The 55,698-nt window shown below is 62.9% G+C and carries 56 protein-coding genes and 3 pseudogenes (1 of these 59 only partly in view); 17 read left to right on the plus strand and 42 right to left on the minus strand.

Translation table 11 applies throughout. The features are described 5' to 3' along the window. Both A3A9_RS39290 and A3A9_RS0124095 read left to right on the plus strand, forming a co-directional pair. A pseudogene (locus A3A9_RS39290) lies at positions 1-562 on the plus strand (DNA ligase D); the annotation flags it as partial. Then, positions 559-1,578 carry an ATP-dependent DNA ligase gene (locus A3A9_RS0124095; protein WP_027061073.1) on the plus strand — a complete coding sequence of 340 codons (1,020 nt, stop codon included), beginning with the start codon at positions 559-561 and terminating at the stop codon, positions 1,576-1,578. The pseudogene A3A9_RS39290 and the gene A3A9_RS0124095, both read left to right, overlap by 4 nt. A gap of 474 nt (positions 1,579-2,052) precedes the next feature. On the opposite strand, the gene A3A9_RS0124105 is transcribed toward A3A9_RS0124095, so the two are convergent. The 3 genes and pseudogenes from A3A9_RS0124105 to A3A9_RS42865 form a co-directional block, all read right to left on the minus strand. Beyond that, entirely contained in the window at positions 2,053-2,616 is a 564-nt protein-coding gene (locus tag A3A9_RS0124105; RefSeq protein WP_027061075.1) for a hypothetical protein, read from the minus strand. A 258-nt stretch (positions 2,617-2,874) separates the two neighbouring features. Continuing rightward, positions 2,875-3,251, minus strand: a pseudogene (locus A3A9_RS41270) (GFA family protein); the annotation flags it as partial. Positions 3,252-3,428: 177 nt separating this feature from the next. Next, positions 3,429-3,668, minus strand: coding sequence for a hypothetical protein (locus A3A9_RS42865; protein WP_082222211.1), 240 nt, complete (start codon positions 3,666-3,668; stop codon positions 3,429-3,431). A 108-nt stretch (positions 3,669-3,776) separates the two neighbouring features. Here A3A9_RS42865 and A3A9_RS44205 point away from each other — a divergent pair, with 108 nt between their 5' ends. Both A3A9_RS44205 and A3A9_RS0124120 read left to right on the plus strand, forming a co-directional pair. After that, positions 3,777-3,992 carry a hypothetical protein gene (locus A3A9_RS44205; RefSeq protein WP_152536163.1) on the plus strand — a complete coding sequence of 72 codons (216 nt, stop codon included), beginning with the start codon at positions 3,777-3,779 and terminating at the stop codon, positions 3,990-3,992. Next, a complete protein-coding gene (locus A3A9_RS0124120; RefSeq protein WP_027061076.1) occupies positions 3,989-4,297 on the plus strand; it encodes a hypothetical protein in 309 nt (102 codons plus the stop codon). Before A3A9_RS44205 ends, A3A9_RS0124120 begins: the two co-directional genes overlap by 4 nt. Positions 4,298-4,321: 24 nt before the next feature. Here the strand turns inward: A3A9_RS0124120 and A3A9_RS39300 are convergent, their stop codons facing one another. Continuing rightward, positions 4,322-4,627, minus strand: coding sequence for a helix-turn-helix domain-containing protein (locus A3A9_RS39300; protein WP_343286140.1), 306 nt, complete (start codon positions 4,625-4,627; stop codon positions 4,322-4,324). A gap of 34 nt (positions 4,628-4,661) precedes the next feature. Further along, the gene (locus A3A9_RS41275; protein WP_245279113.1) at positions 4,662-5,453 is read right to left on the minus strand and encodes a Ku protein; all 792 of its coding nucleotides are present in this window, start codon (positions 5,451-5,453) and stop codon (positions 4,662-4,664) included. 490 nt (positions 5,454-5,943) lie between these two features. On the opposite strand from A3A9_RS41275, the gene A3A9_RS0124135 reads away from it, so the two are divergent. From A3A9_RS0124135 to A3A9_RS39325, 10 genes are all read left to right on the plus strand, one after another. After that, positions 5,944-6,819, plus strand: a complete 876-nt coding sequence (locus A3A9_RS0124135; RefSeq protein WP_027061078.1) for a LysR substrate-binding domain-containing protein — start codon at positions 5,944-5,946, stop codon at positions 6,817-6,819. Positions 6,820-7,055: 236 nt separating this feature from the next. Then, the gene (locus A3A9_RS0124140; protein WP_027061079.1) at positions 7,056-7,958 is read left to right on the plus strand and encodes an ABC transporter substrate-binding protein; all 903 of its coding nucleotides are present in this window, start codon (positions 7,056-7,058) and stop codon (positions 7,956-7,958) included. Beyond that, entirely contained in the window at positions 7,955-8,905 is a 951-nt protein-coding gene (locus A3A9_RS39310) for an amino acid ABC transporter permease (RefSeq protein ID WP_082222201.1), read from the plus strand. Before A3A9_RS0124140 ends, A3A9_RS39310 begins: the two co-directional genes overlap by 4 nt. Positions 8,906-8,910: 5 nt before the next feature. Continuing rightward, on the plus strand, positions 8,911-9,702 hold the full coding sequence (locus tag A3A9_RS0124150; RefSeq protein ID WP_051371120.1) for an amino acid ABC transporter ATP-binding protein: 792 nt from the start codon (positions 8,911-8,913) through the stop codon (positions 9,700-9,702). Positions 9,703-9,761: 59 nt separating this feature from the next. Then, positions 9,762-11,099 (plus strand): M20/M25/M40 family metallo-hydrolase, encoded by a 1,338-nt coding sequence (locus tag A3A9_RS0124155; RefSeq protein ID WP_027061081.1) that lies wholly within the window; start codon positions 9,762-9,764, stop codon positions 11,097-11,099. Between the two features lie 6 nt (positions 11,100-11,105). Further along, on the plus strand, positions 11,106-12,329 hold the full coding sequence (locus tag A3A9_RS39315) for an MFS transporter (protein WP_051371102.1): 1,224 nt from the start codon (positions 11,106-11,108) through the stop codon (positions 12,327-12,329). A gap of 78 nt (positions 12,330-12,407) precedes the next feature. Next, complete coding sequence (gene metC / locus A3A9_RS39320) at positions 12,408-13,601, plus strand: cystathionine beta-lyase (RefSeq protein WP_051371104.1); 1,194 nt, start codon at positions 12,408-12,410, stop codon at positions 13,599-13,601. Positions 13,602-13,946: 345 nt separating this feature from the next. Beyond that, the gene (locus A3A9_RS0124170) at positions 13,947-14,666 is read left to right on the plus strand and encodes a helix-turn-helix transcriptional regulator (protein WP_027061082.1); all 720 of its coding nucleotides are present in this window, start codon (positions 13,947-13,949) and stop codon (positions 14,664-14,666) included. 203 nt (positions 14,667-14,869) lie between these two features. Beyond that, positions 14,870-15,508 carry an acyl-homoserine-lactone synthase gene (locus A3A9_RS0124175; RefSeq protein ID WP_027061083.1) on the plus strand — a complete coding sequence of 213 codons (639 nt, stop codon included), beginning with the start codon at positions 14,870-14,872 and terminating at the stop codon, positions 15,506-15,508. A gap of 19 nt (positions 15,509-15,527) precedes the next feature. Next, positions 15,528-16,484 carry a LysR family transcriptional regulator gene (locus A3A9_RS39325; RefSeq protein WP_033838767.1) on the plus strand — a complete coding sequence of 319 codons (957 nt, stop codon included), beginning with the start codon at positions 15,528-15,530 and terminating at the stop codon, positions 16,482-16,484. Here A3A9_RS39325 and A3A9_RS0124185 read toward each other — a convergent pair. The 31 genes from A3A9_RS0124185 to A3A9_RS45305 all read right to left on the minus strand — a co-directional run bounded on the left by A3A9_RS0124185 (position 16,432) and on the right by A3A9_RS45305 (position 40,271). Next, the gene (locus tag A3A9_RS0124185) at positions 16,432-16,656 is read right to left on the minus strand and encodes a DUF2274 domain-containing protein (RefSeq protein ID WP_027061084.1); all 225 of its coding nucleotides are present in this window, start codon (positions 16,654-16,656) and stop codon (positions 16,432-16,434) included. The genes A3A9_RS39325 and A3A9_RS0124185 overlap by 53 nt on opposite strands. Positions 16,657-16,659: 3 nt before the next feature. Continuing rightward, positions 16,660-17,862 carry a TrbI/VirB10 family protein gene (locus tag A3A9_RS0124190; RefSeq protein ID WP_027061085.1) on the minus strand — a complete coding sequence of 401 codons (1,203 nt, stop codon included), beginning with the start codon at positions 17,860-17,862 and terminating at the stop codon, positions 16,660-16,662. Next, positions 17,859-18,905: a P-type conjugative transfer protein TrbG gene (gene trbG, locus A3A9_RS0124195; protein ID WP_027061086.1), complete on the minus strand. Its 1,047-nt coding sequence runs from the start codon at positions 18,903-18,905 to the stop codon at positions 17,859-17,861. The genes A3A9_RS0124190 and trbG overlap by 4 nt, the downstream gene beginning before the upstream one ends. Further along, the gene (gene trbF, locus A3A9_RS0124200; RefSeq protein WP_027061087.1) at positions 18,902-19,585 is read right to left on the minus strand and encodes a conjugal transfer protein TrbF; all 684 of its coding nucleotides are present in this window, start codon (positions 19,583-19,585) and stop codon (positions 18,902-18,904) included. The genes trbG and trbF overlap by 4 nt, the downstream gene beginning before the upstream one ends. Then, the gene (gene trbL, locus A3A9_RS0124205; protein ID WP_027061088.1) at positions 19,585-20,946 is read right to left on the minus strand and encodes a P-type conjugative transfer protein TrbL; all 1,362 of its coding nucleotides are present in this window, start codon (positions 20,944-20,946) and stop codon (positions 19,585-19,587) included. Before trbL ends, trbF begins: the two co-directional genes overlap by 1 nt. Positions 20,947-20,950: 4 nt before the next feature. Beyond that, a complete protein-coding gene (gene trbK-alt, locus A3A9_RS0124210) occupies positions 20,951-21,235 on the minus strand; it encodes a putative entry exclusion protein TrbK-alt (RefSeq protein ID WP_027061089.1) in 285 nt (94 codons plus the stop codon). A 10-nt stretch (positions 21,236-21,245) separates the two neighbouring features. Further along, positions 21,246-22,007 carry a P-type conjugative transfer protein TrbJ gene (gene trbJ / locus A3A9_RS0124215; protein ID WP_027061090.1) on the minus strand — a complete coding sequence of 254 codons (762 nt, stop codon included), beginning with the start codon at positions 22,005-22,007 and terminating at the stop codon, positions 21,246-21,248. Then, positions 22,004-24,460: a conjugal transfer protein TrbE gene (trbE, locus tag A3A9_RS0124220; protein WP_027061091.1), complete on the minus strand. Its 2,457-nt coding sequence runs from the start codon at positions 24,458-24,460 to the stop codon at positions 22,004-22,006. Before trbE ends, trbJ begins: the two co-directional genes overlap by 4 nt. A gap of 22 nt (positions 24,461-24,482) precedes the next feature. Further along, complete coding sequence (locus A3A9_RS0124225; RefSeq protein ID WP_027061092.1) at positions 24,483-24,764, minus strand: VirB3 family type IV secretion system protein; 282 nt, start codon at positions 24,762-24,764, stop codon at positions 24,483-24,485. Further along, positions 24,764-25,096 carry a TrbC/VirB2 family protein gene (locus A3A9_RS0124230; RefSeq protein ID WP_027061093.1) on the minus strand — a complete coding sequence of 111 codons (333 nt, stop codon included), beginning with the start codon at positions 25,094-25,096 and terminating at the stop codon, positions 24,764-24,766. Before A3A9_RS0124230 ends, A3A9_RS0124225 begins: the two co-directional genes overlap by 1 nt. After that, positions 25,093-26,076: a P-type conjugative transfer ATPase TrbB gene (gene trbB / locus A3A9_RS0124235; protein ID WP_027061094.1), complete on the minus strand. Its 984-nt coding sequence runs from the start codon at positions 26,074-26,076 to the stop codon at positions 25,093-25,095. The genes A3A9_RS0124230 and trbB overlap by 4 nt, the downstream gene beginning before the upstream one ends. 171 nt (positions 26,077-26,247) lie before the next feature. After that, positions 26,248-26,694, minus strand: coding sequence for a hypothetical protein (locus A3A9_RS0124240; RefSeq protein ID WP_027061095.1), 447 nt, complete (start codon positions 26,692-26,694; stop codon positions 26,248-26,250). A gap of 9 nt (positions 26,695-26,703) precedes the next feature. Beyond that, on the minus strand, positions 26,704-28,695 hold the full coding sequence (locus tag A3A9_RS0124245; RefSeq protein ID WP_027061096.1) for a conjugal transfer protein TraG: 1,992 nt from the start codon (positions 28,693-28,695) through the stop codon (positions 26,704-26,706). Positions 28,696-29,061: 366 nt separating this feature from the next. Further along, the gene (locus tag A3A9_RS0124250) at positions 29,062-29,835 is read right to left on the minus strand and encodes an HAD-IIA family hydrolase (protein WP_027061097.1); all 774 of its coding nucleotides are present in this window, start codon (positions 29,833-29,835) and stop codon (positions 29,062-29,064) included. Between the two features lie 338 nt (positions 29,836-30,173). Beyond that, positions 30,174-31,946, minus strand: a complete 1,773-nt coding sequence (locus A3A9_RS0124255; protein ID WP_027061098.1) for a relaxase/mobilization nuclease domain-containing protein — start codon at positions 31,944-31,946, stop codon at positions 30,174-30,176. After that, positions 31,943-32,200: a hypothetical protein gene (locus A3A9_RS44210; RefSeq protein WP_152536165.1), complete on the minus strand. Its 258-nt coding sequence runs from the start codon at positions 32,198-32,200 to the stop codon at positions 31,943-31,945. The genes A3A9_RS0124255 and A3A9_RS44210 overlap by 4 nt, the downstream gene beginning before the upstream one ends. Next, complete coding sequence (locus A3A9_RS0124260; protein ID WP_027061099.1) at positions 32,197-32,964, minus strand: lytic transglycosylase domain-containing protein; 768 nt, start codon at positions 32,962-32,964, stop codon at positions 32,197-32,199. The genes A3A9_RS44210 and A3A9_RS0124260 overlap by 4 nt, the downstream gene beginning before the upstream one ends. A 4-nt stretch (positions 32,965-32,968) precedes the next feature. Then, positions 32,969-33,307: a DUF736 domain-containing protein gene (locus A3A9_RS0124265; RefSeq protein ID WP_027061100.1), complete on the minus strand. Its 339-nt coding sequence runs from the start codon at positions 33,305-33,307 to the stop codon at positions 32,969-32,971. A gap of 43 nt (positions 33,308-33,350) precedes the next feature. Further along, positions 33,351-33,896: a S26 family signal peptidase gene (locus tag A3A9_RS0124270; RefSeq protein WP_027061101.1), complete on the minus strand. Its 546-nt coding sequence runs from the start codon at positions 33,894-33,896 to the stop codon at positions 33,351-33,353. Beyond that, positions 33,893-34,411: a DUF2840 domain-containing protein gene (locus A3A9_RS0124275; protein ID WP_082222203.1), complete on the minus strand. Its 519-nt coding sequence runs from the start codon at positions 34,409-34,411 to the stop codon at positions 33,893-33,895. Before A3A9_RS0124275 ends, A3A9_RS0124270 begins: the two co-directional genes overlap by 4 nt. Then, positions 34,408-34,662: a hypothetical protein gene (locus tag A3A9_RS0124280; RefSeq protein ID WP_027061103.1), complete on the minus strand. Its 255-nt coding sequence runs from the start codon at positions 34,660-34,662 to the stop codon at positions 34,408-34,410. The genes A3A9_RS0124275 and A3A9_RS0124280 overlap by 4 nt, the downstream gene beginning before the upstream one ends. Continuing rightward, positions 34,659-35,294 (minus strand): ParA family partition ATPase, encoded by a 636-nt coding sequence (gene parA, locus A3A9_RS0124285; protein WP_027061104.1) that lies wholly within the window; start codon positions 35,292-35,294, stop codon positions 34,659-34,661. Before parA ends, A3A9_RS0124280 begins: the two co-directional genes overlap by 4 nt. After that, positions 35,291-36,433: a replication initiator protein A gene (locus A3A9_RS41280; RefSeq protein ID WP_152536166.1), complete on the minus strand. Its 1,143-nt coding sequence runs from the start codon at positions 36,431-36,433 to the stop codon at positions 35,291-35,293. Before A3A9_RS41280 ends, parA begins: the two co-directional genes overlap by 4 nt. A 20-nt stretch (positions 36,434-36,453) precedes the next feature. Then, the gene (locus tag A3A9_RS0124295) at positions 36,454-36,735 is read right to left on the minus strand and encodes a helix-turn-helix transcriptional regulator (protein WP_027061105.1); all 282 of its coding nucleotides are present in this window, start codon (positions 36,733-36,735) and stop codon (positions 36,454-36,456) included. A gap of 138 nt (positions 36,736-36,873) precedes the next feature. Next, a complete protein-coding gene (locus A3A9_RS0124300) occupies positions 36,874-37,383 on the minus strand; it encodes a DUF2285 domain-containing protein (protein ID WP_063827791.1) in 510 nt (169 codons plus the stop codon). Further along, the gene (locus A3A9_RS44215; protein WP_152536167.1) at positions 37,325-37,651 is read right to left on the minus strand and encodes a transcriptional regulator domain-containing protein; all 327 of its coding nucleotides are present in this window, start codon (positions 37,649-37,651) and stop codon (positions 37,325-37,327) included. The genes A3A9_RS0124300 and A3A9_RS44215 overlap by 59 nt, the downstream gene beginning before the upstream one ends. Positions 37,652-37,771: 120 nt before the next feature. Further along, on the minus strand, positions 37,772-38,035 hold the full coding sequence (locus A3A9_RS0124305; RefSeq protein WP_027061107.1) for a DNA -binding domain-containing protein: 264 nt from the start codon (positions 38,033-38,035) through the stop codon (positions 37,772-37,774). Positions 38,036-38,166: 131 nt separating this feature from the next. Then, a complete protein-coding gene (locus A3A9_RS0124310) occupies positions 38,167-38,421 on the minus strand; it encodes a helix-turn-helix domain-containing protein (protein ID WP_027061108.1) in 255 nt (84 codons plus the stop codon). A 190-nt stretch (positions 38,422-38,611) separates the two neighbouring features. Then, the gene (locus A3A9_RS0124315) at positions 38,612-38,935 is read right to left on the minus strand and encodes a DUF736 domain-containing protein (protein WP_027061109.1); all 324 of its coding nucleotides are present in this window, start codon (positions 38,933-38,935) and stop codon (positions 38,612-38,614) included. A gap of 588 nt (positions 38,936-39,523) precedes the next feature. Further along, positions 39,524-39,964: a hypothetical protein gene (locus tag A3A9_RS0124325; protein WP_027061110.1), complete on the minus strand. Its 441-nt coding sequence runs from the start codon at positions 39,962-39,964 to the stop codon at positions 39,524-39,526. A gap of 139 nt (positions 39,965-40,103) precedes the next feature. After that, entirely contained in the window at positions 40,104-40,271 is a 168-nt protein-coding gene (locus tag A3A9_RS45305; RefSeq protein WP_202596406.1) for a hypothetical protein, read from the minus strand. Positions 40,272-40,567: 296 nt separating this feature from the next. Between A3A9_RS45305 and A3A9_RS0124335 the strand changes: the two genes are divergently transcribed. Further along, the gene (locus tag A3A9_RS0124335) at positions 40,568-40,777 is read left to right on the plus strand and encodes a hypothetical protein (protein WP_027061111.1); all 210 of its coding nucleotides are present in this window, start codon (positions 40,568-40,570) and stop codon (positions 40,775-40,777) included. A 52-nt stretch (positions 40,778-40,829) separates the two neighbouring features. Here A3A9_RS0124335 and A3A9_RS0124340 read toward each other — a convergent pair whose 3' ends face one another. The 4 genes from A3A9_RS0124340 to A3A9_RS0124355 form a co-directional block, all read right to left on the minus strand. Continuing rightward, on the minus strand, positions 40,830-41,762 hold the full coding sequence (locus A3A9_RS0124340; protein ID WP_027061112.1) for a DUF2493 domain-containing protein: 933 nt from the start codon (positions 41,760-41,762) through the stop codon (positions 40,830-40,832). A 343-nt stretch (positions 41,763-42,105) separates the two neighbouring features. Continuing rightward, positions 42,106-43,143 carry a DUF7146 domain-containing protein gene (locus A3A9_RS0124345; RefSeq protein WP_027061113.1) on the minus strand — a complete coding sequence of 346 codons (1,038 nt, stop codon included), beginning with the start codon at positions 43,141-43,143 and terminating at the stop codon, positions 42,106-42,108. Positions 43,144-43,206: 63 nt separating this feature from the next. Next, positions 43,207-45,294: a ParB/RepB/Spo0J family partition protein gene (locus A3A9_RS0124350; RefSeq protein ID WP_027061114.1), complete on the minus strand. Its 2,088-nt coding sequence runs from the start codon at positions 45,292-45,294 to the stop codon at positions 43,207-43,209. A 163-nt stretch (positions 45,295-45,457) separates the two neighbouring features. Beyond that, on the minus strand, positions 45,458-46,654 hold the full coding sequence (locus tag A3A9_RS0124355; protein ID WP_027061115.1) for a hypothetical protein: 1,197 nt from the start codon (positions 46,652-46,654) through the stop codon (positions 45,458-45,460). Positions 46,655-46,912: 258 nt separating this feature from the next. Between A3A9_RS0124355 and A3A9_RS41285 the strand changes: the two are divergent. After that, a pseudogene (locus tag A3A9_RS41285) lies at positions 46,913-47,513 on the plus strand (SOS response-associated peptidase family protein). A 290-nt stretch (positions 47,514-47,803) separates the two neighbouring features. After that, positions 47,804-50,800: a TrlF family AAA-like ATPase gene (locus A3A9_RS45830; RefSeq protein ID WP_027061116.1), complete on the plus strand. Its 2,997-nt coding sequence runs from the start codon at positions 47,804-47,806 to the stop codon at positions 50,798-50,800. A 316-nt stretch (positions 50,801-51,116) separates the two neighbouring features. On the opposite strand, the gene A3A9_RS0124370 is transcribed toward A3A9_RS45830, so the two are convergent. Both A3A9_RS0124370 and A3A9_RS0124375 read right to left on the minus strand, forming a co-directional pair. Continuing rightward, positions 51,117-54,383, minus strand: coding sequence for an error-prone DNA polymerase (locus tag A3A9_RS0124370; RefSeq protein ID WP_027061117.1), 3,267 nt, complete (start codon positions 54,381-54,383; stop codon positions 51,117-51,119). After that, positions 54,380-55,698, minus strand: the 3' portion of a protein-coding gene (locus A3A9_RS0124375) for a Y-family DNA polymerase (RefSeq protein WP_033838768.1). 202 nt of this gene lie beyond the right edge of the window; 1,319 of the gene's 1,521 nt are visible here — the last part of the coding sequence; the start codon falls outside the window, past its right edge — the gene reads right to left on this strand; its stop codon occupies positions 54,380-54,382. The genes A3A9_RS0124370 and A3A9_RS0124375 overlap by 4 nt, the downstream gene beginning before the upstream one ends.

A 55,698-nucleotide genomic window follows, 5' to 3' on the forward strand; every position in this document is an offset into this window, starting at 1 on the left:
CGGTCACCCCGAGGTTCCCGGCAGGTTGGTGTTCGACCTGGATCCTGGTCCGGAAGTCGCCTTTGCCGATGTGGTCGCGGCCGCAAAGGAAATGCGTGATCGTCTTGAAGATTTGGGACTGGTCAGCTTTTGCAAGACCACGGGTGGCAAGGGCCTGCACGTTGTGACACCGCTGGCAGGCCAGCGCAGCAAAACGAACTGGCCCGAGGCCAAGGCCTTCGCGAAGGCGGTGTGCGTGCAAATGGCGGCGGACCGTCCGGATCTCTACCTCGTCAACATGGCCAAGAAGTTGCGGACGTCCCGGATCTTTCTCGACTACCTCCGCAACGATCGCATGGCGACGGCCGTTGCACCCCTGTCACCGCGTGCCAGAGAAGGTGCAACTGTTTCCATGCCACTGACCTGGAGCCAGGTGAAGGCGGATCTCGACCCGAAAAAATACACAGTCCGCACCGTGCCGGGGTTGCTGAAGAAGACGGTTGCCTGGGCCGACTACGACGATGGCGAAAGGTCTATCGCGAGCGCGATCAAACGGCTCGGTTCAGCAAAGCTAGCGGCATGACATCGAAACATGCAAAACCGTCTTTCGCCGTCCCATTGGACACGGAACCGATGGAGGCAAAGGCTGCCGCCACGTTGCCTGACAGCGCTGGCCAATGGCAGTACGAACCCAAATGGGACGGCTTCCGCTGCCTTGCCTTCAAAGCTGGCCATGAGGTCGACCTGAGGGCAAAGTCTGGCAAGCCGCTCGGCAGATACTTTCCGGAAGTCGTCTCGATGCTGCGTGTTCTGAGGGCCACTGATTTCGTGGTCGACGGTGAGATCGTCATCGAGGTGAATGGCGCGCTCTCTTTCGATGCGCTGCAGATGCGATTGCATCCAGCGGAAAGCAGGGTTCGAAAGCTGTCTGTCGAAACCCCCGCCAGATTGATCTTGTTTGATATTCTGGCTAGGGCGAACTTCAACGTGATGGACCAGTCGCTGTCCGAAAGGCGCCAAGCTCTGGAACTGTTCGTAGAATCGGCTGGTCATGCCGATATCGAACTGTCGCCTTCTACTCGGGATTTGGCGACAGCAACGAAGTGGCTTGGCGCATCCGGTCACGGTTCGACGGACGGCGTTGTCGCCAAGCTTGTCGACGACGAATATCGGCCCGGCGGACGCGCCATGGTCAAGGTCAAACGGCTGCGTACAGCCGATTGCGTGGTCGGAGGCTTTCGCTATCTGGCAAACGCGCGTGAGGTCGGTTCCTTACTGCTGGGTCTCTACAATAGCCAGGGCAAGCTCGACCATGTGGGGTTCACGTCGACAATCGCGCGGGAGGATCGACCGCAGCTGACCCGACAACTCGAAGCTTTGCGGTCGCCTCCTGGTTTTACCGGCAAGGCTCCGGGCGGCCCAAGCCGCTGGAGCACCGAGAGGAGTGGGGAGTGGGAACCGGTTCACCCCGAATTGGTGGTCGAAGTTCGCTTCGATCACGTCACGAATGATCGCTTCCGGCACGGTACCAAATTTCTGCGATGGCGCCCCGACAAGAATCCCAAGCAATGCACCTTCGAACAGATGCTGAAAACATGAAATCGGCACGCCGTCTGTAGCGCGCGTTGCGCTTAAACCTTGGCCCTATGCGCTCGACTGCCCAGTGTTCGCTTCTTGGCCCCTTTCGTAGTGAGGCTGGGCCTCTGGCGTGATTCCCGCAACGACCCACTGGCTCCGGCGGCGGCGCTAATCGATCAGCGTGTCAATTCGCCTGGAACTATCCATCCCTGAATCCGCCGAGCCAAATTCCGCTGCAGTGAACCGTTCGGCGTCACCGAAAGTTCTCATACCGCTTGGTGCCTTCGGTGAGTGCTGAGGTTGCACCGCCTGCTGCTGACCGGATTTAGACAGCGGGAGCTCTCCCCCGTTGATGGTCCGAAAAACCTCGCTGGCAGGCTGCTCAACCATTGGGTTAGGTGGCATCGGTGTCGATTGCGTCATTGTGGAGTCCTCCGGTTACTGCGCTGCACGTGCGCCAATGAGCGTTACTGTTTGCGTAATTGCGGGCCTAATCTAAGCAGCATCGACGCGCTGGAGATCAGAGACGCGGACCACGCCGTGCTGGCTGACGAAGGTCAGGGTCGTGTCCGTGCTCTGGCTTTGTGAAACACCAGATATGCGATGATCTCCGGTATCGTAGATTATCGTATTTCCATGATCGTCGATTACCAGGCGACGCTTCTCGCTAAACGCCGCGTAGCGCATATGGTTCTGGGAGCCAGCGGCAGACGGCCTTCCAAACTCGTCGGGCCACCACGAGCCGGCGGTTGCCAAACCAGGCGAGCGATAGCTCACATTCGTATCGTCGTTGCGCCCCTCGGCTGGATGATCGCGGAGGTAGGCGGACAGCTCGCCCGCGATAGCGTTGAGCTTCGCCTTGAGGCTGCCGTTGAACATGTCGCCGACCATCGTCATGCCGGAAGACCATTGCGACATGCCTCCGAAGTCGACATGGCTGAACTGGGCCATGGTCCCGCCGCCACGCCGCAAAGCGTCTAGAACAGCGGTGACAGCGCCTTCGGAGATGCCATGTTCGCGCGCAAGACGGGCGGTCAGTTCGGTGTCGTTCTGGGTCATCATGATGTCCTGAGAAATCGATGGAACAGCGTACGGCCGCGCATGCAAGCTTTGTCGGGCCGTTGGTCTGCGCAGCACGGAAGTAACGAGCGTCGAGAGGCGCGGTTCCCGTACCCCGCAGAACGGCAATACATTCGACAGTCACCCACCCAGAAATCGTGTAATCCGCCGCGAAATATCGCGGAACACCCGTCAATGTCATTGACGGAAACGCTAAGATTGAGAGAGCGGACCGCGAGAGCAGATGTGTCCGGCGGCTCAGACCGAGCCGGGGGTTTCGGTCTCTTGATCATGTTGGAATTGCTCTGCCCATTGCAGATCCATCAGCCAAGGCTCGCGCCGGCCGATCCAGAGTTCATAGCCTGGAATGATGTCGCTCGGGGCGAGGTCCAGAGCGCCCAGCATGATCTCCGCCTCGTCGTCCCGCAACGAGGCGATGCGCGATCCGCAATCGGGGCAAAAGCTTCGGCCATTGAACGCCCGTAGGTCGCCAGTGCCCTGATAATCCGTGCCCAAACACCGAAGAAGTTGAACGCGCTGCCGCTCGAGCGGCGGCAATCCTGACAATGGCAAAGGCCAATACGAAGCGGAGCGCCTTTGACCGAGAAGCGAACCGCACCACAGAGGCACCCACCCTGCGAATATAATCTTCGCTCATGTCAGAGCTCGCTTTGGAGGGCCACGGTTCTCGTCGGGGTTGGGGACGGGCAATTCGTCTGGCAAGAGGTCAGGGTCAGGCTCGCGCACATCTGGGGTCCAGCTTGGTGCATTCACGGGCGGTTCTTCGTTCGGCTCTGGTTTGGGCGGCATGACTATTCTCCCGGTCTGTCAACTGGGCGCGATGTCTTGCCGGCCACCGGATGTGCGTCGCTTCGTCTGGCCGTGAAGGGGTCCGCCAAAGCGCTCGTACGTTTGGGCGGAGCGCCTGCCGTCTTGGGGCTGGCTGGCGCCTGGCCTGAGTCATTGGTGCCAGGGTTTTTACGCTGGATTTCCACACCGGCTGCCTCTGGTTCCTTGGCAATTGCAGCGTTGAGGTTATTGATCTTGGCCATCCAGTCATCTCCTTTGCTGGCCAACGACCGGCCGCCAGGAATGTTCCATGCAGCGCGGAACCCGCAGGGTGCAGGCCTGTTATCGATGATCACACAGGAGCAATGAAAATGTCTGGAAACGAAAACCATCGCGAAACAGGTGCGACGAAGTATCCGGCCAGGACTGGCGCTGACCCTTCCGATGCATTCTCCCAGGATGCGGCGAGCAACAAGAAGCCCAAGGACGGCGTTGGATTGACGCGGCCTGTGGACGAAGTCGATGACAAGACGCATCAGTCGGACGGGCAGAACCCACTAGGCCAGGTAAAGAGCTCTCGGCCATGAACGTCGCCAATCTTCAGCTCGAAGGATTGATGATGGCGGTCGCTTCGATCAACAATTTGCTTGTTCACAAGGGCCTGCTTTCAATCGACGACATCAATATCGCTCTGCGGAAGGTCGAGGCCAGTGTGACGGGCGACGAGCGGACTCATGAAGAAATGTCGCCGGCAAATCGCGACGCCATCTGCTTTCCTATCCGGCTTTTGCAAATCGCGAACAATGCCCAGGGCGAGGCCGACGTTCCACCGTTTTCGGAACTGGCGAAGATGGTTGGACAAACGAAAGAGCCGTACAATGATCAGCGGTAATGACGGGCTCGACTTCGTTGCGGCTTACATTTCGCTGTTCTGAATAATTCCCGCTTCGCCATCGTGGATACGCGTGCGCGAGACCGTTGAGTTTTTGAGTCGCACGCCGGGTCCGCCATGGATCGTCTCGCCATCACTTAGAAAGGCGACCCCCGCCAGTTCGAGCGCCGATCGCATCGCGACAATCATGCCGGCGGCCGGAATGCGCTTCCCTTTCTCGAAGTCCCGAACCGTCCCCTCGCTGACCTGCGCTTTGGCGCTAAGCCTGGCTTGTGACCAATCCAGCAGAGCCCGCGCCGCCCGGCATTGCTCGACGGTCAATTGGGTCACAAACTTCTCCTCCATCGACACGGTGCTCGTTGGCCTACGCGCTCTTGCGCTTCGGCTCGCTCTTTTTGGGTGTCGCTAGCCCCTCCTGCTTGAGGCTCTTCTTAAGCACCTCAGCCAGGTTGATGACGTTCTCTTTCGGCTTGGGAGCCGCCTTTGGTGGCGCCTCGCCCTTGCGCTTCGCGTCAATCATGGCAATCAGCGCATCTTCGTAGGTGTCCTCGAATTTCGAGGGATCGAAAGTGGTCACCTTCTTGTCGATGAGCATGCCGGCGATTTCCAGCAACTCGGGATCGTACTTCGACTTGGTCAAGCCCTCAAAAACACTGTCCTCGGCGACCATCTCGTTGTGGTTTCGCAGCTCGGTCATCACCATGCCCTTGCCATAGGGTTGGATCACAACTTCCCGGCCGCGCTGATAGAGCACGATGCACGACCGTGCTGCGACGCCCTTGTTCTTCATCGCGTCGCGGATCACACCGTAGGCTTCGACGGCCGCGCCGTCGGCGGGAATGAGGTAGTAGGGCTTCTCGAGATAGCGGGTGTCGATCTCGCTGATCGCAACAAACTCGCCTACTTCGAGCGTGTGATCCGAGGTGAGCTTAAGCGCCTTGATATCCGCGGGCTCGATCTGAAGGAATTCATCCTTCTCGACCTCGAACCCCTTGACCTGGTCTTCTGCGTCGACCGTCTTTCCTGTCTTTTCGTCAGCGTAGACGCTTTTGACAGGAAGACCGTCCTTGCGGTTCAAGATTTTGAAGTGGATCTTGGATGCCTCGCTGGTGGCGCCGACAATCTTCACCCCGCAAGTCACCGATCCAACCTTCAAAAAGCCCTTTCAGACAGCACGTGGCGCGACCATGTCGTTTATCCTGTTTCGGGTCAGGGCAAACGAGTTTTCTTTCAAATCGTTCCCTCTGCCGCGGGTTCGGCAGAGTCGACTGAATTCAGCAAGAAGCTTGAAAGCCAAACCAACCGGGAGATGGCGGGATCGACCCTGTCGCGGCGCGCTGTAACCAGTATACCCGGCCTAGATTCAGTGGCGTTAAACGTCTGGCCGGATGCTATGAAAGTGCCTGCCTATCAAATCAACCACTTGAGCTTGTGGCTCAAAACGCTGACCTTCAGATCCAATGAGCGTAATAACGCACGCGGCATCGGGACAGCTACGTGCGTAAATTCCTTCGGAATGTTGTGAGCGCTGCTCAGCTGGCTGAGGTATAGTTGAATTTTATGCTGATGGGAGAGCCTATGGTGTAGTCGTAATCCGTACGCACTTGATGGAAGTGTTCGCTGAAAAAGGAGGCTCGGGAGGAAACTTGAACGTTCGTCAAATTGAAACATTTGCTGCCGTAATGAAGGGAGGATCCGCTTCGCACGCGGCCACCATGCTCGGAATAACGCAGCCTGCCATCAGCAGATCAATCGCCGAATTCGAGAAGTCTGTCGGCTTTTCACTGTTCGCCAGAGTGCGCAATCGCTTGGTTCCGACGCCCGAGGCACGGTTGCTTTATCGGGACGTCGAGATCGTATTCCAAGGCGTCGACACCATCCGGGCCGCCGCCGCGCGCATACGCGACCACGGCTCGGGTGAAATCCGGATAGCCACGTTGTCGGCTATCAGCATGTCCCTGGTTCCTGCGGCTATAGGCGCCTTTCGTCAGAAGCATCCGGCAACACGCATCACGCTTCACGTGCTCCCTTCGCGCGAAGTGCGCGACCTTATCGCGTCGGGAGAATTTGACATCGGGCTTGCAGCCGAGGAAATCGATACTGAAGGTGTATTGCATCAAACCTTCATCTCCAGTACGGCGCTTTGCGCCATTCCTGCCGGCCACGCGCTGTCCGCGCTGGAGATAATCACTCCTGCGGATATCGATGGGTTGCCAATGGTCGGATATGTGCCGGAGGATCGTGGCCGGCAGCGTCTTGATCGCATACTCATTGAGGCTGGGAGTAAGCCGAACGTGGTAGTGGAAACGATCTACTCCGCGACTGTCTGTGCACTCGTCGCGCAAGGGGTTGGTTTTGGATTCGTCAATCCGCACTCCGTAGCGGGATTGGACAAATCGCGGATCGTCTTGCGACCCTTCGAACCTGTGCTTCGAACAAAAACTCTGCTTATTCTGCCCCCGGAACGACCGAAATCCGAGCTGGTGAGGGCCTTCATCGATGCGCTTATGACTGCCCGCTAAGCGGACAGTAGGAACTCCTGTATCTTCCGAAGGCGTAGTCCTGCGCATGATCGGCGCTTGATCACCGCTCCCGCGCGCATCAGGTTTGCTTATGGAGCTATTCGCCCCCGTCAATTGTAGCCGGCGTTGTGCCATGGGACATGAATACGTCCGCCCGACTTGTGCATTGCGCAGCGCGGCACATCAGTCGGTAAGGGCACAATGCATCGATCACATACAACAAGGGGAGCCGTCCGATGCTCGCATTCAATCTTTCCACACGTTGTCTTGCCATCGCCTTTGGCTCCGCAGCTTTGTGTCTGAGCGGAGGTCTTGTGGCCAGCGCTACGGAATTTGATTCCGCAACGATCGCCATTGACAAAACCCTGGCCGCAAAGGTGCCCGCCGCGATTGCCTCGCGAGGTGTTCTAACGGTGGGTTCGGACACGACATACCCGCCAGCTGAATTCCTAGGTGGCGCAGACGGCATGACGCCAATGGGAATCGACGTAGACTTGGCGGAAGCAATCGCGCGTACACTTGGGCTCAGGCTCAGCTTCGTCACCGCGCAGTTCGACAGCATTTTGCCGGCGATTGGTCCCAAATACGACCTCGGAATCTCGGCATTCACGATCACTAAGGCGCGCTACGGTGCGGTGGATTTCGTCAGCTATTTCAATGCTGGCAAACAATGGGCGGTGCAAGCGGGCAATCCTAGCCACTTTGATCCTGCCAATCCCTGCGGCGCCAAGGTCGGCGTTCAAGTCGCCTCGACATCGGAAAAGCTGGTTATCGGATTGAGCGATAAATGCATTGCCGCAGGCAAACCCGCAATCAGTCTCGTTGCGCTGTCCAAGCAAACCGACATCATCACCAGACTGGTCAATGGCGCGGTGGACGCAACGATGAACGGATCGACGAATATCGGCTACGCGGTCAAGCAAACGGAAGGAAAGCTCCAGACGCTCGGCGGTATTTCCGAGCCTTCGCCCAACGGCATCGCTATCGCCAAGGGCAATACGGAATGGGCGACTCTCATCGCCGACACGCTGAACAAGCTGATAGCGGACGGAACCTATGCAAGGGTGCTTTCTGCCTGGGGCAGCGACAGCGCCGCGGTTGCCAAGGCCGAAGTCAATCCAGTGGTTCCCGAAGAATGAGTTTCGCGGGCTCAGACATCACAGGCGCCCGCGGTCAGCCTGTAAAGCAGGGGCGCAGCGCGTTGCAAAAGACTGACCCGAGAGAATTCCCGAACAGGATCATTCTCAACAACCCCACGCCAGTGCCCCATCCGGGGCGCTGGATTGCCGTCGGCTTGCTTTGCATTGCCGCGATGCTGGTACTGTGGAGCCTTGCCACCAACCCCAACTTCCACTGGGACGTCGTGCGCAGCTATCTGTTCGATCAACAAGTCCTGCGCGGCATTCTCTGGACTTTGGTCATAACCGTCATGGCAATGGTGGTGGCCATTGTGGCGGCGGTCAGTCTGACCTTCATGCGCGACTCCGAAAATCCGGTGCTGCGGTTCGTCAGTTGGCTGTGGGTCTGGTTGTTTCGCGGCACTCCCGTCTACACACAGCTCGTCTTCTGGGGCCTGCTCAGCGTGCTGTATCCGCGCATCTCAGTCACAGTCCCTTTTGGCCCGCAACTGTTCAGTCTGGAGACGATTGACGTTTTTACACCCGGCGTATCGGCTGTTCTGGGCCTTGGCTTCAACGAGGCCGCCTATCTCGCCGAGATTTTCCGCGCGGGGTTTCGATCTGTCGACAGCGGCCAGAAAGAAGCCGCGAAATCGATCGGCATGGGCAAGACCATGACGATGTTTCGCATCATCCTTCCGCAAGCCATGCGCATGATCATTCCTCCTACCGGGAACGAGACCATTGGCATGCTGAAGACGACGTCCCTAGTGCTCGCCGTGCCATTCGCATTCGATCTGACATTCGCGACGAACACGATCGCCAACCGGCTTTACCTGCCCATTCCTCTGCTGATTGTTTCAGGCCTTTGGTATCTTGCGATCACCAGCATCCTGATGGTTGGCCAACACTTCCTCGAGCAACATTTCGGCAAAGGCGTCGATGTTGCCGCGATCCATCAGGAGTGACCGGCATGGATGCAATCTTCAATCCAGCAGACGATGCGCCAGAGTGCGTGCGGATCAAGGGTGTCCACAAGTTCTTCGGTGCTGTGCACGTGCTGCGCGGCATCGATCTTTCGATCCGCCGCGGCGAAGTCTGCGTCGTCATCGGCCCGTCCGGCTCGGGCAAATCAACGCTGCTCAGGTGCATCAACCAGCTTGAGGGCATAAGTGCCGGGCGCATTTATCTCAACGGCGAACTGATAGGCTACCGGGAGGCCAACGGCCGCCTCAACAGTCTGCCCGAGGCCAAGATAGCGGTGCAAAGGCGAAGCACCGGAATGGTGTTTCAGCGGTTCAATTTGTTTCCGCACAAGACGGCGGTGGAAAACGTTATGGAGGGCCCGCTCAAGGTCAAGAAAACCCCGCGGGCCGAAGCTATCAGAAGAGCATCAGAGCTGCTGGAAAGGGTCGGTCTGGCTGACCGAGCCAACTACTATCCCACCCAGTTGTCTGGCGGACAGCAACAACGGGTCGCCATCGCACGCGCGATGGCGATGGAACCCAATATCCTGCTGTTCGACGAACCGACGTCGGCTCTCGATCCCGAGTTGGTTGGCGAAGTTCTGGACGTCATTCGCGGGCTCGCCAAGACAGGAATAACGATGATGGTTGTGACCCATGAGATCGGTTTCGCCCGAGAGGTCGGCAATCATTTGGTTTTTATGGATGGCGGCATGATCCTCGAAGAAGGTCCTCCGGCAGAGGTGATCGCGGCGCCAAAGAACGCAAGGACGCAATCCTTTCTGGCCAAGGTCCTCTGACGCATCACGCGTACCAGTGCGCCCGCTCGACGGGCCTTCATTCTACAACGGAGATCGTAATGGCGCATGAGATTTTCTCCGGCGAGAGCATCGCTTTGGAAGACGAGAACGAAGTGGCCGGGCTTGTCGCTGACCTTATCCGCATCCCGTCTGTGAACACCGGCAATCCGGAGACCATCGGCGACGGTGAAGCGCGGGCTGCGCGTTATGTCTGCGAAAGGCTGGCCGAAGTTGGTCTCGAGGCCACTTACCTGGAATCAGCACCTGGTCGCGCGAATGTTGTTTGCCGTCTGAAGGGAAGCGAGTCGGCACTCGAAGCCTTGTTGCTGCACGCCCATCTGGATGTCGTACCGGCCAAGGAGGACGAGTGGTCCGTCCCTCCTTTCGCGGGCGAGATTCACGACGGCATGCTCTACGGCCGAGGCGCCGTCGACATGAAGAACATGGCCGGAATGATGTTGGCTATCGCGCGGGGCATGGCGCGCGATCACTTCCAACCGAAGCGCGACATTGTCTTCGCGTGGTTCGCCGATGAAGAGAACGGCTCCGTGTATGGCTCTGAATGGATGACAAAAAATCATCGGGATATGTTTGCCGGTGTCACCAATGCGCTCAGCGAGGTCGGCGGCTTCTCCATCACCTTGCCGAACGGCAAGCGGGCCTACCTGCTGGCAACGGCTGAAAAAGGGGGCGTCCGAGCCAAGCTCACCGCTCGCGGCACCGGCGGCCATGGCGCACTGATCAACGACGACAATCCGGTGACCCGCCTTGCGGGCGCTGTTTACAGGCTCGGCCAGCATCGCTTCGCCCTGCAAAAGACCCCGCATCTCCAGGCGTTGCTCGATGGGCTTTCGGAACTGCTGGGCGTCACCTTCCACGACGACACACTGGACGCGCAGCTCGACGAACTCGGCTTTATCTCCAAAACAATCCGAGCCTCTTTGCGCAACACGGCCAATCCGACGATGCTGACGGCGGGCGTCAAGCGCAATGTCATTCCTTCGACCGCCGAGGCCCAGATCGACTGCCGCATCCTGCCTGGCACCCAGAATGCCTTCGTCGAAGAGGTGCTTGCCATCCTCGGACCGGGGATCGACGTCGATTGGACGTTTGGATGGACTATCGAATCGCCAGTGAAGTCCCCCTTGGTTGACGAGATGGTAGCCGCCATCCTGGCGGAAGACCCGGAAGCGGGCATTCTTCCGTATCTTCTCCCCGGCGGTACCGACAACAAGCTCCTGGCAAAGATCGGCATCAAGGGCTACGGATTCGTGCCCCTGAAAGTACCGGACGGTTTCGACGTCTGGGGCCTCTTCCATGCACCAGACGAGCGAATTCCGGTGGACGCGCTGAAGTTCGGCGTGAGGGTATTTCGAAGATTGCTGCGCCGGTGCTGACTGAACATGCTTGAGTTGTTGCGCAACCGCACGTTTGCAGCGGTGTGGTTCTGCTACACCACTTCGGTCATCGCTTCTGCCGCAATTCCCACTGCCATTACGCTACAAATCGTCGATCATGGCGGTGTCGCGCAACTGGGGATCGTACTGGCCGCACGCACCGCCGGTTTCCTTGTTGGAGCCGTCTTTGGCGGAATGGCGACGGACCGCTTCCCACGGTGGGTGGTACTAGCGGCATCGTGCGGCGTTCGGGGCGTTGCCGCACTGGCAGCGGCTTCCGCAATCGCTGGGCCTTTCGAACTGGTTGCTATTTGCTTGGCCCTGATCGGGGCTGGGGAGGGAACCTTCCGCAGTGCTTATCAGGCCCTGATCGTGGAAATCGTCGGTCCAGGTGACAGACAGAGGGCGAATGCCGTCAATACGCTCAGTATGCGGCTTGCCCTGACCGCCGGACCGGTCGCGGTGGTCTGGGTCTATTCACAGTGCGGCAGCGTGGCGACGCTTACAGCGTCAGGATTGTTGTGGCTTCTGTCCGCCGGCCTTGTGCTCGCCTTATGGTTGCGCGACCGCGATTTCGGAAAGGGGCGGGCGAATGGTGCAAGCCGGAACGTAGTCACAGAGTATGCCGAGGGCTTGAAGGAAGCGCTGCGACATCGCTGGTTCGTCGGCGGCCTGATGGCATTGACGGTCTGGCTGGGCTTCGGCTTCTCGATACAGCAACTGGCGCTGCCGTTCGTCAGCCGCAACGTCTTCGGCTCCGACGTTTTTATCGGTCTATCTCTCGGCGCTTATTCGGCCGGCGCCATATGCGGTGCCTTCCTGTTGACGAGGTGGACGCCGCGCAGGCCCGGATCGCTGGGATTTGTAGGGCTCGCTGCGTTCTCCCTTGTGCCTTTTTCGCTTGTTGGCAGCTCGCCGATGCTCATCGTCGCCGCATACTTCATAGGCGGCGTCGGAATAGAGCTGTTCAACGTTCCATGGTCCACAGCGATCCAGAACGAGGTGCCCAAAGAGCTGATCGGCAGGGTGTCGTCACTGGATTTCCTGGTCTCTTACGGGGTGGCGCCTTTGACGCTCGCGTTCCTTCCCGCCGCCATCGCGCTCTGCGGACGTGACATCGTGACGGTCGGCTGCGGGCTGCTGGTCCTCTGTTCCTCTCTTGGCGCCCTTGCTGTCCCGGGCGCCGACATCCTGCGCGATGACAGAGGCCGCCGCGCCCTATCAGGCTGATGCATGAAGCCATGCCTGCCGGTCAGTGTCGGGCGAGATTTCCATGTTCTATGAACCCACCAGATTCAGGAGACAGACATGCACGATTTGACCAAATGCGTTCATCACCCACGTGTTTCGCACGATGGCTTCTCAAGTCTGGCGGTGCCGACCTACCGGGCATCCACGATCGTCTACTATGACGCCGAAACGTTTTTCAACCGGCACCAGCGCGGGTTCGATGGCTACACCTACGGCCTGCACGGCACGCCGACGACGCGCACACTGGAGGCGCAGATCACTGAATTGCATGGTGGCGTTCGCACGATATTGGTGCCGTCAGGCCAGGCAGCTGTGACGGCGATCATGCTGTCTGTGTTGCTGCCCGGAGACAAGGTTTTGATCCCCGATCATGTCTACGGACCGGTCCGCTATTTCTGCAGGGACTATCTGAAACCGCGTGGAATTGAATATGCGGTCTACGATCCGCTGATTGGCGCCGGCATTGCGGAACTGATCGACGACCAAACCAAACTGATCTGGGTCGAATCTCCTGGTTCCGGCACGATGGAGGTGCAAGACGTGCCGGCCATCATCAAAGCCGCGAAGGGGAAGGGCGTCCTGGTCGGTTGCGACAACACCTGGGCCACACCGCTTCTGTTCAAGCCCCTCTCTCATGGCGCCGACTTTGCGGTCGAGGCGCTAACGAAATATGTCGGAGGCCATTCCGACCTGTTGCTGGGCTCGATCACCGTCACGGACATGGCGCTCCGCCAGAAGATCAAGCTGGTGCTTCGGGATCTCGGAATCGGCGTTTCTCCAGATGAAGTCGCCATGGCTTTGCGTGGCTTGGAAACCATGGGGGTACGCGTTGCCCATATCGGACGCATCTCGGAAGAGTTCGCCCAATGCCTTCTGCTTTCCCCAGTCGTCGAACGCGTCCTTCATCCGGCACTACCGTCCTGTCCCGGCCACGAGTTCTGGCGGCGGGACTTCAAGGGCTCTACTGGAGTGTTCAGCATCGTGCTCAAACCCGGGGTCGAACACCTGCTGGGTGACGCGCTCAATGGCCTGCAAGTCTTCGCCATAGGGGCATCCTGGGGAGGCACCAGAAGCCTGATCGCGCCGATGGCGGTAAAGGCCGACCGCACGGTCAATGCGTGGAACCCCGAAGGCATAGTCCTGCGCATCAGCATTGGCCTGGAAGACTCCGAAGAGCTCTGGAGCGATCTCGATGGGCTTCTCCAGAAACTGGAAGTGATCGACCAGCCCCTGGCCGTTGGAGTGCGCTGAACGGCTTGCAGCACGGTTTGGCGCCGGCATGTGGCGCGTCGCGTCTGCTGGATACAATTGGGTCTCGCGGCTGCCGTGGAAACACGAGGTCGTCATCAAAGCGCAAGCAGGCTGTGCTCGGGATCGGGATACATTCGCCGAGCGCGGCCTTTGAGCGCCGGCGACGTCGCCGATGTCGGCGCCACGTTCGGCAATCCGACGAGAGCACGCCGCGTGAATCGTTGCGCAAACATGTCGGTTATCCGTCCGTGTCATTCGACTGTTTGCCCTCAGCCACCAGGGCCTTTGCGGGCCAACCCCGCGGGTCTGAGATCCTGCTGGAGCGTTTTTGCTCAGGGAGTGCCGATGACAGGTCTTGACCTTGCGTTCAGAAACTTCGTCGACGCCCTTGAAACGGCAAGCGACGAGCCTAGTTTGAGGTGCGCCGCTGACCGTTTTGCCAAACGATTGGGTTACCGATGGTTTGCTTATCTCGGGTTTTCCGAACCGGCGCTCAAGGTGCTTTCTTCCTATCCAAATTCGTGGGTGGAGCGTTACGTCCAGCAACGATACGACGCGATCGATCCCGTCATCGGGCTGGCTCGATCATCGCAGCGATCGTTTCAGTGGGATCGCAGAACTTTGCGATCGCCATCGCTATCGCAGCAGCGCTTCTTCGCCGAGGCTGGCAAATTCGGGATACACAGCGGAGTGACGGTCCCGATACGCGGCGGCTTTGGCCGCTTCGCCGCGTTTACTGTGGCGGGCGACTTGGACTTATGCGTCGAGACCCGCCCTCCCGAAACGGACTGCCTGCAGCTCGCAGGGCTCTATTATCATGCGCATGTCTACGCGAAGCTGCAGTTGGGCCTGACCCGGCTTGCCGATGCGCCTCTCACCCAACGCGAACTGCAGTGTCTCTACTGGGCGGCCCGCGGTAAGAAAACGCCGGAAACAGCCATCATTCTCGGCATCACGGCGCGAACGGTGGTCTTCCATATCGAGAATGCCAGATCGAAGCTGAGTGCATCCACTGTAGCACAAGCGGTTGCTGAGGCCACGCGTCGCGGCCTCATTCGGTCTTGAGTAACACCTCTCCATCAGGGCGCCGATCTTCGATCTAGGCAGGCCTCTTCCGTAACGCATTGCCGTGCCGTCCTCGGCCTGATCGGGATGTGGGAAGCGAATTCTTCGCCCGGGCTTCCGCGCCTACTCACCCTGTAAAACCCTACAGCTGCGCAGCGCTGATCACGCGTGCTTTTGTTCCTTGAACAAGGAGGCCTGCCGCCATGCGCATCGTGTCGATCAACCCTGCGGACCGCAAAGACTTTCCTGAACTGATCGCAAGCATGCACCGCTTGCGCTATCGCGTGTTTCAGGACCGCCTGAATTGGGATGTCTCGGTTAGCGGCGATATGGAGATCGATGCTTACGACGCGCTGGGGCCGACTTACATCCTCGCCGTCGACGCCACCGGCGCGGTCATTGGATGTGCGCGGCTGCTGCCAACGACCGGGCCGACGATGTTGGCGAACACGTTCCCGGCGCTGCTTGGGCCACACCCTGCTCCGCGAAGCGAGGTCACATTCGAAAGCTCGCGCTTCTGCGTGGACACGGGAGCGGCCAAGAGTGTGTCCGCGAATGGGCTTCGCGACGCGACGTTCAGTCTTCTGGCGGGTATACTTGAATGGGGATTGTCGAAAGGCCAGGAGACGATTGTAACCGTCACAGACGTTCGCTTCGAGCGCGTCCTGAGACGGGCTGGTTGGCCGCTTGATCGCTTTGCGCCGCCGATGCCGATCGGCGACACCAGCGCTTTGGCCGGCAGTCTAATGATCAGCCAAGCGGCATTGATGAATGTGCGTGAGATCGGCGAGATTCACGGGCCCGTGCTTTCCGATCCCGCGGTCCAGCCCGACGCGGCCTGAGCATGGTTGCTACTCCTGGATGACCGCGATCGAACTGCGCCACCTTCGTTATGCTGTCGCCGCCGCGCACCATGGCAGTTTTCGTCGCGCGGCGGAGGTGCTTGGCATCAAGCAGTCCTCGCTCAGCCGTCGCATTCGTCAAATGGAGGATCGTCTCGGCGTCGCCGTGTTCGAGCGATCAAGCAGCGGTGTGCGGCTCACATCGGCTGGCACTGAAATCCTTCGCACCTCCCGGTATCTGCTAGAGGAGTTGGACCGAATGATGACGTCGGCCAAGGCCGCAGGCCGGGGGGAGGCCGGCAGGCTTACTATCGGCTTCTACACCTCGCTGTCGGCTGGGAATTTGAGAGCGAGCTTGTTGGAACATGCGCGACGATTCCCTGAGGTGGAAATCCGCACGGTCGAAGGAGCGCGAGCGAGTCTTTTCGCAGGTTTGGAGCACTGCACGCTAGACGTTGTAATCGTAACGGGCGAACCTGCGGGTCGCGAGGGGGGAACAATGGCCCTGTGGGGCGAACGCATCATGGTCGCACTTCCGGAGTACCATCCACTGGCGACTAATGAGATTGTGTATTGGACCGACCTAAGAGGCGAGACCTTCCTGCTGAGCCAGCGCGACCCCGGACCGGAACTTCGCGATATCTTGCTGGCAAAACTAGCTTCACCCGACGTCCAGCCCAAGATAGTCAGCCATGAAGCCAGCCGCGAAAACATAACGAGCCTGGTGGGTGCAGGCGTTGGTGTTAGCTTGATATGCGAGGCTGATATCGGCACCTACTATGCCGGCGTGGTCTACCGAGATGTGCAGGACGGTCACGGCCCGAGCCGGATCAGCTACTCTGCCTATTGGCAGAGGAACAACGACAACCCGGCTCTCGTGCACTTCCTCAAGCTGTTGGAGGAGCGCTATCCTTCGCTGTCACCTAGAACTGCCGAACCCTTCGCGCCTTCGAGAACGCCCGATCCGTCGCCATGAAGCGCTCGATCATCGGTGCGATTAGTCTGGCCGGTTCGCCAACAGTCTGTCCAGTCTCTCGGCCGAGAACCTCGGCATAGGCGATGAGGTCGCGATGAATGGCCGCCGGCAAATCGATCGAGATCTTGACCGGCTTGTCGTCGGCGACGGCCCCAAGTTTCAGCTTCGTCATGGATCACCCTTCATATGGTTCGAGGACGAGATCGTGGCTGACGATCACCCGAAGGGGGAAGCCCGGCCGAATGGTGAGGGTCGGGGCGATATCGAGCTGGCGGCCAACGATCTGCTGCCCGATTTGGCTCGTGCTGTTGGACGCGCCCTGGCGCAGCGCACGGACGATATCACTTTCACCACTCGACGATCCGCTCTCCGCGCCGATGCTCAGCAGCGTGGAGAGCGCGGCGGCCTTGAAGAGTTCGCGCCAGTGATAATCGACACCGTCCTCGAGGCCGGCATAGCCTTCAGAGTCAGCGCCTGGCTGCCGTTCCAGCACCATGGACCTGCCGTTCGGCATGATGATGCGGTTCCAGACCAGCAGCACGCGGCGCTGACCAAAGCCGACGCCATTGTCGTATTGACCAATCAGCCGCGCGCCCTGCGGGATGATGAGGAGCCGCCCGGTCGGGCTGTCATAAACATTCTCGGTCACCTGCGCGGTAATCTGGCCGGGCAAGTCGGAGCGGATGCCAGTGATGAGGGCGGCCGAGATGATTGAACCTGCCTGCAGGATACTGGGCGCGGCCGGTGCTGCAACGCGATCGGGGCGGACGGTGCGGCGGTCGACGGCGGCGTCGAGGAAAGCGGTTTGTCGTTCCTGCGCTGTGGGGGTCGCAGGCTGTGGCGCGAGGCCAAGGCCCGCGAGGGTCGGCGACTCCATGGCTGGCGTCTGGCTCGGCGCGGGCGCCGGCATAGCTGGTGCAGACCGCGTTTCGGTGCCGGCGAACAGGCGGCTGGTTCGCGCGGCTTCGATCTCCTGGAGCCGCCGTTGTTCCTCGGCGCTGACGCCTTCGACGGGCTGCCCACGGTTCTGGGCGCTGAGTATCGGACGCCCCAGATCACCTGGAAGCGGCGGTCCTAGTTGTGGACCGTCGGGTTTTGCCACACCGGAATAGTCGCGCGGGAGTCCCGCAAGTCCGTCTGCCGTGGTGCGGTTGTCCGTCGAATAGAGTTCCTCGTTGGCGGGACCACCATGACGTGTTTGCAGCGCGTAAATCAGCGCGCCACCCACGCCGAGCCCGGCGACCAGGCCGAGCCCGGCCAGCACACGCCGGGACAGGCGGGTGACGCGAGGCGGCTCATTACGCAGACGCATGGGCTCGGGACCAGGCGTTCCGCCCGCCGCCGGCGCCTGTTCTTCCTCTTCCCGGTAATCGCTCATGACGCGGGCCTTCCGTCTGTGCGGGCGATCCGGACGCGCTGTTGCTTGCGGCCGCTGCCGTAGCGCAGCTCGGCTGCGGCGAACATCCGATCCACGATCATGTGATTGCCTCGGACGCGGTAGTTGACGAGTTCGGAAGTATCGCCCTCGGGGCCGACGATGAACAAAGGCGGCATTTCGCCTTGGCCGATGCCGCGCGGGAACTCGATGAACACCTGACGGCCATCGTCGAAGGCGCGCAGCGGCCGCCAAGGCGCACGGTCGCCGTCGATCGAATAGCGGAAGTTGATCGAGGCGAGGTCGACGCCGGCGGCGACGGGCTGAGCGACCGCGGCCTGGGCGTTTTGCCGCCGAAGGGCGATGAGTTGGTCCTGCGGATATTGCCAGGACACCGAGGCCATGTAGGTCTTCTCGGTCGAACGCAGCTCCATGTGATAGGTGCGGCGGTCGGTATTGATGACAAGGTTCGTCGTCAGGTCCGCACGGGTCGGCTTGACAAGGATGTGGATCTGGCGCGTTGCGCCGGAGCCGCTTTCGGTATCGCCGATGACCCAGCGAACCGTGTCGCCGGCGGCAACGGGGCCGGAGCCAACAAGTTGCTCGCCGGGCTGGAGGGCGACGTCGGTGATTTGTCCAACGGCGGCATAGACCTGATAGAGCGCGCCCTCTGTGAACGGATAGACCTGCATCGCGTTGATGAAGCCGTCACGAACTGGCTGAATGCGCGCGGCGGCGTTGGCCTGGTTGACCCGGGCGGTGGGCTCTGCGGGCTCGGGGGCCTGGCGGGTTTCTTTGATTGGTTTCAACTGGCCCGGCAAAGGCAGAGGTCGTGGAAGTTCAACGACCTGGACCGGTGCCGGCGGAGCGGGCGCGAACACAGCGGGCTGCGGATCGTCGTAGGAAATCTGCGGCGGCTTTTTTGTGGCGCAGCCGCCAAGCGCTGTTGCTGAGAGCAGCACAAGTGGAAACACGGATTTACGGAAGTGAGGAAATTCGGCTTTCCGGGGTTCCGGTCGAACGGCTCTATGGGAATAAAGAATCATTGGCCCAACTCCTTCGACCAGTTGATGGCGTTGATGAAGACGCCGAGGGGATTCTTGCGCAGCCGCTCAGCGTCGCGTGGCGGTTGGATGACGACGGTGACGATGGCGGTCCAGCGCTCGGTCGATGCCAGCGAACCGTCCTGATAGCGGCGCTCCATCCAGGCGACGCGGAAGCTATCCGGGGAGGCGCGGATGACGCTCGACACTTCCACGGCGATCTGCTGCTTGCCGACCTTGGAAAAGGGATCGTTCGCGCGGGCGTAGTCGTTGAGAGCGAGGGCGCCGCGATCGGTTGTGAAGTCGTAGGCCCTGAGCCAGTTCTGGCGAACGATGATCCCGTCTGCGGGAATCGAGCGGACCTGTTCGATGAAGCGGGCCAGGTGCCAAGCAATCTGTGGATCGGTCGGGCGATAGTCGGCGACGGCCGGCTCGACCGCCTGTGCCTGGCCGAGCCGATCAACCTGCACCACCCAGGGAACGATCGTCCCGCGCCCCGATTGCCAGACCAGCGCCGCCGCGAAGCCGCCGGCGAGCAGCAGTGAGCCAAAAGCCATCAAGCGCCAGTTTTTCGCCTGGACGCGCGCCGAGCCGATCCGGTCATCCCAGACCTGGGCGGCCTTTTGGTAAGGGGTTTCGGGTTGGGGTGTCTTGCCGTAGTGGGTGGACGTTCGTTTGAACATTAGCGGTCCCCTTCGGAGAGATTGATGGATGATCCGCCGCCATGGGCGTCGCCGGATCGGACGGCGTGGCTGACGGTCGAGACCCCATGGCGGACCGTCTGGGAGCGCTTCATGCGCCTGGCCCAGGCGGGCGGCGTCGAGGAGCTGGAGGAATGGGAAGGATCGCTCTCGGCCTCGGCCGCGCCAGCGATCGAGCCTTCGGTCGACGTGCCGCCAGTGGCCGCGAAGGCGGATTTCGCGCCGCTGGAGAAGCTCTGCTTCATGGCCTCAGCGGTGCGGGACGCTGTGCGCCTGAGTGGCGATGTGGCAGCGCTGGCGCCGGCACGCGCGACGCCGCTCAGGCCGGAGGCAACGCCGGCCGCTCCTGCCTGGCCGGCAGAGGCGAGGCTGTAGGAGGCCACGGCACCACCGGCGAGCGCAGCGCTACCGCGCGCCGCAGCTGAGGCACCACCTGCGACAGCGCCGACACCGCCCGTGCCAGCGCCAAGGGCGGCACCGCCTGCCATCACCATGCCGCCAGCCGCGAGACCCATGCCGATAGAGGCGCCGGCGCCGAGCTGCGGTCCGCCGGAGACGAGGCCGTTGGCAATGCCAGGCCCAAAAATGCCAAGGCCGAGCAGCGAGAGCGCCGCAAGCACGATCGCCATGGCGTCGTCGATAGTGGGCGCAGCACCGCCGAAGCCGGCGGTGAATTCGGAGAAGAGCGTCGAGCCTATGCCGATGATCACGGCGAGCACCAGCACCTTGATGCCGGAGGAGATGACGTTGCCGAGCACGCGCTCGGCCATGAAGGCCGATTTGCCGAAGAGGCCGAAGGGGATCAGCACGAAGCCAGCCAGTGTGGTGAGCTTGAACTCGATCAGCGTGACGAAGAGCTGGACGGCGAGGATGAAGAAGGCGAACAGCACCAGCGCCCAAGCCAGAAACATGCAGGCGATCTGGATGAAATTCTCGAAGAATGACCAATAGCCCATCAAGCCAGAGATGGAGTCGAGCAGGGGTCGTCCAGCGTCCAGCCCTGTCTGCGCAACCTTGCCGGGATGCAAGAGATCGGCGGTCGTGAAGCCTGTGCCGGAGGCCTTGAGGCCGAGGCCGGCGAAGCTTTCGAAGACGATGCGGGCGAGATTGTTCCAGTTGCCGATGATATAGGCGAAGACACCGATGAAGAGCGTCTTCTTGATCAGGCGCGCGATGATGTCGTCATCGGCGCCCCACGACCAGAACAGGGCCGCCAGGGTCACGTCGATCACGATCAGCGTGGTGGCGATGAAGGCGACCTCGCCACCGAGCAGGCCGAAGCCGGAATCGATGTAGCGGGTGAAGATTTCGAGAAAATGATCGATGACGCCGGTGCCGCCCATGGTGCTATTGGGCCTCTCGTCGATCGATCGTCGGCGGCGCGGGCGCGAGGAAGCGGCGGCGATTCTCGGCCCAGGCCCGCAGGCATGCAGGATCGCGCGTGCCTGCTTCGCCAAGCTCCCGGCAGCGGATCAACTCGCCGCGCAACGGATCGGCGCTGGCGGCCTCCGATCGGCCGATCGAGGTGGCCGCGGAGCTATCTTCTTTCCGGCTCAGTCCGATCGCTGTCGCCGCGATGGCGATCCCGACGAATCCGATCGCACCGAGCCGGGCAAGCATTTTTCCGTCCATGACGCTGCCCTCAGTTGCCGTTCTGGAACATGCGGGCGTTGCCCGGCTGGTAGCCGGTGCCGGGCGTCAGGAAGCGGCGGCGCTGCTCGCGGCCCTGTTCGGCGGCTGCGGCCTGCTCGGCCGATTGAAGCGCCTGCGCTCGGCCGTTCGCGGCGACGACGGCTGTCAGGTCGGCAAGCTGCTGTGCCTGGAGACCGAGGAGCTGATTGCCGGCCTGCGTCGCCTGCAACGCGCCGGTGGCACCCTGGCTCTGCCCGATGAGGGCAGACATCTGGGTTCGATTGGTGTCGATGTTGCCGACGACACCGGCCTGCACGCGCATGGCGTCCTGGAGCCCCCCAAAGGTGTTCTGCCAACGCTCGCGAGCGCCAGCGATCAACTGCTGGTCCGAGGCCGAGAGCGAGGCATTGCCGTAGGTCGTCTGGAAAGCCTGGTCGATCTGCTGGACGTCGAAGGCGATGTTCTGCGCCTGTGTCAGCAGTTGCTGGGTACGCTGGACCGACTGTTGAAGCTGCAGGAGCGAGGAGTAAGGCAGGCTCGCGAGGTTGCGGGCCTGGTTGATCAGCATCTGTGCCTCGTTCTGGAGGGAGGTGATCTGGTTGGTGATCTGCTCCAGTGCGCGAGCAGCCTGAAGGACATTTTGCCCATAGTTCGTCGGATCGAAGACGATGAAGGCGTGGGCCGATGTCGTGATCATCGGCGACAGCAAGACAGGCGCGGTCACGAGCGCCGCGACGAAGCGGGCGACGCGCGAACGGGAACGGATAGTCATGATTGGGCCTCCAGCTGGGTTTGGGTACTGAGGTTGGCGAGATCAGGGATGAGATCGGATGCCCACGCGACGCCGCGGGCCCGGAGCCATGCGAGCACGAAACCTTCGCGCCCGTGCTCGGCGAGGATGCGCTCGATCGCGGCCTGATCGGTCTTGGACGAGGCGGCGGTGAAGGCGAGTGCCACCTCGCCGAGCCCCAGCTCGAACAGGCGGTTGCCGCGGCGGCTCTGGCAGTAGTAGTCGCGCTTCGGGGTTGCCCGCGCGAGGATCTCGATCTGCCGATCGTTGAGGCCGAAGCGCCGATAGATCGCCGTGATCTGCGGCTCAATCGCCCGCTCGTTCGGCAATAGCAGTCGCGTCTGGCAGCTCTCGATGATGGCGGGCGCGATCGCGCTGCGATCGATGTCGGACAGCGACTGCGTGGCGAACACGACGCTGGCGTTCTTCTTGCGCAGCGTCTTCAGCCATTCGCGGAGCTGGCTGGCAAACCCCTCGTCGTCGAGAGCGAGCCAGCCTTCATCGACGATCAGCAGCGTCGGTCGCCCATCGAGGCGGTCCTCGATGCGGTGGAACAGATAGGAGAGCACGGCAGCCGCCGCGCCCGTGCCGATCAGCCCTTCGGTCTCGAAGGCCTGGACGGAAGCCTCGCCGAGCCGCTCGGTCTCGGCGTCGAGCAGCCGGCCGTATGGTCCGCCGACGCAAAAGGGTCGAAGCGCCTGCTTCAGGGCCGATGATTGCAACAGCACCGAAAGGCCCGTCAACGTGCGCTCTGCTACCGGGGCCGACGCGAGCGAGGTCAGCGCCGACCACAGATGCTCTTTCACTTCCGGAGTGATGGAGACGCTCTCGCGCAGCAGGATCGCCACGATCCAGTCCGCGGCCCAGGCGCGCTCGGGCGGGTGATGGATGCGCGCGAGCGGCTGGAGCGAGACGGACGCCGCGGCGCCATCGGTCAGGTCGCCGCCAAGGTCGTGCCAGTCGCCGTCCATCGCGAGCGCGGCGGCCCGGATGGAACCGCCGAAGTCAAAGGCGAAGACCTGTGCGCCTTCGTAACGCCGGAACTGCAGGGCCATCAGCGCCAGAAGCACCGACTTGCCGGCACCTGTCGGGCCGACGACGAGAGTATGACCGACGTCGCCGACATGAAGAGAAAACCGGAACGGGGTCGAGCCTTCGGTCCTGCCGAAGAGCAGGGGGGGCGCTGCAAAATGCTCGTCCCGTTCCGGCCCCGCCCACACCGCCGAGAGCGGGATCATGTGGGCGAGATTGAGTGTGGAGATCGGCGGCTGCCGGACATTGGCGTAGACATGGCCGGGCAGGGATCCGAGCCAGGCGTCGACTGCGTTGATCGTCTCGGCCATCGCGGTGAAGTCGCGACCCTGAATTACTTTCTCGACGAGACGGAGCTTCTCGTCGGCGACGCGTGGATCCTCATCCCAGACGGTGACGGTTGCCGTGACATAGGCTTGCCCGATCAGATCGGAACCCAACTCTTGAAGCGCGAGATCGGCATCCGCTGCCTTGTTCGCCGCATCGCTATCGACAAGCGTCGACGCCTCGTTGGTCATCACCTCCTTGAGGATCGCAGCGATCGACTTGCGCTTGGCGAACCACTGCCGGCGAATCCTGGTGAGCAGCCTCGTCGCGTCGGTCTTGTCGAGCATGATTGCGCGTGTCGACCAGCGATACGGAACGGCCAGCCGGTTCAGTTCGTCGAGGATGCCGGGTGTCGTCGAGGTGGGGAAACCGACGATGGTGAGAATGCGCAGGTGCGACTTGCCGAGCCGGGGCTCAAGGCCCCCAATCAGTGGCTGGTCAGCCACCAGCGCGTCGAGATACATCGGAATTTCGGGCACGCGCACGCGATGGCGCTTCGTCGAGACCGTCGAGTGCAGATAGGTCAGCGTGTCGGCGTCATCGAGCCAGGCGCTCTCGGGCATGAAGCCTTCGACGAGCTGGAGCACCCGGTCGGTGCGATCGACAAAACCGCGCAGGATCTCGCGGGCGTCGACGCCGCCTTGCTCCTTGCCCTCGTAGAGCCAGCTCTCAGCACGCGCGGCGTCCTCGGCCGGCGGTAGATAGAGCAAGGTCAGGTAGTAGCTGGAGTCGTAATGTGCGTCTTCTTCCTCGAACTCGGCTTTGCGTTCGGCGTCGACGAGAGCGGACGCCACGTCGGGAAACCGGCTCTCGGGATACCGCTGTGCCGTCAGCCGAGTGGCCTCGACGAAGATTGCCCAGCCGGAGCCGAGCCGTCGGAAGGCATTGTTGAGGCGTCCGGCGACCGCGACCAGTTCGGCGGGCACCGAGGATTCAAGATCCGGCCCGCGAAAGCGCGCGGTCCTCTGGAAGGAACCATCCTTGTTGAGGACGACGCCTTCGCCCGCCAGCGCTACCCAAGGCAGGTAGTCGGCCAGGTGGGAAGACGTGCGGCGATATTCGGCGAGGTTCATCATGACCGACTCCTGATCCTTCGCTTCAGACGTTCAGATGGCTGGAAATGCGCAGATGCCGTCGCACCACATCGACGAACATCGGGTCGCGTTTCGCCGCCCAGACCGCCGCGAAATGACCGATCGCCCAGAGCACCAGACCGACCAGCCAGAGCCGCAGGCCGAGACCGAGGGCCGCAGCAAGCGTCCCGTTCAGGATGGCGACCGCGCGCGGCGCGCCGCCGAGCAGGATGTGGTCGGTCAGCGCGCGATGGACGGGAGCGGTGAAGCCTGGAACGTCGCCGCCAGTGTCAAGAATACCCGCCATCAGATGAGCGCCCCGCCGCCGAACGAGAAGAACGACAGAAAGAAAGAGCTGGCCGCGAAGGCGATGCTCAACCCGAACACGATCTGGATCAGCCGGCGAAAACCGCCCGAGGTGTCGCCGAAGGCCAGCGTCAGGCCGGTGACGATGATGATGATCACCGCAAGGATTTTGGCGACAGGCCCTTCCACGGATTCGAGGATCGACTGAAGCGGCGCTTCCCACGGCATGGAGGAACCGGCCGCTTGGGCAGATGGCGCCAGCAAAAATGTGGCGCAAGTGACGAAGGCCGCTGTCGCGATGTGATGGCGGATATTAAGGGCATGGCGGATCATGGACGGTCTCCTTGGGACTCGAGCGTTGCGGGGGTGATGGCGTAGTCGCCGGTCAGGCCCAGGCCCTCGACGCGTGCGAGTTCGGCAAGACGGCGGTGCGCGCCGCGACCGGAAAGCACGGCCACCAGTTCGATGGTTTCGGCGATCAGCGCGCGCGGCACGGTGACGACGACTTCCTGGATGAGTTGATCCATCCGCCGCAGCGCGCCGAGGGCCGTGCCGGCATGAATGGTGCCAATGCCGCCAGGATGTCCGGTGCCCCACGCCTTCAAGAGATCCAGCGCCTCGGGGCCGCGGACCTCGCCGATGGGAATGCGGTCGGGGCGAAGGCGAAGCGAAGAGCGCACTAGGTCGGAAAGCGAGGCGACGCCGTCTTTGGTCCGAAGAGCCACAAGGTTCGGCGCGGAACATTGCAACTCGCGGGTGTCCTCGATGAGAACGACACGATCACCGGTCTTGGCGACCTCGGCGAGCAGTGCGTTGGTGAGCGTGGTCTTGCCGGTCGAGGTGCCGCCGGCGACGAGGATATTCTTGCGAGCCATGACGGCTGCGCGCAGCACTTCTGCTTGCTCGGCCGTCATGATGCCGGCCGCCACATAATCGCTAAGGGTGAAGACGGCGACGGCTGGTTTGCGGATCGCGAAGGTCGGGGCTGCGACGACAGGCGGCAGAAGCCCCTCGAACCGCTCCCCCGTTTCGGGCAGCTCCGCCGAGACGCGTGGGCGATCGGAATGGACCTCGGCACCGACATGGTGGGCGACGAGACGCACGATGCGCTCGGCGTCGGCAAATGACAGCTGCTCGCCCGTGAACGCGAGCCCCTGCGAGAGACGGTCGACCCAGAGCCGCCCATCGGGGTTGAGCATCACCTCGACGATTTCGGGGTCTTCGAGAAATCCCGCAATTGCCGGGCCAAGCGCGGTGCGCAGCATGCGCGCGCCACGGCTGAACGCCTCCGACTGCTGGTAGGAAATCGCCATATCGTCCCCTTCTCGCCAAAGGACCGTCAAGGCGGCTCTGGCACGGGGATGATTAGAAGAGGCAGGAATGAGGACCTGGCAACAACAACAATGTGGCTTCGAAGCCTAGCGTACAAAGACAGGGAAACGGCGGGACGTCCGATTGCTTGGTATCGCCCCCGCGACGAGCATTCAACCGTCTTTGTTCGATTCGATGGCATCTTCGGCCGACGTAACACCGCCGATGTCGTCGGGAATTTCCCGGAGAAAGCTCTGACCCTTCTGCAGGCGCCGGCCCAGCGCTTCGATGAACCCCTCGAACCGCTCGCGCCCCTTGGTTTGGGCGGCCGCCTGTGCGTCGGGAGGCAGCGGCGGTGTAATCGTCAGCCAGAAGCGGACGAACAGCGCCAGGGTTTCGGCGGTGATACCAAGATCTCGCTCCATGCGCTGCACCTGTCGCGAGAGCCGATCGAGGCGGCGGGTGAATGCCGCCTCGCGCCGGTCGGCGCCATCCGGCGACAGGAAGGAGGCGACCGCAGCCTCGACGATCGCCGAGCGGGCGAGCTTCTTTCGATCGGCAAGCTCGGCGATCTGTCTCAGCATGACGGGGGGAAAATAGACATTCATTCGGTCGCGCATGACTGAGCCTCACATCTCGATGCCGTCGTTGGGATCTAGGGCGACCTGGCGGGCGACCCCGCGCATCTGCTGGCGCAGGATGCGGCCTTGTCGGGCGGTGTCTTCAGGTTCGTCGTCTTCGATGATGGCGAACTCTTCCTGCGACCCCAGTCCGCTGGTCTCCCTGGCGATGGCGACGTGATCCGGCAGCTCGGGTTCGCGGCGCAGGCCGCCATTGGCCGCGTCCTGTTCAGCCTTGTCCGCTTCTGCCAGGAGCATTGGTGAAGGCTTCTGCGGGGCAAGCGCCGGCCAGTTGTCCTTGCGTTCTGACCGGACATTCTTTGCCAGATCGGGAGGCGGTAGGACGCGCTCCTGGAATCGCTCGTCCTCATAGTAACGAGCCTTTTTTGCACGGATTGGCGGGGTACCGGCAACCATGACGATCTCGTCGCTGGGCGGGAGTTGCATTACCTCACCAGGGGTGAGCAGGGGCCGCGCCGTCTCGGATCGCGAGACCATCAGATGGCCGAGCCAAGGCGACAGGCGGTGCCCGGCATAGTTCTTCATCGCTTTCATCTCGGTGGCGGTACCGAGAGCGTCCGAAACGCGTCTGGCTGTCCTCTCGTCATTGGTCGCGAAGCTCACCCGGACATGGCAGTTGTCGAGGATCGAGTTGTTGGCGCCGTAGGCCTTCTCGATCTGATTGAGCGATTGCGCGATGAGGAAGGCCTTTAGACCGTAGCCCGCCATAAACGCCAAAGCGCTCTCGAAGAAATCCAGCCGGCCGAGTGCTGGAAACTCGTCGAGCATCATCAGGACACGGTGACGTCGGTCCTTCGCATGAAGATCTTCGGTCAGGCGCCGGCCGATCTGATTGAGGACCAGGCGGATGAGCGGCTTGGTGCGCGAAATGTCGGAGGGCGGCACGACGAGGTAGAGGGTCGCTGGCCTCGGGTCGGCGACGATGTCGGCGATGCGCCAGTCGCAGCGGCGCGTCACCTGGGCGACGACGGGATCACGATAGAGGCCAAGAAACGACATCGCGGTGGAGAGCACGCCAGACCGCTCGTTGTCGGATTTGTTCAAGAGCTCGCGCGCCGTCGAGGCGACGACGGGATGCGGACCGGCCAATCCGAGATGCGGCGTCGTCATCATTGCCGCCAGCGTGGTCTCGATCGGCCGTTTGGGATCCGACAGGAATCCGGCGACGCCGGCCAGCGTCTTGTCGGGCTCGGCGTAGAGCACATGCAATATCGCGCCGACGAGCAGAGAGTGGCTGGTCTTCTCCCAATGGTTCCGCTTCTCGAGCGAACCCTCAGGATCGACCAGCACGTCGGCGACATTCTGGACGTCGCGCACCTCCCACTCGCCGCGCCGCACTTCAAGCAGCGGATTGTAGGCGGAGGACTTCGTGTTCGTGGGATCGAAAAGGAACACCCGCCCGTGCTTGGCGCGAAAGCCTGACGTCAGCTGCCAGTTTTCACCTTTGATATCGTGGACGATGGCTGAGCCCGGCCAAGTGAGAAGCGATGGCACGACGAGGCCGACGCCCTTGCCGGATCGGGTCGGCGCGAAGCACAGCACATGCTCGGGTCCGTCGTGGCGGAGATAGTCGCGATCGAGCTTGCCGAGCACCACGCCGTCAGGGCCGAGCAGCCCGGCGGACTTGACCTCGTTTGGGGTCGCCCAGCGCGCCGAGCCGTAGGTTTCGACGTTCTTTGCCTCGCGCGCCCGCCAGACCGACATGCCGATCGCCACGGCGATTGAGATGAAGCCGCCGGAAGCTGCGATATAGGCGCCCTCGACGAAGATGGGCGGCGCGTAGGCGTCGTAGGAGTACCACCACCAGAAGAAGCTCGGCGGATAATAGAACGGGATGCCAGCCAGCTCGAACCATGACGCGCCGAGCTGTGGCTGGAATCCGAGCTTCCATGCCGTCCACTGCGTAGCCGCCCAGGTCGTGGCGATCACGATCAGGAAGACGACAGTGATCTGGCCCCAGAGGATTTTCGTGGCGGTCAATAGCAGGTTCCTCGACAGCAAATGCCATCAAGGTCGGTGGTCAGCGCTGAGGATTGCAAGGCGTCATCTTCGCTGGTCGCAGTCCCGGCGACACTAGAGAACATATACAGGAGAAAGAGGAGGCGGGCGGCGCCGGCGGGCGGCCCTAGTTTCGTCATCCGCCGGCGAAGGCAGTGGAGCGCTCGCACTTATGAAGTGTGCCGTTTGTTAGTCGATCGACGTCTCGTTCGTCACGAAAATCGGCATGGCGACCTTCCGCGTCGACGAGAAGTCGTGAGCGCCTATCTCTCACGGCCGGACATTTCGCCGTTGTGTTCTTTCGTGGCTTGGGTGGCGGCAGCCGTCCCGCGCTCTCCCTTGGGAGTTTCATTCCATCCCGATGACCATGCTAAGATCGGCGAGGCGCTCGATCACGTGATCCGGTCTGAATGGAAACCGCTCCATGTCAGCCCGCGTGCTCACACCAGTAAGTACAAGCGCTGTCTTCAGGCCCGATTCCAATCCGGCGACCATGTCCGTATCCATCCTGTCACCGACCAGAATAGTATCGGCCGCACTAACTCCGAGCCGGTCGAGCGCGCTTCGCATCATGAATGGGTTCGGCTTCCCAACGAAGTAGGGCTGGCGGCCGGTAGCCTTCTCGATCAGTGCTGCAACCGAGCCGCAGGCCGGATGGAATCCGCGCTCTGTCGGGCCGGTCGCATCCGGATTCGTGGCAAGAAACCACGCTCCCTTTGCCACCAGCTCGGCGCCAGTGGCGATCTGTTCGTAGTGGTACGAAGTGGTGTCGCCGAGGACCACGAAATCCGGCCCATACTCCGTGATTCGGCAGCCTGCACGCCGCAGAGCCTCGACCAGCCCGTGGTCGCCGATGACATAGGCGGATGACCCGGGCTTTTGCAATTCGACGAACCGCGCGGTAGCCAGTGCCGAAGTGTAGATGTGTTCAGGGGTTACGGGGAAGCCAACCGCTCGGAGACGCTCGGCATGATCTTCCGGCGTAAAGCGAGAGTTGTTAGTGAAGATTTGAAACGGCTTGCCAGTGGCAACCAAGGCGGCGACATAGTCGATCGAGCCTTCAATCGGTTGGCCGCCGCGGACCAAAACCCCGTCCATGTCGAGAAGGTGCGCTGTGATCATCGTATCTCAATCCTCCATGTCTTTGGGTGAATGCGCGGCTTGACCATGTGCTGTGTCACGCGCGTGGTAATTCGCGAGAGTGCGGGCAAAATACTCATTGAGAACGGTGGGGGAAGAGTACCCAATCCCTCGTGCGGTGATAGGACGTCGCAGCGTGAAGAAGGGTCGGCAACATAATCCGGTCGCCGGTCGCAGCCGTTGCGTGGACGCTTGCGCACATGCGCTGTGTCGGCGAAAGACAGACCGCGATCGGCCAACGCCCGCCATCCAGCACTCTTGAAGGGTCCGTTCCACTGGCGACAGTGAATGGTGGGGTTCATGCTTCGCAGCGTTGCAAACTACAATCCAAGCCCACGTTTCCGGCCAAAGCTCCATTCGATGTCGCCTCCATCCTTGGCAATGCCGGCGATGCTCTGACCGAGTTTCTTCTCGAGTGGCGGCGACCACGGAACGAGCTGGAAGCCGAGGCCGTTGTCGATCATCGCGAAGCGGCCGGATGTGAGCGTGAGGCGCCGGCGATAGACTCCAGCGACATGCTCGCCGGCGACCGCCTTCATGTGAGGCAGGCCCGTTTCGGCCGTAAGCCGCGTCGCGGTGGCGCCCAACTCGCGGCGGCTAAGGGTATTGAGGAGATCGCGCTGCAGGATGATGCGCTGGCCTTGTCGTCGGGCGAGGCCCTCCTCGGTGAGATGGTCTGCACGGCCTGTCATGGCGTCGCGCACCTCGCGGCCAAAACCGCCCATCGAGAGCGGCATCGGCTCGCGCTCGACAAGGCGATGATCCAGCCATGTCGCGCCCGGCGCGGTGATCTGGCGGTTCAGGTCGACGTCCGAGCGATTGGCGAGCACGAGGGTCGGCCGTTCGTCCTCTGGTCCGCCAAAGCGACGCACCTCGACGATGCCACCGATTGGTGGCGCGTGCTCGAACGCTTCCATGCCGCGGAAGCGGACATGGTGTGCGCGACCATCGGTGCCGTCGATCACGGCGTAGGCTTCGCCGGTCAATTCATTCTGAAGGCCCTTGTCCACCAGCCGACCGACGATGAGTGCGCCTGTCGCGCCCGCGTCGATCACATAGTCGGCGACGCCACGATCCTGGCCCCGCTCGGTGAATGCGCGATGCATCGTCTTGATGATGTCGCCGCGCATGCCGAGGTCGCGGAGCGAGCGTTCGGCTTCTAGACCGACCATCCATTCGTCGGGGCCGGCCGGGGTCGCGAGGCCCATCTTCTCCAGATGCTGGACCCGGCCGATCATCAGGCGGCGGATTTCGGGATGGGCGGGGCCGGTCGCCTCAGGGCGCAGGTCGATGTACCCCGTCTCGTCAGCGGCGATGCGGATCTCCACATCGAGCCGCGTCCAGCGCTCGGCGGTGATCTCCTTCTCCAGCGCGTTGCGGATTTCGTGCTCGGGCCGCGGCCCGATTTCGATCGAGACCAACTCCTCGGCGCGGGAGCGCAGGCCACGGCTGATATAGTCGCGCGAGATCACGAGGTCCGCGCCGGTGTCGTCGACCCCACGCACCAGCAGATGGACGTGGGGGTTATCGGTGTTCCAGTGATTGACGGCGACCCAGTCGAGCCGGGATCCGAGGTCGGCTTCCATCTGCTTCGCAAGGTCGCGCGTGAAGGCGCGCAAGTCCGTCATCTCGCCGGCGTCCTCGGGCGAGACGATGAAGCGGAAATGGTGGCGGTCGTCCTTGGATCGCTCGGCGAAGGCTACGTCATTGGCGCGGTCGCTGCCGGCGTCGAACATCACTGCCTTCTCGCCGTCGCGGGTCACGCCGTCGCGCTTCAGATAGGACAGATGTGCGGACAAGGGGGCGGAGCGAAACGCCTTGCCCGAATGCCGGGCAATCCGCGCCGCGACGACGACACGTCGGTTGGAGGAGAAGAGCCGGTTTCGGCTGAAGTTGATCCGGCCGCGCCCGAAGCTGGAGCGGCCCAGAACGGGCGAACGACCGGCCCTCGGCGCCGAGCTGAACGCGCCATCGGTATGGCCGGCGCGCTTGGCGGCCCGCAGTACCTGGTTGACGAAGCTCTTCGCCTTCGACGCGCGGGTGCCGCGGATGCGTCCTAGCCGGACGCGAAAGTCGCTGTCGCCCTCCGTCATGGCGGCCCTGCCAACAGCGGCGTTAGCCGCGCAGTGCCGGAAACCACGTTGAATTCGTTGGCAAAATCCTCAAGCGCGGCACGCGCCCCGACCGACAGGCACGCCGAAAGACAAGCCATATCAATGGCTTGGATGACGGCCGGCGAGCCTCTTTTATCTTGCCGTCCTAAGGTCGTGTTTCCTCGCCACTCGTGCAATTCCCTCCAGCCCCCGCCATTCCACGCCGGTTCGCGCGATCCTGCGAAACTCGTCATCGTGGGCTTCCAGAGCCGGGACGGGCGATGAACAAGCCATCGGAAACGGGCGAGATGGCGGAGAGATCGTGCACCGGAGTTGCCGCCGGAACGTGATCGGTTTGGCCATCACGCTGCAAAGGATCGACAGCCGGCGTTTGCTTGGACTGGGCAGAGAACAGCGGTGCGCGCGTCCAGTCATTGCGCTCGACGGCCCCGGTTACGACGAAAGGGCGATCGATTTTTCCGCCTCCGACAAGAGGCGCGAGTGCAGCGACGTAGGCGCGCGTTTCGGCTGGCAGCGCACGGCGTCCAGCGAGATATTCCTCGTAGCGGCCGGGGCCAGCATTGTAGGCGGCGAGGAAGCCCGGCGAACCGTAGCGGTCGTGCATCTCGCGCAGATATGCCGCGCCCGCCAGGATGTTGTCGCGCGGACTGTAGGGATCTCTGCCGAGACGGTGACGAAGACGAAGATCAGCCCACGTGCCGGGCATGATCTGCATCAACCCCATGGCTCCGGCCGGTGAGATCGCGCGGACGTCCTCGCTGCTTTCGGCGCGCATGACGGCGCGTATCCAACTCCTCGGAATGCTGAACCGCTGCGACGCCTCGGCGATGATGCCCGCGTAGGGGTCGCCGGCAGCCTGTCGTTCGATTGGTGCATTCTCTGCGGCGGCCGCGGGGGGCAAAGCGGGGATCGAGAGAAAGCCGGAAAGGAGGAGGAACGCGCCGCGGCGGGCGACCTTGGGAAGGCCGGCGGTGGAGCGGTCGTGAGTGATCGCCATGGCGTCACTCCCGCTCGCCGCGCTTGGACGGACGGCTCCAGTGAAGCGACCATGACGCACTATCGGCGTCGGATCGGAACAGGCTGGCCCTGATCGGCTGCGTGAAGACTGGATCGTCGAACAGCAGTGAGACGTACTCGCCGGCCTTCTCTCCGGTGCGCTTCCAGCCAGCACCGACCTCTAGTCCGTCGCCGTCCTCGCCGATGTGGATGCGATAATCCGGCGCGTTCTCGGCCTCCGACGGCTCGGCCGAAACCAGGGCGAGTTGCACGTCAAGAGTGAGCGTGCGGAGGTGGCCGGAGTATCCGGACTTCGTGCGGGTGAACTTTCCAATCTGTGGCATTTTGCGCTTCTTTCTGCAGTGGGAGTTGAAGGTTCAAGCTTGATCAGTGGGTTGGGGCGCGCCATTCGAAGCGCCCGGTCCGGCCCTCGTCGGTCCAGAGCGGCGTGGCGCGGCCGATGATTGAACTCGCCTGAATCGGCCCGAAGTAGCGCCCATCGAGGCTGTCGCGAACATCCCAGTTCATGAGGAAGAGTTCGCTGCTGGCGATGCGACGGCAGCCCTGCCAGACCGGCAGCGGTCGGCCGAGCCGGTCGCGTTCGAGCGCCGTACCCATCGCGATGCCATCGACGGTGATAGTGACGCCGTCGCGACAGACTTCCTGTCCGGGAAGGCCCACGACGCGCTTCATCAACAGCACGCCTCGCGGCAGGTAGCCGCCATCGGCGAGGAAGCTCGCCAGCGGTTCGGGCGGATCGACGGCGGCCAGATCGGTGACTTCGAGCCTGCCCGCGGGGAGGATGCTGTAGAGACCGATCGGCGTACTGGCTGACGCGTTCCAGACCAGCTTCGGGGCGATATGGATGAATGACAGCCCACCGATCGCGAGCACCGCGAAATATGTCGTCATGATGTAGCCAAAGCGCGTCATCGTTCGGTCCTGCTACGCTGGAGCCAGGCGTCATGCCGCTCGCGGGTGTACGGGCGTGGCTCCTGGTCGGCCTTCAGACGGTTGTGAACATGCCGCCAATGGTCGGGCGCGACATCGACGGGATCGATGCCGAGCGCCTCGATGGCGTCGATGGCCTGCAGCACGCGCTCGACCTTCGGCCAGCGGTCGACTTTCAGCAGGATGTCGCCGCCTGGTCTGACGAAGGGCAGCGTCTGGAACGGCTCGCCGTCACGAACCGCGCGCAGGATGTCGATGCGCGAGATGATCGTGCCGAAGTCGTTCGCCGCCCAGCGGACGAAGGCGAAGGTCGTGTTGGGCGCAAAGCCGACGACGCGGTGGCGCTGGTCGAGAACCCGCTCGTGAACCTTGCGACCGAACCTGATCCAGTGCTCGATCCGCTTCTCGATCCAGGTCAGCTCTACGAGGGTTGTGGATGGTGTGGCAACGTCGGGCGGTCGGCCGCCGCGCATACGAGGCGTCTGGTTTCGGGTCACGGAGTGTCTCCTTGGCTCCCGGGAAATTCGCGGGCGAGCAGGTCGCGCAGCATGTCGGCGACGGTCTGGCCGCGCTGGAAGGCGACGATCTTGATGCGACTGCGCAGTTCGGGTGTGACGTCGATCGTCAGCCGGGCGGTGAAGCCGGAGCCGTCACTGCTTCGACCCGGCGCTATCCTGGATTCCTTGATCCAGTCCTCGGCGGTGACGGGACGGGCGATGAAGCCGCGCTTCGGGGATCGCCCATTCATGGCGCGATCCTTCCAACTTCGGCCGCGAAGGCCGCAATCTCGCGTGAAGCCGGGCTATCCTTGTCTGTCTCAAAGACGAGGCGGCCCGATTGTGCGGCATCGGCGAAGGCGACGCGCTGGCCGATGGTCGCTGCGAGCACCGGCGGATCGTGATCGGCCAGGGTCTCGGCCGTTTCGCGGGCGATGACGGTACGCGCGCAACGATTGAGTACGAACCGAGCGACAAGTTGGGGGCGGTAGATCCGCGCCTCCCGGATCAGCGCCAGCATCTCGGCCGACGCCCAGCCATCGAAGGGAGACGGCTGAACCGGCACAAGCGCAAGATCGGCCGCGAGCAGCGCCGAGCGCATCAGCGCGGCGACACGGGGCGGCCCGTCGATGACGATATGATCGGCACCACGGGCCAGTTCGGGCGCCTCGCGATGCAGTGTATCGCGCGCCAGCCCGACAACCCCGAACAGCCGGGGCAGACCTTCCAAGGCGCGCTGCTGCGACCAATCGAGAGCCGAGCCCTGCGGGTCGGCATCGATCAGCGTGATGCGCTTTCCCGTCCTGGCCCATTGCCCGGCGAGATGCAGCGCCAGCGTCGTCTTGCCGACACCGCCTTTCTGATTGAGGAGCGTTACGATCATTTTGCCCCTCGCGGCTTAGGTTCGAGGGGAAGTTCAGGTGTAGGAACGCCGGATCTACTGAAAGACGTGTGCGGGAAGATCGGGGGCTGAAGCGTCTGTGTTTCGTCGCGATTGCCGTCGTCGACAGGGCTCTTGACGATGCCGCGCGCGCCATAAGAGTTAGATTCTGTGTTAGATTCTAAGTTAAGGGCGCGATTTTCGCTTGCCGTGCAGTCGGTTAACCCCGGTTTGGGTTCCCGATAGCACGAGCCTCGGGTTCCCGATGGCACGATAGTGCGGGTTCCCGATAGCACGAGGCCGTCCACAGGTCTTCCTTGAGGAGACGGCTCAAAGGAGAGCAGAAGCCGGCCGCTGATTTCGACCTCGATGAACAGGGTGTACCCGGGCAGCGGCTGGCGTCTGACGATGTCGCGCAGCTCGAAGGCAAACCGCTTGAAGGGTGAGAGGCTACCGGACTTCAGGTAGAGATGGCGGAAGTCGAAGCGCCAGCCAGCGCGCTGTCGTCCGCCATGCTTGCGCACGAGCCGATAGAGCCAGCGGTCGAGCCCGCCCGTCAGCGAAAAGTAGTCGCGGTCGATGGTGAGCACGAGGGCATCGTCGAGGACCGCCTGGTAGAACCAGTCGGGGACGATCAGCTCGATGCCGGCGGGACGCCCGCGCCGATCCCTGCGCTCGACCCACTCGTTGATCCAGGAGAAGCGGTGCCGACGACCCTGCGCGGGCTGGCGGATCGTCGTCGCCACCGTTGTCGATTGCAGGCGATCGAGCGCCGCCTTCAGGCGCTGGTAGTCGCGCGCGCCGACGCCGCGTCCGATGAAGGTGAGAATTTCGTAGGGCGTCGCCGCCATGAGACGCGACGTGCGCAGTCCGGCGTCGCGCGCCTCGACGATCTGGCTGGCTGCCCAGATCAGGATATCGGCGTCCCATATGGTTGCCATGCCGTGTTCGGGGACGGCTTCGACGCGGATGACAACGTCCCCGGCGGAGAAGTCGATGGGCTGTATCCGATGGGATTTGGAGAGGCTGAAGAACGGATAGGCCATGAGATCCTGCGTGTCTCGGGGTGCGAGATCCCTGCCGCGCGCACGGAACAGTTCGAGTTGTCCGCGTTCCGACAGGGGGCGACGGCGCACCGGCATTGAGGAAACCGGCGCGACGGTCAGCGGGCGTGACGGCTGGCAACGACGGGCGTCACGGCCTCATGGCGCTTTGCGGGGAGAACAGTGCCGCGGGGATCGGAGGTCGAAGTAACGGCGCCCCGGTCTGCCCAGGCCTGCAGGTCGTCGATCGCGTAGACGACGCGCCCGCCGAGCTTTCGATAGGATGGGCCGGTCCCGTAGGTCCGGTGTTTCTCCAGGGTGCGGCCGGACAGACCCAGGAATCGAGCAGCTTCGGGAGTACGCAGAAAGCGTGGCGGCAAGCCGGTGAGGTTGGCGGACATGATCGGGCCTCCGTGGGTTCATTGAGGCCGCTGGCGATCAGCGGCGGACGAAGGCCACGGTGGCGGAGAGGCGCCGCGAGGGGGGATGGCGAAGAAGGGTGAGCTAAATTCGCACCCCAGTCGTTGCCGCGAAGCGTGTCAGGACTTGCGGCGATGGCGCAGAAGCTTGCGGTAGCCGCCGGCGATCATGGCGCGGCCGTCCTTGACGAGGTCTATGGTGCTGTCTCGAAGCGCCGAGGTCTTCCAGGAATCTGCTGCGACGCGCGGCGCGCCGTAGATGACGTTTGCGATCTCGCGGTAGCTCGCGCCGTTCATGCTGCCGTCGACGGCCTGCAGCATGTGGCGCAGCCTTCGGCGTTGCTGTGCCGTCAGGCGGGCATCGGGGAAAACGCGACGGCTATGCAGTGCGCGCCAGAGCCGCGTCACGGCCTCGATGCGATCGAGACCGTCGGCGTCAAGCGGAACAAGGGCCGCCAGCGGCTTATCGAGCCGCGCATCGCCAAGCACCAGAAGGCGGATGGCTGCGGCACCCTTGCCGTGCACAATGCTCAGCCCCTCCGGGCCTAACTGCGCGTTGCCGAGATCGAGATCAGGTGGCGCAAAGCCTTCCAAGCCCGGCAATGGCAATGGCGGGATCGCCGTGAGCATGATGGTGCCCGGATCGGATTCCGGCACCCAAAACACCGTTGTCTTGATGGCACTGAAAGTCGGGTCGACAGAGAAATCGAAGCCCCCAGCGCATTCGCACCATGTTCATCAGGCGCTCACGGTGCGCGTCGGGACGTTCAGATTCAGCGTAGTCGCGCTGATAGTCGGCGTTGCGGCGCAACCATTCCCAGGCGAGATCCGCGGCGACGAGGTCGTCGAGATAGTCGTACGTCGACGAGGATCGCCACTGTGATGTGTCCGGCCGCATCAGTGTCCTCCAGGCGTGCATGTCTCGTACATGCTGGGAGCGACACGATTGCCGGATGGAAAGACCTCGGGAAGCCCTCGCGTGGACAACGCGCGATGCGGGCGCCGCATCGCGGTCGAGTTAGTGACGGCCCTCGCGGACAAGCTTGCGGTAGCCGTGCTCTGTCATCCAGCGTGCGCGGGCAAGATGGGCGTCGTAGACGCGGCGGGCTCGTTCGGGTTCGAGGTCAGCAGCTAAACCAAAGAGGATCGAGACCGCCTCGTGCCAGTCGGCACCGTCCGCCGCCGCGTCAAGCAGGCGAATATACAGCTTCATGTGCTCGCGATCGTACCTGGTGATCTCTTGGCTCTCTGGTGGCCGGTCCAGAAACGCTTCTTGTGTCACGCCGATCTCCCGCAGCCAGTCATCGCAGCGTCTGCATCATTGTTAGCAGTATCGGCTGGCAGGTGAACGCGCGAGTGCACGAAGGCATCAGGTGATGCGCACGGCGCATCGCCGCGCCGGTCCGTGAGAGGCTAGGACGAACCGGGGGAATCGATCTTCGCACGAACAAGCATCACTCCTTCCCCTTGGTCGGAGGACAGAAAGACGATACCGCTGTTCTCAAGGGTCCGGCGCACCTGATCGCGTGTCGTCTCGTACACCTTGAAGTCGTTCTCGGACTCAAGGCGCTTCAACGCGGTCAGCGATACCAGGGCCTTCTCAGCGAGCGTCTCCTGCGTCCAACCAAGCAACGCGCGCGCGGCCCGCGTCTGTCGGGCGGTGATCATGCATGACCACCTCCTACAGACCTAAATGCGCACGCCAGAACTACGGCTAAAATAGTCGTTCTTTGGTGATATAGCGAGAGAAAAGTGCCGCGCGGAGCTGGCCTTGGGGAATTAAGCCCGAACTGATTCGGTCGCCCGGAAAGGGCTTGGCCCCGCCCGGTGTGTCCGGGCGGGGCGTTGCTCAGGCGGCTCAGTCGCCGTTGCGGCGGCTGGGGCGGGACCAGATGAGGCTGAAGCCTTCGCCTTCCTCGTCGTCGAAGAGGTTGGCGTAGATCGGAGCGTTGAAGCTCGGGTCATCGAGCTTGAGGCCGAGGTAGTCGCGGCCCTCGTTGGAGGTTTTGGACCAGGCGGCGCCGATCTCGGCGCGGCCCACGAAGACGCGGTGGCTTGGGGCGTTCTCGCCGACCTGGCGGCTCTCGGGGACGATGCGGACGTTCTTGGTCTGAAGGCTCAGGGTGACGATTTCGCCGGTGAATTCGTTGCCGGACTTTTTGAAGGTGCCGATGGTCGCCATGGTAGTTCTCCTTGATCTCTGCTTCGAGCCCGCACCATTGCGGCCTCGATGGCGATCGGCAGGCCGGAGGCGATCGACGCGGCATCGCTTGCGACCGCAGCGTCAGCGGAGGATGGCAGCCAGGCGACTTTGTTGTCTCGCGAGGAATGACGGCACAGCCGGCAGGGGAAGAAAGTCGATCGGCGCCATTGCCGCATAGGCGGTCGAGGCGTAGCCGACCTTCGGTCAGATCAGGCCATTGATGAGGCCGTTTTGGAGCGGTCGACCTGTCAGAGGACCTCAAGCGAGAACGTGGCGACCGACGTTCACTTCGAATAACCGGCGCTGCTCTACAGCGCTCAGCCCGCCTTTCGACCATATCCGCGATGTCAGCGGAATGAGCCTCCCAGGGAGAGGACCGCCATTGCATCTGCGATCGACAGCCGCTCGAGGTCGTCATGGCGGTCAATGCCAGACGGGGTACTGCTCGGATCTGTGCCGTGGGGTGGGAACCCTTTGGGCTTCAACGCTCTGTCCGTGACCCTGACGCTGCGAGGAGCGGCTTGGTAGTGATCCTCGCCGTCCTGGCCCTCAAGCTCCGGATGGCGCCTAGTCGCGAGCGACGCCTCGCATGGCTAGCTCGGGCGGTGCCACAGCCAGCAACCGAACCCAAGCGGCAATGCCTACGGTGATCGCGCCCACGATCGAGAAAGCGATTTGCCAGCCCACGGACGGCACAGCGAGCGTCGCAAGACCATGTGTCGCGTGATAGCCGGCGACCGATGCTGGTGCGGCAAAGAGGAGCGCGACCGCAAGACGAGCCCAGACCGGGCGAACGAATGTGAAGGTGAAGTGGCCGACCGCGAGCGTCGCGCCAGCGGTGGCGATGCCGACGATGAACGCGCCGATCGGACCGGCTCCGGTGCCGTAGGCCCACACGCCCGTAGTCACGCCTACGAAGAACGGAAGCGCGTAGACAGCGAGCGTGAACAGGAGCCAGCAAAGGAATCCGATGCCGGCGATGCAAAGGAGGATGCCGAGGAAGATCATGGTGGTGGTCTCCGTGAGAAAAGGTCTGACGGTCGCGCCTCCACAACCACCACGGCGCAGTTTGAAGCATAGCCGAAGATGAGCGGCGGTGGGAGCGGAAATCCGGCAGGACTTTCGCTCCCGCGGCGAGGCTGCCCCGTCAGGGGGCGAAAGGATCGAACTCGTGGACGATGGCGGCCGTATCGCCGTCGTATTCACTGGCGGGCATGACGCCGAGGCTGCCGTCGCCGGCCTGAAAGATGATGATATTGACCATGAGGGTTGCGGCGAGGCTGAAGGCGAAGGCGTGAGCGTCGTTGAGTGACATTGTTCCGGCTCCTGTTTTGGAGGCGGGAGACCATCCCCCGCGCGACAGGCGCCCGATGTGTCCGGTCCATGGCCGCAATCACCGCAGGGGCGAAGCCTCAAGGCCGCACGCTCGCGTAGCGGACCCTTTACGGGTTGATGGCGTCAGGCCATGGGCCGGACCAAGGATCAGCGCTATTTGGAAGCGGGGGTGGTGTTCCCTTGCCCAGGAGCCGTTGTCACGAGCCCTGAAGCCCATTGCCCTTCTGCAATCGGCGCGGGGTATGGTCGGTCGGATCGTTCTGGAGGATTGGTGTGATGGCAGAATTCAAGGATCGTGATCTGCACCTGGTGCAGAAGGCGTTGGCCATCGCAGTGCTGGCGATCGCGCGACACCCGGGGCCGTTTCAGTCAGCATCGGATCAAAGCGAAATGAAAGCGCTGTTGGATCAGCTGATCGATGGCGATGTGGAACTGGAGCACTATGCACGCGCTGCCCGTATCGCGGTGACGGGAAAAGCTGACTGAAAGCAGGTTTTCAGTGGAAATGTGATACGGCTTTGCGGAAATACAGCGGCGCTCACGCGCCGTCCTTCTTGCGGAAGTCGTGGGACTTGATGCCGAGCTTCCTCGCCTTGTCTGCGAGATTGTCCTGGATGCCGGTGCCCGGGAAGACGATGACGCCGATCGGCAGGATGTCTAGCATCGCATCGTTGCGTTTGAACGGCGCGGCCCGGCCGTGCTTGTCCCAGTCCGGGGCGAAGCCGATCTGGGGAACCTTGCGAGTGTCGGCCCATTTCGCGGCGATCAGTTCGGCGCCTCGGGGCGATTTGCCGTGGACCAGCACCATGTCGGGGTGCTTGGCATGGACCTTGTCGAGCACGTCCCAGATCAAGTTGTGGTCGTTGAAGTCGAGGCCGCCGGTCACGGCGATCTTTGGACCTGCCGGCAGCATCACTTCGGTGTCGGCCTTGCTCCGCGCGGCGAGGAAATCGCGGCTGTCGATCATCGCGGCGGTGAGATGGCGGTGGTTGACTATCGAGCCGGTGCGCGGACGCCAACTTGAGCCGGTGTGCTGCTCGTAGTGTTCGGCGGACTGGTCGCGCATAAGCTCGAAAGCGTTGCGCCGTTCGATCATGGTCTGGCCCTGGGCGGTGAGGTTCTCCAGTTCCACCGCCTTGATCTCGGTGCCGTCCTGTTCCCGCTGCAGGCGACGCTGGAACTGCTCGTTGTCATCAAGTTGCCGCTCGATCCGCAGCACGGCGCGGTGGAAGACATTGGTGATGCTCCAGAGCAGGTCGTCGAGATCGGGTTCGAGGCGCGTGTCGGCCAGCGTGGCGATGACGGCGTCGAAGATGTCGGCCACGGCGCCGGCCACTTGTTCGCCATTGGGAAGTGGTCGCGGATCGGGCTCGTCGGCGAAGGGGCGCCAGCCATAGAGCTGAAGTTCGGTCAGGACGTGGTCGGTTGGGGATGCGGCGTGGTGTGGTTCGGTGTCGTCGTGCTCGCGCATGGGATGCTCCCGTCGGTTTGACCGCGACCCCCGCGGCCTTCATGGCGACGAAAGCCCACAGGCGGGACGGCCCGGCACCCGGAGCGCAGCGGAGGGCCGGAGCGGTAGCGGAGGATGGCGACGGCCGGCTATTTTGGCTCGCGATGGAAAGGCGTGGCGCCTCGTCGCTGGCTTTCGCCAGCAATCTCCCGCCGCCGGAAAATAGTCGGTCGCCGCCATTGCCTGGCCGGGCCGCTTGTGGGCCCGATCGCCCTCTAGAAGGCCGGGTCGCGGCTCTCGACCGGCGGACCCGCATCCCTGCGAGGTCGTCGGGGGCGTGCGCCGCGCGCTTCCCCCCGCCGGCTCATGCCGCCCGGTTCAGATAGCGGAAGCGGTCCCTGCGCATGAGCTGATCCGCGATCGATTTGCGGAGTGCGTCCAACCCGAAATGGCGGAGATCGTCGTTAAAGTCCTCCATCGCCGGTGACAGCGCGATCGCCTCGATTCCGGCGCTAGTGGCCCGCTCCATCAGACTGTCGCGGGCACCGTCACCGGCCGGATCATTGTCGCGGATGACATAGAGCCGTTCCAGGGTCGGCGGGAACAGGATGGCGGCGAGATGGGCGGCCGAGAGAGCTGCCGCCATCGCCATGTCGGGCAGGGCGCATCTGAGCGAAAGGGTCGTCTCGATGCCTTCGCCCGCTGCCATGACGCTGCCGGGTGCGCCGAAGCGAACGGCGTTGCCAAGAAGGTCGCCCATTGCCCGTCGCGGCGTGTCGACGGGTGCCTTGCCAAGACCGTCCGGTGCAAGCCAGGTCCGGTGCGCGCCTGTCAGCCGCCCATCCAGATCGGTGACGGCGGCGATCATGGCGGGCCAGGTTTCCGTCGGTCGATGATCGTCAGGGCGGTAGTAGCAGCGCGGATGAAACCGCAGTGATCCGGTTCCGTGCAAAGTCGTAATGCCGCGTCCACGGAGATACGCTTCCACGATGGTTCCGATGATCGGCTGCGACATGCCAAACAGCTGGCGGGCGGCCCCCGTCGACCCGGCCGGGGAGCGTGCGCGCTGAGAGGCTGCAGACACCGGAGGTGCTGCTTCATGGGACAGGCCGAGGAAGGCCCGGGCTTCCTTAGCGACATCTCCGAAGGTTTTGAGCCCAAGCGCCTCGCGCACCACGTCCAGCAGATCGCCATGCTCGCCAGTTGCGGCGTCGGTCCAGCGCCCGGCAGAACCTCTTGCGGAGTCTGCAAGACGGACGAACATGGAACGACCCGGCGTATTGCGCACATCGCCGACGGTCCAATAGTTCCCCTGGCGCCGGCCATTGGAGAGATAAAGCCGGCAGACCGCCTCGGCCCTGTCGGCAAGGCGGCGTGCCAGTGCATGCGGCGGTTCGCGCATGGTGACCTCCTTCAAAAAGAAAGGCCCGCCGTTGCCGGCGGGCCAGTCGTAGGGTCGAGAGGACTATTCGGCAGCCATGATCGCTTCGACGCCGACCTCGTCATCATCGGTGATGCCGTCGTCGTCGGCCATGGCCGTTTCGTCCGCTACCTCCGCCGTTTCTACGACGGCCAGTTCCACAACCGACATGTCGGTTACCGTCTCCCGCCCCGGCGTACGAAGCGGCTCGGGCAACCAGCCGGTGCCGTTAAGCAGCGTCGTCGCTTCTGTCGCCATGTCGCCCTTCTTGAGATGGGCGATCCGGTCGGCAGCGCGTTGGCCCTTCGCTTCGGCGACAGCCTGAAGGATGCGCGCCTTGGTCACGCGACCGAGGAACGTGTCGACGGTCGGCTTCCAGCGCGCCGACATGTCGAGATCGACGGCGTGGGCCAACTGATCGGCATGGACGAGCGCCCGCGGCCGACGGTTCCAGGCCTCGCTGACGCCATTGACCGAGAGGCTGACGATATGGGCGAACAAGGCGGCGCGGCTGTCGCTGTCCCAGTCTCCAAGCGCGTCCCAGAGCTCAGCCGAATCCTTCGGCAGAGCCTTCGTCCAGCCCTCATGCCGGGCATGGATCGCCTCGGCCGAGACACTGTCGTTCAGCCCTAGCGCCTGGGCGCCGAAGCTGACGGTCTTGAGGTCCAGCTCAAGGCAGCTATCCGAGCCATACTGGTAGAAGACCTTGAGCGTCAGGGCATGCAGCGCGGCGCGGAAGGCGACATCTGGATCCTCGCCGAGGGCGTGCCGGAGACCGAGCGTCCGATGCGCCGTCAATTCGGTCATCATTCGGTCGGAGATAGGCGAAAGACTCTCGTCTTCCTCAGGTTCGGGTACCGGATCGCCGTCGGCACCCTCGGCATTGTCGCCGGCCGACGTTCCTTCATCCGTTGCTTCGCCATCGGATGCATTCTCCGGCTTGACCGAAGTCTCATCCTCGGGGCGAACATAGCCCCGATCGACGCGCAGGCGGCCATCGCCAGCGATGCTGATGAAGGCGCCGGCACGGGCGATTTCTTCGGGATCGAAGGACGGCGGCCGTTCGTCAAAGGCCTCGAGTGCGGTCTCGAGTTCGCCCAGCCGCTCGTCGACCTCGTCGGGCAGCTCGTCGGCACCTTCATGCTCCGCAACGACGCGATCGAACTCCGCCTTGAGCGCGTCGCGCGTGGCTTCTTCCTCGGCCGTGAGCGGCACGGGTTCACCGTGGAGGCGTCGCAGACCATAGGTGTGGCCATAGGCGAAATCAGGCGCGACCTCGGTCCACTTCCAGCCCTCGGCGGCAACCGCCTCGGATTCGCCGCTGAGCTTGTCGTTCACCATCTTGTCGATCAGGGCGACGTCCTGCAGCCAGCCACCATCATCGCCCTCGAAGAGATCGCGCAGCACCGAGCCGCCCGCTTCGACATACGCCTCGATGCCGATGAACAGCGCCCGCTTATCAGTGGCACGGACGGCGCCTTCGGTGAGCATGCGCCGGATGGCATAGGCCGACTTGTCGTAGGAGGTTTTGACGCGCTCGAAGACCTGTTCTTGGCGCGCGTGGTCGCCCGACACGGTGAACGCTTCGAGCTGGGCGAGCGTCATGCCATCTTCGGCGTAGACATCGAGCAGCACCGGAGAGACTGATGCGAGCTTCAGGCGCTGCTTGACCACGTTCACCGAGACGAAGAAGGTCGCGGCGATTTCCTCCTCGACCTGACCCTTTTCGCGCAGGGTGAGAAACGCGCGGAACTGATCGAGCGGATGGAGCGGTGCGCGCTGGACGTTTTCGGCCAGAGAGTCCTCCTCCGCAATGCCGCCCTCGCGGACGACACAGGGGACTGGCGCGGTCTTGGCCAGGCGCTTCTGCTTCACGAGCAGTTCCAGCGCCCGGAAACGCCTGCCGCCGGCCGGCACTTCGAACATGCCGGTCTTAGTGCCGTTTTCATCGACGACCGGGCGGACGGTGAGACCCTGTAGGATGCCCCGGCGGGCGATGTCCTCGGCGAGTTCCTCGACCGAGACACCAGCTTTGATGCGCCGGACATTGGACTGGCTCAGCACGAGCTGGTTGAAGGGAACGTCGCGGGAGGGCGACAGGGTGATGGTGGGCTTCTTCTTGGCAGTAGCCATTGTGATGTACTCCGCGACGGGCGGCCGGGAACCTCTCTCGGCCTCCAACCCGTCACGAAGATCGGCGCCGCCCTCTCACTCTGAGGACGGCGCCGCACAGTCGGCTTTTGGGAAAGGCGCAGAAGCGGAGAAACGGAAATCCGCATCGCCGGCTTTGCTGAAATCAGGCGGCCCGGTCGAGGAGCTTCTTGGCCTTGCCCTCCAGGTCGAGCCGGGCATCCTGGTGCGGCTTGTCCCGCGCGACGGCGGTGATGCCCTGCACGAAGTCGAAGACGCTCGCGGGCTTGCGTCCTTCTTCGGCGAGCACAGTCTCGATGATCTTCGCTGTCTCCGCCTTGGAGAAGCCGCGCTTGCGAAGAAACTCCGTGCGATCGTCGTCGCCGCGGGCGACGATCTTTTCGCGGGCCGCCCGGATGCCGTTGACGAAGGGCATGGGCGAGGAGTTGGCGAAACGGGTCAGCGCCGGCGCAGCCTGGTGTGCGAAGCGTGAGGCGGCATATTTGGAGTGGCGGATAGTGATCTCCTCGAAATCCTCGACGCCCCAGAGATTGCGGTTCTGGCACACGGCGCGAAGGTAGAAGCTGGCGATGCCGAGCGTTTTCGCGCCGACCTCGGAATTCCAGCAATAGAAACCCCGGAAGTAGAGATCGGGCGAGCCATCCGGCAGCCTGCCTGCTTCGATTGGGTTGAGGTCATCGACCAGGAAAAGGAACACGTCGCGATCCGAAGCATAGAGCGTGGTGGTATCCGAGGTGATGTCGACGCGGGGATTGTAGATACCGGTCGACCAGTCGAGCACGCCGGGGATCTTCCAACGCGTGTCGCCGGTGCCATTGCCGGCGATCTGCTGCACGGCCGCAACCAGTTCGTGATCATAGATGCGCCCATAGTCCGGGCCAGTGACGGCGCGGAGCTCGACGCGCCCGTTATCGAACTCGAGCGTCTTGACCTGCTCGGCGCGATGCGCGGTCAGGCCATATTGCAGGTTGATACCGGCGAGCGGTGCCGGAAGTTGACGCAGGTAGGTCGCCGGCGCGCCCACGATGCCGGCGAGTTGACCAAAGCTCCAATGCGTCGGGGCGACCGGCCTGTCGGCACCCGGAAGCACAAGGGCAAGCCGCTCGGCATCGTCGCGGCTGGCTTCGACCCGGATCGCGGCGCTGTCGACGGTGCGGGTCCGGCTGCGCTCGGTCCGCCCCTGCACAGAAGCCATCAACGCGGACAGCGAGAGGTAGCGCTCATCAGCCGGGCGGTTGAACCACTCCGAGGAAACACGCCCGATGCGCTCGCCGCGGCTCGCATCCACTTTGTAGCCGCCGGGTGCGTCGCGGCCGGCATCGATAGTCACTGAATTGTTCATGGGAGTTCTCCATGACGGGCGCCGGAAGCCTCTCTCCCAGTCCTTCGCCGTCATTGCCCTCCAAACCGCCCTCTCACTCTCGCGATGCGCAAGACCGACGCTGAGAGGAGGGGCTCCGCGCTGTCGGCGCCGTGCCGCGTCAGGGATGGAAGCCCGAAGGGTGAAGACCCGCAGAGCGGGGCTTCAGCGCCAGCCGAGAGCCCGGCCCGAAGGGACGCCCATCTCGACTCATTTGCGTTTCGCGATAGAGTGCGCGGCATGTGCAATGCCTACGAACAACATGTGAAATGGGTCGAATACGTCCAGATGATGCAGGCACTCGAGCTTGGCGTCCCGACGCAACAGACCGAACTCGACCTGCCGGAAAGCGACGATATCCGGATCAACGAAATGGCGCCGGTGATGCGCGCTGCCGGCAACGGCATTGAATTGGTGCCAATGAATTTCAGCTTCCCACCATCCAATCCGAAGGGTGGCCCCGTCTTCAACTACCGCTCTGATGGCCGGTATTTCGACAAGAGCAACCGATGCCTCATTCCCGCATCGGCCTTCTTCGAATTCACGGGCAAGAAATATCCAAAAGCAAAGCATCGGTTCACGCTGAACGATGCGCCATTCATGGCGATCGCCGGCATTTGGCGCGAAGGCGCAGATGGCTCCAGGCCGGCCTTCGCCATGCTGACCACCGAGCCTGGTCCCGATATTGTTGCTTATCATGACCGCCAGGTCGTGGTGTGTGGTGCTGCGCCCAGCCGACTGGGCGCACTGGATCTACCTCACGAAGACAGAAGCCGAACTGCTGCTCCCCCTACCGGAGGGCTCACTCGCGGTTGAAACCGTTCGACAGGGATCGGACTAGGGCGGCGTGGGTAGGCCAAAGGCCGGAATGGAGCTCATTCCAACCGGCCGGTTCCACCCCAAAGCGGCCCTTCGACCGCACTCACGGATCGACCGCTTGCCGCTGCCCACGAGGCGTCAAAACTTCTTCGGCGCTCATACGCCGCAGCTTCGCTCCGGGGCGATTACCTAGAATGGGCGATCAATTGGCATTCTCCAAACTCGCACTGTAGTATTGGCGTGGGGGAGACGCGTCGTTTGGCGCCGCCGTAACGCGGCTCTGCCCTCAAGGTTATAGTTGAGGGCCTCAAATTGGACGACAAAAAAAATCGACGCGGCTCGATCTGGCATCGCTGGGACCCCCACATCCACGCGCCAGGCACCATTCTCGCCAACAATTTCGGCCAGAATGCTTGGGAGCCCTACCTGCAAGCGATCGAGCAGTCATCGCCATGCATCCGCGCCCTCGGCATCACCGACTACTACAGCTTCACTCTCTACGAGCAGGTGGTCGCTCATAAGAACGCTGGGCGTCTGCAAGGTGTCGAGCTGATTTTCCCCAATGTCGAGATGCGCTTCGAGATGGGCACATCCTCTGATGGCGTCATCAACTTTCATCTCCTGGTCTGTCCCGACGAGCCCGACCACCTAGAGAAACTGCAGAGCTTTATGAGGAAGCTGACCTTCGAGGCGCACGGCGAAACTTACGCTTGCGACCGCGATGAACTAATCCGATTGGGTCGCACCCATAAGCGCGACCCGAACCTCGCGCCGGAAGCCGCGCTAAAGGAGGGCACCAATCAGTTCAAAGTCAGCCGTTCGAAACTCCGGGATGCGTTCGATAAGTCGGAGTGGGCTCAACGCAACATCTTGGTTGGGGTGGCGGCTGGCGAAGGCGACGGGACTGCGGGCTTGCAGGGCGACACGTCGCTGGCGACGATGCGGAAGGAGATCGAGAAGGCAGCGCACTTCATTTTCGGTTCATCGCAGAAACTGCGCGACTTCTGGCTCGGGCTTGGTGCGGCGACCCTTGAGCAGCTCATTCTGGGGTGGGGTGGCCGCAAACCGTGCTTGCACGGTAGCGATGCCCACAGCTTCGGCAAGGTGGGCAAGCCGGATAACGACCTCTACACATGGATCAAGGGCGATGTGACCTTTGAGAGCCTCAGGCAGGTCGTCCTCGAGCCCAGCGCGCGTGTCTTTGTCGGTCCGACGCATCCCATCGGGGCGCTGTCATCCGAAGTGATTGAGCGCGTCACCGTGACAAATGCGTCGTGGTTTTCGAATGGGGCGGTTGACCTCAACGCAGGGCTGGTTGCGATCATCGGCGCACGCGGCTCGGGCAAGACGGCGCTTGCTGAGATCATCGCTGCGGGAGCGTACGCCGCCCGCCAATCCAAGGACGACGAAGCAAAGAAGTCCTTCCTTTACCGCGCCGCCAAGCTCCTCGGGTCCGAATGCTCCACGCTGAAATGGGCTCTTGGCGACGAGACCTACAGCGACCTTCGGGCCGTTGAGACGGAGCAGGTTCTCGATGACTCCCGAGTACGCTATCTGTCCCAGCAATTCGTGGACCGACTTTGCTCCGCTGAAGGGATCACCGACGAACTGCTTACCGAGATCGAGCGGGTCGTCTTCCAAGCCCATCCCGAGGAAGACCGCATGGAGGCGGCCAACTTCGGCGAGCTGCTCTCGCTGCGCGCCGAACGCTGGCGCTCCGAACGTCAACGCCAAGAACTAGCGATTATCCAGACTTCCAACGAGATGAATGTTGAGCGTCAGCGCAAAGACGCGCTCGAAGGCTTGAAGAAGCAGCGCGACACCGTCCAGGCAACGCTGGAGAAAGACAAGAAGGACCGGCAAGCACTCGTGAGCGGTGGGAATGCGGCCACGAAGGCCGCATCCGAAACCCTCGCAGAGGTCGATGAGGCGGCGGTCGCGCGCCGGAACCTGATTCAAGCACAGCAGCGCCGCCGTCAGACTCTGCTCGCACTGCTCGATGCCATTCGTTCCTGGAAGGAAAGCGTCCTCCCCGGCATGCTACGCGACCTCAGGGATGCCCACACTGAAGCTGGCTTGCGGGAAGCGGACTGGAAGACCTTCGAAGTCGACTTCAAGGGCGATCCCGCTGGTACGGTCAACGCAGCAATCAAGAAGCTTGAGACGAGCACGGCTGGACTTCGCGGTCAGGCCCTTCCGCCACTTACCCCCGATGCTGATATCACGATTTCCCGGCTGGCCGAGGGTGTCGCTCTTGACCAGCAAGCGCTCGGTCACCTCGACGCGGAAGTTGCCCGCCTGACGCAAGTCGTTGGTATCGCGACGGAGAACGCCCGAACCTACAGTCGACTTACGGAGAAGATCACCCAGGGCGAAGCCAACCTCGCTAAGCTCCGGCGTTCGATAGAACTGGCCGAAGCGGCCGACGACAAGATCAAGACGCTGGCGACGCAACGCACCGAAAACTACAAGAAGGCCGTCGCTGCGATCATTGGCGAGGCCAACGAACTCGCAAGCCTATACGAACCGCTTGGTCAGCAGATCGCTGGCCAGCCCGGTGCCCTTGGCAAGCTTACCTTCAATGTTCGCCGTACCGTAGACGTAGAGGGGTGGGCGGCCCGCGGCGAACAGCTGCTCGACGCCCGCAAGACTGGGCCCTTCCAAGGCAAGGGTGCCCTATTAAAGGCCGTCAAAGCAAGGTTGCTGGCAATTTGGGAATCTGGCAGCGCCGACGACATCGCATCGGCGCTTGCAAAGTTTAGAACGGACCATGACCGCGATTTTGTTGCCGAAGCGTTGGAGGACCGCTCCAATCTTGAGCGATACCGCGCATGGGCGGCAGAGCTCTCCGCTTGGCTCTACAGCCTGGACCACATCCGCGTTCGCTACAGCGTTCAATACGACGGCGTGGAGATCGAACAGCTTTCGCCTGGTACCCGCGGCATTGTCCTGCTCCTGCTGTATTTGTCCATTGATCGCAACGATGACCGACCGCTCGTGATCGATCAGCCGGAGGAAAATCTCGATCCGAAGTCCGTGTACGACGAACTGGTCGAGCGGTTCCGCGAAACCAAGCTTCGCCGCCAGATTATAGTGGTGACGCACAATGCTAATCTGGTCGTGAACACCGACGCGGATCAGGTGATTGTCGCAAAGGCCGGGCGCCACCAGCCGGGTGCTCTGCCGACGATGACCTACATCGCGGGCGGCCTCGAAAACCCTGAAATTCGGAAAGAAGTATGCGAAATCCTCGAAGGTGGAGAACCCGCTTTCCTCGACCGGGCCAAGCGGCTCCGTCTCCGCCTATAAAGGATATAACTTCGTTTGACCGAAACTGACCTTCCCTTGCCGCAGAGGCTCGCCGGAAGAGGCACCAAGTACCACGGCCTGCCTATTGAGCTTTTGCTCGACCACAAGATTGCGCTATCGCGAACGTTCGGTTGTGGCGCAGAGGTGCCAACGAGCCGTGACAGCGCAGATGTCCGCTTCTGGGAAGGTCCCATCATGGCTGCAACGGCGCGAATAGGGGCGCAAGGCATTCGTTGGTCACTGACCATTGGCGACCGCTCTCCACCCATCTATGCCATCGCTTTTGCGCTTACGGCGGGCACGGACGACGCGAGCACTATCGAAAGTCCCGTGTCTTCACCTTGATCGGCGTAACCTGCAGCGTGGGATCGACGAGGTCCCGTGGCCGCAGACCCTTCGGCATGCTTCGCGGATCGAGTCCGGGCCCACCATGATGGGCTTCGTCGCCCCGCCCATGGGGAAGCGGAAACGGCGTCTCGCGATTGCCCACGCTGGCGAGTTCCCCCGAAAGGTCGGTGAGGGAATGGGCGACGAGGTGGACCACCTCGCCCTCCCGCTGAATCTTGCCGCGAACTGCTAGCATCGAGGAGGAGAGCAGGACGCGGCGGAACTTCTCGAAGACCTTCACCCAGACCACGACATTGGCGGCGCCAGTCTCATCTTCCATGGTCAGGAACATCACGCCCTTGGCCGAGCCCGGGCGTTGGCGGACGAGGACAAGGCCCGCCGCCTCCAGCCAGCGCCCATCACCCGCCTGCATCGCGTCGCGGCAGGTGACGATCCGGCGCCGCGCGAGATCGGAACGCAGGAAGGACAGCGGGTGGCTGCGAAGGGTGAGGCCGATATGGCCGTAGTCCTCGACGACTTCCCGACCCGCCGTCATCGGCCGCAGCACCAACGCCGGTTCATGGATTTCCGACACGGTCCGCTGTTCGCGAGCCGATGCGGCGGCAAAGAGCGGCAGCGGTTCATCACGCAGGCCCTTGAGCGCCCATAGTGCCTCGCGGCGCGCCAGACCCAGGTCAGGACGGAAGGCGTCAGCCTCGGCGAGTTGGACAAGCGATCCCGCCGGCATCCCGGCGCGATGCCAGAGATCGTCGATGGAAGCGAAGGCCTCGTCGGCCCGGGCTGCAACGATCGCGGCAGCATCGGCATTGGCCAGCCCCTTGACCATGCGCAGACCGAGACGGACCGCGAAGCGACCGTCCTCGCCAATCGGCTCCAGCGTGCAGTCCCATCGGCTCGCATTGATGCAGACCGGCCGGATTTCGACGCCATGGGCCTGGGCATCCCGCACGATCTGGGCCGGCAAGTAAAAGCCCATTGGCTGAGAATTGAGCAGTGCGCAGCAGAAGACATCGGGATGGTGGCATTTCATCCAGCTCGAGGCATAGGCGATGAGGGCGAAGCTGGCGGCGTGGCTCTCGGGAAAGCCGTAGCTACCGAAGCCTTCGAGCTGCTTGAAGGTGTTGGCCGCGAATTCCTGCGTGTAGCCATTGGCGATCATGCCGCCGATCAACTTGTCGCCGAATTTGCTGACGCCGCCGGTGTGCTTGAAGGTCGCCATGGCGCGGCGCAACTGGTCGGCCTCGCCGGCACTGAAGCCGGCGCAGACCATGGCGACCTGCATCGCCTGCTCCTGGAATAGCGGAACACCCAGTGTCTTGCCGAGGACGCGCTCGAGTTCGGGGGTAGGGAACTCGACCGGCTCCTTGCCCTCCCGGCGGCGCAGATAAGGGTGGACCATGTCGCCCTGAATCGGACCGGGGCGCACGATGGCAACCTCGACGACGAGGTCATAGAAGGTGCGCGGCTTGATACGGGGCAGCATCGACATCTGGGCGCGGCTCTCGATCTGGAAGACCCCGATCGTGTCGGCCTTGCGGATCATGGCGTAGGTCGCTGGGTCCTCGGCCGGGATGGTGGCCAGGTCGAGGGTCATGCCCTTGTGCTCGGCGAGGAGATCGAAGCTGCGATTCATGCAGGTAAGCATGCCGAGCGCGAGGACGTCGACCTTCATGAATTTGAGGATGTCGATGTCGTCCTTGTCCCACTCGATGACCTGGCGGTTGACCATGCGGGCCGGCTCGATCGGCGCGAGGTCGTCGAGACGGTCATTGGTCAGGACGAAGCCACCGGGATGCTGCGACAGGTGCCGGGGCGTGCCCTCGAGTTGCTGGGCCAGTTCAAGCGTCATCCGCAGCCGACGATCGGCAACATTGAGGTTGAGTTCGCGGGCGCGCTTCTCGTCGATGCCCTCGCCGTGTCCCCAGACCTGGGACGAGAGCATCTTGGTAACGTCCTCCGGTAGCCCGAGGGCCTTGCCGATGTCACGCACCGCGCCCTTAGTGTGATAGCGCACCACGGTCGAGCAGAGGGCGCTGTGGTCGCGGCCATAGGTCTCGTAGACCCACTGCATGACGATTTCGCGCCGCTCATGCTCGAAGTCGACATCGATGTCTGGGGGCTCCTTGCGCTCCTGGGAGACGAAGCGCTCGAAAAGCAGGTTGTTGCATTCGGGATCGATACTGGTGATGCCCAGCACGTAGCAGACGGCGGAGTTGGCGGCCGAGCCTCGGCCCTGGCACAGGATGTCCTTGCTGCGCGCGAACTGCACGATGGCGTTCACGGTAAGGAAGTAGGGGGCGTATTGCAGGGTCGCGATCAGGCGCAGCTCGTGCTTGATGAGCGCCACCACCTTGTCAGGAACGCCCTCGGGATAGCGTCGCTCGGCGCCTTCCCAGGTGAGGCGTTCGAACGCCTGCTGGGCCGTGAGCCCCGGCAGCATCTTCTCTTCCGGATATTGATAGGCGAGTTCGTCGAGGGAGAAGCGGCACTGCCGCGCGATTTCGAGCGTGCGGGCGAGGGCTCCCGGATAGCGCGAAAACAGCCGCGCCATTTCCTCGGGCGGCTTGAGATAGCGGTCGGCATGGCGCTCTCGCCGGAAGCCCAATTCGTCGATGGTGATGTTGTGGCGAATGGCCGTCACCACGTCCTGGAGGACGCGCCGGCCGGGCTCGTGGAACAGGACGTCGTTCGTCACCACCGTGGGCATCCGCATTTGGGTTGCGAGGTTGGACAGTTCGTGGAGCCGGACCTGGTCGTTGGGCCGTCGGCGCAGCGTCAGCGCGAGATAGGCACGGTCGCCGAAGGTTTCGCGCAGGCGACGCAGTTGCAGGGCGCAGATTTCGTCGGCGCGATCGGGCACGAGAACGGCGATCAGACCCTCGGCATAGTCAGGCAGGTCGCTCCATTCCAGATGACATTTCGCCTTGCCGCCGCGCTTCTTGCCCAGGGTCAGCAGCCGGCAAAGCCGCGAATAGGCAGCCCGGTCCGTGGGATAGACGAGCACCGACATGCCGTCGACCAGATCGAGGCGGCAGCCGACGATAAGTCTGACGCCGGTATCCTTGGCCGCCTGATGGGCCCGCACGATGCCGGCCAATGAATTGCGGTCGACCACCGCAAGGGCCGCGATGCCGAGCGCCGCGGCCTGCGCGAAGAGGTCATCGCAGGAGCTGGCGCCACGCAGAAACGAGAAGTGGCTGGTGACCTGCAGTTCGGCATAGCGCGGCCCGCTCATGCGAAAACCCCATGCAGGAACCACTTATGGGAACCGGTCTCAGGATCCTCGCCGTCACCGGCGCGGTAGATCCAGAAGCGATCGCCGCTTTCGTCCTCCACCTGAAAATAGTCGCGCACGGCGATCAGTTCGGCATCGCGCTGCCACCATTCGCCGAAGACGCGTTCGGGGCCGTCGGCGCGCATGACGCGGCGGCGGATACCGCGCCAACTGAACCAGACCGGCGGATGGTCGGGCAGCAAAGCCATCGTCTCGATGGGTTCAGGATGGCCGAGCAGGCGCGGTGGGCGCGGCCATTCGCCCGGCCAACTCGTCCCGTCATCGGGGGCGCTGGGCGCAACGCGACGAACCGAGCGTTCCGGCACGTCGCTCTCGACAGGGGCGAACCGGTAGAGCCGCTGTTCACCGATCCGGTTGGCGAGCGTATCGATGAGGTCGGTAATGTCGGGTTCAGGCCCCTCGACCTGCGAGGAGATGATCTGCTTGCTGCCGAACGGCTCGGCGAGTGTGGCGGCCAGCGTCATCACCTCGATGCCGAAGCCGGGATCGATAGTCTCGATGCGATCGGTGAGGAGCCGGGTCAGCCGTTTGACGTCCCGCACCGGCACGGCGGTGCCGGCGCGGATGGCCTCGATGCGGTTGTCGACGCGATGAAACAGCAGGTCAAGCCGGCGGGCGCCAAGCCCCTTGGCCTCGAGCGCTTCGCAGAGCGCGGCGACGAGCTTGCCGGTGTAGCGGGCGATGGTCTCGGCGGCGCCGATCGGCTCGCCGAAGGGCCGGCGCACCTCGATCAAATCAGGAGAGCGGATCGGCTCGAAGGGTTCGCCACGCCGGCCCATGGCCTGATCGAGACGGCGGCCGAGCTCGGGCCCAAAACGCAGGGTAAGCGAGGCGCGCGGCGCCGCCTCGACTTCGCCCACGCGCTCGAAGCCGAGCGTATGCAGGCCTTCGACGATCTCCGGAGCAAGACGCAAGGCACCGATCGAGAGATTGCGCACGATCGACGGCGCTTGCCCCAGTGGCGCGACGAAGGTCGGCCGGGCGAGGAAGCGCGCGCAGGCATGCGCAGCGCCCCAGGTGTCCGCGACGGCGACACGCGCCTCGATGCCGGAGGCTGCCATACGAGACACCAGTCCTTGGAGCATCGCGTTCTCGCCGCCATGCAGATGGTCGGCGCCGGTCGTGTCGATGATGAGCCCGTCGGGCGGATCGGCGGCGACGATCGGGGCATAGCGCAGCGACCAGAGCGCCATTCGATCGAGCCCCGCGGCATCGCCCGACGCATCGAGGTCGAAGCTCTGCAGATTGGGCACCA

The sequence above is a fragment of the Mesorhizobium loti CJ3sym genome (assembly GCF_000472785.1).
Lineage (GTDB): Bacteria > Pseudomonadota > Alphaproteobacteria > Rhizobiales > Rhizobiaceae > Mesorhizobium > Mesorhizobium loti_E.

Excerpts from the sequence above, each read along its gene's own strand:
- A3A9_RS39325 (WP_033838767.1), top strand. The coding sequence starts at position 15,528 with ATGACCGCGATCGAACTGCGCCACCTTCGTTATGCTGTCGCCGCCGCG.
- A3A9_RS44205 (WP_152536163.1), top strand. The coding sequence starts at position 3,777 with ATGTCTGGAAACGAAAACCATCGCGAAACAGGTGCGACGAAGTATCCG.
- A3A9_RS0124265 (WP_027061100.1), bottom strand. The coding sequence starts at position 33,307 with ATGCCACAGATTGGAAAGTTCACCCGCACGAAGTCCGGATACTCCGGC.
- trbE (WP_027061091.1), bottom strand. The coding sequence starts at position 24,460 with ATGATGAACCTCGCCGAATATCGCCGCACGTCTTCCCACCTGGCCGAC.
- metC (WP_051371104.1), top strand. The coding sequence starts at position 12,408 with ATGCACGATTTGACCAAATGCGTTCATCACCCACGTGTTTCGCACGAT.
- A3A9_RS0124170 (WP_027061082.1), top strand. The coding sequence starts at position 13,947 with ATGACAGGTCTTGACCTTGCGTTCAGAAACTTCGTCGACGCCCTTGAA.
- trbK-alt (WP_027061089.1), bottom strand. The coding sequence starts at position 21,235 with ATGGACGGAAAAATGCTTGCCCGGCTCGGTGCGATCGGATTCGTCGGG.
- A3A9_RS0124240 (WP_027061095.1), bottom strand. The coding sequence starts at position 26,694 with ATGCGCGACCGAATGAATGTCTATTTTCCCCCCGTCATGCTGAGACAG.
- A3A9_RS0124335 (WP_027061111.1), top strand. The coding sequence starts at position 40,568 with ATGGCAGAATTCAAGGATCGTGATCTGCACCTGGTGCAGAAGGCGTTG.
- A3A9_RS0124105 (WP_027061075.1), bottom strand. The coding sequence starts at position 2,616 with ATGACCCAGAACGACACCGAACTGACCGCCCGTCTTGCGCGCGAACAT.
- trbL (WP_027061088.1), bottom strand. The coding sequence starts at position 20,946 with ATGGGCGGCACCGGCGTCATCGATCATTTTCTCGAAATCTTCACCCGC.
- A3A9_RS0124190 (WP_027061085.1), bottom strand. The coding sequence starts at position 17,862 with ATGAGCGATTACCGGGAAGAGGAAGAACAGGCGCCGGCGGCGGGCGGA.
- A3A9_RS39315 (WP_051371102.1), top strand. The coding sequence starts at position 11,106 with ATGCTTGAGTTGTTGCGCAACCGCACGTTTGCAGCGGTGTGGTTCTGC.
- A3A9_RS0124120 (WP_027061076.1), top strand. The coding sequence starts at position 3,989 with ATGAACGTCGCCAATCTTCAGCTCGAAGGATTGATGATGGCGGTCGCT.
- A3A9_RS0124295 (WP_027061105.1), bottom strand. The coding sequence starts at position 36,735 with ATGTCCGCCAACCTCACCGGCTTGCCGCCACGCTTTCTGCGTACTCCC.
- A3A9_RS0124250 (WP_027061097.1), bottom strand. The coding sequence starts at position 29,835 with ATGATCACAGCGCACCTTCTCGACATGGACGGGGTTTTGGTCCGCGGC.
- A3A9_RS0124350 (WP_027061114.1), bottom strand. The coding sequence starts at position 45,294 with ATGGCTACTGCCAAGAAGAAGCCCACCATCACCCTGTCGCCCTCCCGC.
- A3A9_RS0124260 (WP_027061099.1), bottom strand. The coding sequence starts at position 32,964 with ATGGCGATCACTCACGACCGCTCCACCGCCGGCCTTCCCAAGGTCGCC.
- A3A9_RS0124230 (WP_027061093.1), bottom strand. The coding sequence starts at position 25,096 with ATGATCCGCCATGCCCTTAATATCCGCCATCACATCGCGACAGCGGCC.
- A3A9_RS0124325 (WP_027061110.1), bottom strand. The coding sequence starts at position 39,964 with ATGATCTTCCTCGGCATCCTCCTTTGCATCGCCGGCATCGGATTCCTT.
- A3A9_RS0124095 (WP_027061073.1), top strand. The coding sequence starts at position 559 with ATGACATCGAAACATGCAAAACCGTCTTTCGCCGTCCCATTGGACACG.
- A3A9_RS0124355 (WP_027061115.1), bottom strand. The coding sequence starts at position 46,654 with ATGAACAATTCAGTGACTATCGATGCCGGCCGCGACGCACCCGGCGGC.
- A3A9_RS0124310 (WP_027061108.1), bottom strand. The coding sequence starts at position 38,421 with ATGATCACCGCCCGACAGACGCGGGCCGCGCGCGCGTTGCTTGGTTGG.
- A3A9_RS39310 (WP_082222201.1), top strand. The coding sequence starts at position 7,955 with ATGAGTTTCGCGGGCTCAGACATCACAGGCGCCCGCGGTCAGCCTGTA.
- A3A9_RS42865 (WP_082222211.1), bottom strand. The coding sequence starts at position 3,668 with ATGGCCAAGATCAATAACCTCAACGCTGCAATTGCCAAGGAACCAGAG.
- A3A9_RS0124140 (WP_027061079.1), top strand. The coding sequence starts at position 7,056 with ATGCTCGCATTCAATCTTTCCACACGTTGTCTTGCCATCGCCTTTGGC.
- A3A9_RS0124300 (WP_063827791.1), bottom strand. The coding sequence starts at position 37,383 with ATGCTCACGGCGATCCCGCCATTGCCATTGCCGGGCTTGGAAGGCTTT.
- A3A9_RS0124185 (WP_027061084.1), bottom strand. The coding sequence starts at position 16,656 with ATGACGAAGCTGAAACTTGGGGCCGTCGCCGACGACAAGCCGGTCAAG.
- A3A9_RS0124340 (WP_027061112.1), bottom strand. The coding sequence starts at position 41,762 with ATGCGCGAGCACGACGACACCGAACCACACCACGCCGCATCCCCAACC.
- A3A9_RS0124175 (WP_027061083.1), top strand. The coding sequence starts at position 14,870 with ATGCGCATCGTGTCGATCAACCCTGCGGACCGCAAAGACTTTCCTGAA.
- A3A9_RS44215 (WP_152536167.1), bottom strand. The coding sequence starts at position 37,651 with ATGCGGCCGGACACATCACAGTGGCGATCCTCGTCGACGTACGACTAT.
- A3A9_RS0124255 (WP_027061098.1), bottom strand. The coding sequence starts at position 31,946 with ATGACGGAGGGCGACAGCGACTTTCGCGTCCGGCTAGGACGCATCCGC.
- trbB (WP_027061094.1), bottom strand. The coding sequence starts at position 26,076 with ATGGCGATTTCCTACCAGCAGTCGGAGGCGTTCAGCCGTGGCGCGCGC.
- A3A9_RS0124150 (WP_051371120.1), top strand. The coding sequence starts at position 8,911 with ATGGATGCAATCTTCAATCCAGCAGACGATGCGCCAGAGTGCGTGCGG.
- A3A9_RS41280 (WP_152536166.1), bottom strand. The coding sequence starts at position 36,433 with ATGCCGGTGCGCCGTCGCCCCCTGTCGGAACGCGGACAACTCGAACTG.
- A3A9_RS45305 (WP_202596406.1), bottom strand. The coding sequence starts at position 40,271 with ATGTCACTCAACGACGCTCACGCCTTCGCCTTCAGCCTCGCCGCAACC.
- A3A9_RS0124225 (WP_027061092.1), bottom strand. The coding sequence starts at position 24,764 with ATGGCGGGTATTCTTGACACTGGCGGCGACGTTCCAGGCTTCACCGCT.
- A3A9_RS0124280 (WP_027061103.1), bottom strand. The coding sequence starts at position 34,662 with ATGAATGGGCGATCCCCGAAGCGCGGCTTCATCGCCCGTCCCGTCACC.
- A3A9_RS0124315 (WP_027061109.1), bottom strand. The coding sequence starts at position 38,935 with ATGGCGACCATCGGCACCTTCAAAAAGTCCGGCAACGAATTCACCGGC.
- A3A9_RS0124345 (WP_027061113.1), bottom strand. The coding sequence starts at position 43,143 with ATGCGCGAACCGCCGCATGCACTGGCACGCCGCCTTGCCGACAGGGCC.
- A3A9_RS44210 (WP_152536165.1), bottom strand. The coding sequence starts at position 32,200 with ATGACGAGTTTCGCAGGATCGCGCGAACCGGCGTGGAATGGCGGGGGC.
- A3A9_RS0124155 (WP_027061081.1), top strand. The coding sequence starts at position 9,762 with ATGGCGCATGAGATTTTCTCCGGCGAGAGCATCGCTTTGGAAGACGAG.
- trbJ (WP_027061090.1), bottom strand. The coding sequence starts at position 22,007 with ATGACTATCCGTTCCCGTTCGCGCGTCGCCCGCTTCGTCGCGGCGCTC.
- parA (WP_027061104.1), bottom strand. The coding sequence starts at position 35,294 with ATGATCGTAACGCTCCTCAATCAGAAAGGCGGTGTCGGCAAGACGACG.
- trbF (WP_027061087.1), bottom strand. The coding sequence starts at position 19,585 with ATGTTCAAACGAACGTCCACCCACTACGGCAAGACACCCCAACCCGAA.
- A3A9_RS0124270 (WP_027061101.1), bottom strand. The coding sequence starts at position 33,896 with ATGACGCGCTTTGGCTACATCATGACGACATATTTCGCGGTGCTCGCG.
- trbG (WP_027061086.1), bottom strand. The coding sequence starts at position 18,905 with ATGATTCTTTATTCCCATAGAGCCGTTCGACCGGAACCCCGGAAAGCC.
- A3A9_RS0124370 (WP_027061117.1), bottom strand. The coding sequence starts at position 54,383 with ATGAGCGGGCCGCGCTATGCCGAACTGCAGGTCACCAGCCACTTCTCG.